The sequence below is a fragment of the Paraglaciecola sp. L1A13 genome (genome assembly GCF_009796745.1).
Taxonomy (GTDB): Bacteria; Pseudomonadota; Gammaproteobacteria; order Enterobacterales; family Alteromonadaceae; genus Paraglaciecola.
This window is the reverse complement of record NZ_CP047024.1, coordinates 4670280-4727950: the sequence shown is the minus strand read 5'-3', so window position 1 is coordinate 4727950 and position 57671 is coordinate 4670280. Positions and strand designations below refer to the sequence as shown.

The window sequence follows — 57671 nt, the reverse complement described above, 5'->3', positions numbered from 1 at the left end:
GGTATTTGCGCTTTGGTCATGGCGTTGATCAACAAATCTACCCCTCGGTTAAAATCTGCCTCTGACATATTCATGCCTGTGTGCACCTGAACCATAGTGTCGCCGCTATATTCACACGGCCCACCGGTTAAATTGCATAAATGTTCAATAAATTTTTCTTTGAAACGATCAACATCTGAATCTTTAAAGTACTCAAAAATAACTGGGTCAAATTCTATTTCATTGATGAAGTTATCCACTACTTGTTCAATTTTCTGCTGGCCACCCATTTGGGCATAAACAGATTGCTGTGAAATGGATGAGCAAGCGTTTAGTCCCACAAGGAATATGATCAATACCACAAATTTACTGCGTTTCATCAGTCTCACCAAAGTTGGCCGTTTAAAGAAAGATATAGTCCGTCTTGACCACTGGCTCCAGCAATGGTGCCCAAGTCCGCCCAAGCCAATGTAATGGCCAAGTTCTTACTGGGAATGTAGGTGACGAATAAGTCTTTCCAGTCATCTTCTCCCAATCCAAGATTATCGGGCTTTTGTCGGTACTCTATGCCTACAGCAAAGTGACGAGAAAACAAAATTCCTGCCGAAGCTTCTAGCATGACTTCATAATCATTGTTGTTTATTCCGCCGTAACCGAGCAAACCCATTTCATTGGCTTGGGTTGCACGAGCGGTTAGGTTCCATACTGCGTTATAGCCAGCAATCGCCCCAAGATGTACTTTTGTTGCCGCAATGTAGAAATCGGTCCCACTGCTAGTTTTATGGGCGCCAAGCGCACTGGCTATGCTTTCGTCCGCTAATACCTTATGTTGGGCGCCAACGCTAATCTGTGGCCAGTTTGAATATACAACGTCACCGTATATGCGATATTTCACAGCGTATATATTTTGCTTGATATCAACCCCAGCGCCTTTTAAATCAAAGCGATGTTGGGCCACACTAATCTCGACACGGTCGTAAAATGACGCACTTAGACCCAATACATTCAAGCGGTAATCATCTACATCCACTTGCGTCGCCACCACATTAACGGAGATTTGATCCTGGCTATCATAACCGACTAATGTTGCCCAAGGTACAATACCACCGCCACCAGATCCTTCCAATTGCACTAAGCCCGCTGTGCCAATGAGTTTACCGTCCTGGGCTGATGCCATAGTGCAGCAAACCGTGAATAAACAACTTAGGTAGAACCACATACTGAGTGATTTGTGCATTAATCTTCTAACCAATTAGTTGATTGATGTTTTTTATGCCATTGAACAAAATCATTTAACGGGAGCGGTTTACTCATATAGAAACCTTGAGCCAATTCACATCCCCAGCCATGTAACAGTTTCAGGGTAGCCTGATTCTCAATCCCCTCTGCTACCACATTCAAACCAAAGTTGTGCGCCAAATCGATAACGGAACGTACAATTTTTTGGTCGCCTTGTTGGGAGTCGAGTTTGAGCACAAAGCTCTTGTCTACTTTTAAGGTCGTCACTGGCAGGTTTTTTAAGTAAGACATGGATGAGTAGCCGGTACCAAAGTCATCGATAGCCATCTCGAAGCCTCTATTTCGAAATGCTTGCAGTTGCTGAATCGCTTTCTCAGGCTCTTGCACTAAGTCGCTTTCTGTCATTTCGAAACTCAAGGCATTGGTCTCCAGTTGGCTTGCGTTCATTAGCGTGATTATATGAGGCAGCAATGTATCGTCCATCACATCTTTGGCAGATAGATTAATGGCAATACTCACATTCAAACCTAAGCCCTTGAGTATTACAGCATCTTTAATAGCTTGATTGATGACCCAGTCAGTAATTTTGCCAATAAAACCAGCTTGTTCCGCCACGCTAATAAAGTCCTCGGGAGAGACAAATCCCAATAAAGCATTATTCCACCGGATCAAGGCTTCCACTTTAGTGACCGTGCCGCTGATTAGGTCTAACTTGGGTTGATAAAACAGGCTCAGTTCTTCTTGCTGGTCGTTTAATGCTGTTTTTAACTCAGCGATAATTGACAGGCGGCGCAAATATCGATGTTCGTACTCAGGTTCGTAACTTAGCATCAGCTGCTCGGTTTTTTGAGTCTCATCAAGCACAATATTCATGCGACGGAAGAGCTCTTCAGCATTTTGTGCATCAATTGGGCAATTAAGCATACCCACAGATACCCGAGTTGTAATTGATGCATCACCCGTTTCAATAGGCTCTTCCAAGGTATTTTTGAACGCTATGACTTGTTCATGGGTAACGAGCGTATCGGGTATCCATAATAATTCACCACCCGCTAGGCGTGCACCTAATCCGCCGTACTCAGCTAGCCGTTTAGCTAATATCTGTAGGCAAATATCGCCGTTGTGATAGCCGAACACATCATTAATGCCGCGAAAACCAAATACATTTATGCCTAACACCTGAAATGGCTTGTTTTGCTCAAATTTGGCGTTGAGTTGCACCTCCATGTTATAGCGATTATTTAGGCCGGTTAGGATGTCATGCTGTGCTTGGTAGCTTATTTTTTCTTCGCGTTGACGAATGTTTGATTGCATCGATTCAAGTGCAATGGCTAGGTTAGTTACTTCTGTTGAGCTGGATGTCGTATTTATGGCTTTATTGTAATCCCCGCTAGATATACGTTGGGCGATGTCAGCAAGCGCAACAAGAGGTTTAGCAACTTTCCGTGAGAACAGCGCCGCAAAACATAGAGCAAGTATGATGGCCAACAAAGCAATCAACGCAATATTGGTTTGTAAGGCTCTAAAGTCAGCAAACAGTCGATGGACATCGTTTGACAAGGTAATTAAGACTTTGAAGTTATCTTCATCTGCTAATAAAAAACGCCTTGAAACATAGGGAACATCATTGAGAAGGCTAAGGGACAGCCACGACAACGGCTGATCTTGTTGAGCTAACGTCGGCGCCACCAGATTTGCTGGCAAGGTACTGATTGTAAAGGTTTCCTCTCCTTTTGTTTGTACTTCTATAGTGGTCTCGAGTTGGGTAATATTTTTAAGTTGCTGGCCCCATTCTTGGTTTATTTCAAAACCGATGACTGCCACGGCGATAGGGGTGGGGGCATCTATGGTCAGCATCATCACTTGGTAAAGACGTTGATCAATAAACAAAAGTGACGAAGCACCACCGTTACTTATGGCGTTTTGCACAACCCGAGGATATGGGAATGTTTGATCCGGCACTAAAATCTTAGGAACACTGCTGATATTCTTGCCATTTAGGGATACAAGCGCCATTAAATCTGCGTTGATACGCCCGCGATGATTAAACAAGGCACTGTTTATCGTCGGTCTATCACCTGTGGCGACCGCTTGTTTAAAACCAAAATCTGCGGTTAACACACTCGCCGAGTTATAAAGCACGTTTTCGCGGTTTGCAAGCACCTGTTCAAATACGTTTTGCGCAACTTTCAGGTCATTATTCAACTGATGTTCGGCGTGTTTACTGGTCGAACTCCAGACGTTGATGAGTATCATTGTGGCGGTTAACATGACGAGGCCAACAACAAGACGGAATATACTCTGGTTTAATTTTTTGGTGGCCAATTATGGGTCTCCTGATGTGAACTTTCGGGAGAATTTGCGTTGCTTAACGTGCGCTTTTCTCTCTTCTAATAGACTCAGTGTTACTTTTTGCAGCCCAATATCTGAAGCATCGCGGGTGAGATGAAGACGTTCGGAATGACTAGACGATAATTGAGCCTGCCAAATATTGAATTCTGTCGCTCGCGTATGCAATGTTGCTTCGCCATTTTCATTGGTTACGGTAGTCAACTCATTATCGGCAATATAGATATAACCGATCATTTGGTCGTGAATATTACAACCGAGCACGACTACTCCGGGTTGGTCAAATGTTACGGGGATGGATTCTTCGCCTTTGAAAAGACGTATTTCAAATGGCTTAGGCTGCGAAAAACTATATATGTGGTGCCGTATATCGTCGCTATTGGGAAAGCGCACCGACTGACCTTTTTGTACGACTAAAACATGAGGTGCAAACTGTTTATTAATTTGGTCCATTACGGCGGTTGTTTCAGCGCTATCTAGCGATGCGCCATCGGTGCTAACAACAGCATTAGCCACTGGCGCTCCAAATTGGTCAACTACTTTAAAATGCACTTCTTGCTGGGCACTGACCGAGAAAATAACGAGTGACGCAATAATTAACAACAACCTATTGAGCCAGTGCTTGTGTTTTGTGTAAAGAATCGGACCGTTCGTCATTAGTATTTAAACTCTTTAGCCCGATTATTCCGGGGGATTCGCTTTGTGTTTCCCATGGGATTTAATATTACACGAGCATGGGGGAATTGCATAAGAGTTAATAAATACGCCAGTATGTTATGCAATTATTATGTAACTTTTACCGATAAAAGGATGGTTTTTGTGAATGTACTTCGAGCAGCAACAGCAATCTGCTTTACTTCGTATTCTTTTATCGACTAGGATGCGCACTTTCATTAATTTCCCCGTAAGCTAAGGCAAAACGGGTACCTTAACTGTAGGCATAGGCCTTCATAAATTGGATTGCACTACATGCTAGAAACACATTGGGTTAATAACGTAATCGACTGGGCCCATCAGTACATGGGTAGCTTGATTTGGACGGCAGTAATGTTGATAGTTTATGTGGTTATCACTAAATTGACGCTACCCAGAATTGAAAAGAAAATTGACGAAAGCAATTTGAAAACGCCAGAAGTTTTGCGGGCTTATCATATTATTCGGCTAGTCTTCGGTATCTTAACGTTTGCGGTTATCCTTATTGCGTGGGGTATCGATTTTAGTGGTTTATTGGTTATTTCAACATCGTTGATTACGCTTACGGGTGTGGCATTTTTTGCCAGTTGGTCTTTGTTGAGTAATATCACAGCGTATTTTTTATTGTTGTTTCAAACGTCTTTCCGACGGGGTAATTTTATTCGGGTGATTGATGCAGATAATTATGTAGAAGGCTTTATCACTGAGATCAATCTGTTCAACACGAAATTGATCACTGAAGACAGAGAAATTATTGTTTACCCGAATAACCTAATTTTGACTCGCCCCAGTATTATTAACCCTCGGGCTAAGTGGAAAACGGTCGGTAAAGTGACTGACAGACCAGAACAAAAAATTCAGCAGCCACGTAAAAAATAATCATATCACCAGCGGATTCATCATTGGTAAGCATGCTAAAATAGCGCCGATATTGACACTTGAGTTGGCATGCCTACCCTTAGTAGGCTTATATAAAGCGTAACGCTCAAGTTTGTATTGATGACGTGACCGTTTTTTCGAATAGCCTTACAAGTATGAAGCCGTAAATGAGTATAGATTTCCCAAATTTTTTAGAACAAATTACTTTTTTCCTTAGCGCTCTGTTTAGTAACAAAGTTGTGCTCACTATCATTGTGGGTTCTCTCACACTCGGGGTGAAGCACACGTTAGTCAAAGTGGTGCGTAATCGCGCGATAAGCAAAGGAAAAGACAAGCGCGATCTCGTTAATAACATTAAGAACTTTTTGAATTTCGTGATGTTATTTCTGTTGCTTAGTTTGTGGGCTGGGGAATTACAAAACTTCGCTTTGTCTATTGCAGCGTTTGCGGTGGCTATTGTATTGGCCACCCGAGAGTTTATTCAGTGCGTAATCGGTTTTTTCTACTTAGCTTCTACTCGACCTTTTCGTATTGGTGATTGGGTACAAGTAGGGGAGATTGTTGGTGAAGTGTCTGAAACCGACTGGATGAAAAGCACCTTGCTAGAAGTGGATATTCACAAATACGAGTACACAGGTAAAACCTTATTTATTCCAAACAATGCAATGATCACGAACACCATCAAAAATCTAAATTTTTTGAAACGTTACGCGACACACCATTTTACGATTACCCGAGACCAAAGTGTTAATCCCTATCTGTTTATCGATCAGTTGCAGCAAAACGCAGAGCTGTATTGCGAAGACTTTAAAGAGGTTGCCTATCGCTACAGCCAAACAATCGAGAGACGGTTGGATGTAAAAATTGCCGGCCCCGAACCGCATATCAGTGTTTCGACTTCAGACGTCGGCGACTCGGTGGTGACGATTGCAATATTCTGCCCCACAGAACGTGCGATTGAAATTGAACAAAAATTGATTAAAGACTTTATGACCATGTGGTTTGCCGCTAAGCATCCTGGCAATATTGGTTCATGCGAAGAAGAACGAGTTTCCTCTCAACGCGCTAATACTGTCGAGGCTTTGCAACAGAATTAATTGTGTCGGTCGTTAACGTGTTGTCATGTATCTTGCTTATTAATTCATTGTTTTGCATCTGATAGCAGTAAATGAATGCTTGTCGTTCCCAAAGCTATCGAAATACCGAGGTTACTTTGTTTATTCTGCGGACTCTTATTTATTTTGCGCTTATGGCGTTAACTGTACCTAGCGCATTTGCGATATCGGTTGATATCGAAGGTGCCGACGATAGTAGTCTTAAAGATAATATTGACGTCTATATTGGTATTATTGGTGCGCCAGTTAATTGTGAGCTGACTCAAAACTACCGCCAAACGGTTAAAGAAGCTGTTAACAAAGCGGCACAAGCGGTGGGTTATTATCAACTCGAAACCTTAAAAATGAGCTTATCTAAAGACAAAGAATGCAGTGAGTTATATCTTACTGTACAAGCAGGCTCGCGGGTTAAAATAGGCAAACGGCGAATTGAATTAGTTGGCACTGAAAAACCAGACGATGTTTTACAAGGGATTGTGGATAAAGCCCAACTCAAAGAGGGAACTTACTTGGAGCAAGGCCAATATGAAGGTCTTAAAAGTAAGCTGTTATCCATGGCCCAAGTACGGGGCTATTTTGACGCTAAATTTACCGTCCAAGAAATTCGTATCGATTTTGACACTTACTCAGCCAGCGTAGATCTGCAGTTTTCTGCGGGTAAGAGATACGGCTTCGGTAAACTTATTATTCCAGAAGATGATAAAGCTCAACTGCTTATTAAAGAAGTCTCTAACTTTAAAGAAGGCGACCCTTATGATGCAGATAAGCTGGCTATATTTAACCAAAACCTGAAGTTAACTGGTTATTTTCAACAAGTAGTTGCCCGACCGCTTGTTAGTAAAGCGGATGGGCTTAATGTACCCATTCAATTGATTACCAGTGCAAAACCCAAAGATACATTCAATATTGGTGGCGGGGCATCGACGGACACTGGCCCGCGTTTGCGTTTTAAGTGGCAACGACCCTGGGTCAATGGCCAAGGTCATAGCTTGGCGGCTGAAATGTTTATTTCTCAACCTGAGCAAAATGCCAGCATCAAGTACAAAGTGCCACTGGAAGACCCACTAAATAATTACCTTAGCTATCAAGCTGGGGTGAAGGCTGAAAACGACAATGATACGCAAAGTGAAGCTTTAACGTTGGCCGTTCAGCGTCACTGGGGATCACAGCAGAGTGATTGGCAACGTATCGGTTTTTTACGCTTAGAACAGGAAAAGTTTACTCAAGGAACCGACGACCAGCAGACAACCACACTACTGTTGCCTGGCGTTACCCTGAGTCGCCGCCGAGCCCGTGGTGGTCTTGATATCAACTGGGGAGATAAGCAGCAATACACGCTTGAAGGAGCCACTCAAGAAGTGGTTTCAGATATCGACTTAGTGCGTATTTCTTTGCAATCTAAATGGTTACGTTCGTACGGTAAGCACAGGGTATTTGTGCGCGCCGAGCTTGGGGCTATTGCCACCAATGACTTTTCTCAGGTTCCCTCAAGCTTACGCTACTTCGCAGGGGGCGATCAAAGTGTGCGAGGTTTTGCGTTGAATACCTTGTCGCCTGAGGAAGATGATGAATTGACGGGCGGCCAGTACCTGAATGTAGCGAGTGCAGAATACTCCTATCCCGTATCTCAAGACTGGCGTATGGCGGTGTTTACCGATATTGGTAATGCCAGTGATAAACCCTTTAAAGATTTAGCCACCGGTATTGGCCTTGGTGCAAGTTGGTCATCTCCAGTAGGGCCTATTCGCTTCTATTTTGCTCGAGGCAACAGTGTGGAAGAAACTACTTGGCGCTTTCACTTTTCAATGGGACCCGTTTTATGAAACTGTTGAAATATTTAGCCATTTTTCTCTGTTGTGTCATTTTATTGCTGGCATTGATTGCCTCTCCTTGGGGTACTAGAGGCGTATTATCTATCGCTGATAGTAGCTTAGATTCCCTTGATATTGACTATGACTCAGGGAGTTTACTTTCAGAGCTTTCGCTGAAACGTATAACGTTTGTCACTCCTGAAGTAAATTTACAAGTGAGTAAACTCGTCGTTGATGTAAATTGGTCGTGCGTGGCGACCATGCAAGCATGTTTGTCAAAACTAAGCGCTCAAAGCATCGGGGTTACGGTGAGCCCAAGCGAGGCTGAAACGACCGCGAGCAGTGAACCTCTAGAGCGCATTACCTTGCCCATACCTGTTTCTGTCGACGCATTGGATATTCAAAATATACGCGTCGATGTGGCCAACACGCTTGGTTTGAAAGTTCAGGCGGTGTCAACAAAGCTGAGTATGTATCGTACCTTGAGCATAGATCATCTCAACCTTGATAGGATCCGAGTGGCTTTACCGGCACCTAATTCGAAGCCGTCAGTCAATGCGCAGCAAGGCATTGATTTACAAAGTATCGCTAACTGGCAATATACTCCGCTTAAATTACCGTCAATTGTTTTTCCGATTGTTATGCGCGGGAAAAACCTGGCTATTAATGATGTACTGGTTACCCAAGGCAAGCAGTCTATTTTAGACATAGCACAATTACGTGCCACCATTGACATTACCCCTAAGGTACTAACCATAAAATCTTTACAGGTAAGTTCAAGTTTAGGCAGCGCTGATTTAACCGCTACGTTAACCAAGCAATGGCAGCATCAACTACAATTGGTGGCGAAAAGCGCCCCGCAAAGTGCTTATCCGCTTGATGCGAAGGTTACACTCAAAGGAAACCTGCAGCGCAGCGAAATAAATATCGAAACCAGTGGATTGGTTACGCTAAAAGCGCTTGCTAACGTTGATTTAAAATCTAAGTTACTTCCCCTTTCTCTAAACGTGAATTGGCAATCTATTGACTGGCCAGTTAAAGAGCCACAAATTCATGTGGACAGTGGGCAACTCAGTCTTAACGGGGATTTAAACGAATACCGATTAACATTGGATACCGCGGTTAAAGGCGCGGCTATTCCTCAGTCGAGTATTGTATTGCAAGCATCTGGTAACACCCGTAGTGCACAAATCGCTAGCTTAGCTGTCAAAACGCTCGGCGGGGGAATTGAAGCAACGGGCGACCTGACAATTGATTCATTAGCACAATGGCAAAGTAAAATAGAGTTTAATGATATTCAACCGCAGGTTTTTTGGCCCCAGCTAGAAGCTAAGGTTAAGGGAATTGTTACGCTTAATGGGCAATATGATGGCCAACATATTGTTGCTCATATGCGTGAGTTGGCTGCATCTGGTGTTTGGCTTGATTATCAGTTACTGGCATCAGGTAGTGCTAATTTTGACTCCATCGATGGGATCGACATTCCAGAGTTGGTAGTGCAAACGGGTGACAACAAGGTCATTGTTAGCGGCACATTGGAAGCGTTTGAAGATTTACAAGCTGAGTTGTCAGTAGATGCAAAAGACTTGTCACAGTTGTATCCAAGTTTTGCTGGTCAAGCGAAATTAAGTGCACAAGTCGATGGCACGTTACTTGAGCCTCAAGTTAACTTCACCGGCTCAGCGGATAACATTTCGTTGCCTGAAATTAGTGTCGCGCAATTATCTACCAAAGGACAAGTAATATGGGATGCGGATAAGCAAGCTGAAATCGAATTACAGTTAACAAATGGTTTGTTCAACCAGCAGTCGATTTCTAATTTGAATGTGATATTGACCGGAGACGCGCAGCAGCATCAATTGAGTTTGTCTCTTAACAGTGAAATGGCTGATATAGTCACAAAACTGCACGGTACGTTGGCAGACACCCACTGGGATGGCAGCCTAGATGTAGCAACCATAGCAATGGATGCTGGGCAGTTTAGTTTGGACGAGGATACTCCGCAGATTAGTGTGAATTGGGCGAACAATGATTATAGTATCTCGCCATTTTGTTTAATTGATAGCGAAGCTCGAGTCTGTATCAAGCAGGCGGTATATGCAACCAGTGGTGCCCAGTTTGATATAGCCGTTAACGATCTGCCGTTGTCTCCGGTGTTAAATGCTAACCTTTCTGCCTTACAGAAGTTGAGCACTGACGCGACATTAAACTTAGTGGCAAAAGGACAGTGGGATACTAAGGGTTTGCCTGTTATCGAGGCTAATCTTAATTTATCACCTTCAACCTGGACGGTTGAGGGAGCTACAACGCCACTTCAGCTCGACATGTTGACCGTGGTAGTGAATACACGTACAGCCCCCAACAGCCAATCTCAACACGTATTAAGCAAACTCACACTGCAGAGTAAACAGTTAGGTAATGTACGCTCAGAAGTAGATGTGCAAATTAATGAAGACGAAAAGCCCATCTCGGGTCAGTTATCGCTTGACGATATAACTCTTGGCGCCTTAGCGCAGTTTGTACCACAATTAAGTGAATTCGCAGGGCGCATTAACGGTCAGGTGAACCTTGCAGGCAATCTCACTGCGCCGTTAATCGACGGGGAAGTCAAGTTGCACGACGGCATATTTGCCGGTGCGATTTTGCCTTCACGTATTAACCAAGTAGAGCAAGTTATTGCGTTTGAAGGACAGGCCGCATCACTGAGGGGACCGTTTCAGCTGGGCAACGGAAAAGGGCAAATTGACGGCCGATTTAGCTGGCAGGGCGAACCCAGCGCCGTGGTCAATGTGAAGGGCAGTGATATGGAAATCGAATATCAAAATATGGTTCGAGCCAAACTATCCCCTGATATCGATATAGAATATAGCTCTGCTGGGTTAGTGGTTAAAGGTGAAGTCACTTTACCTTATGCGCGAATTAAAGTGCGCGAGTTGCCACCAACTGCATTGTCTCCGTCAAGCGACGTTATTTTAGTCAATCATGAGCAAGCTGTAGTAGAAAATAAAATGCCATTTGATCTTTCCCTGCAAATTAATATTGATCCGCAAAAAGACAACGCGGTAAAAATAGATGCCTTTGGTCTTACATCCGATTTAGAAGGCTCATTATTACTCACTCAAGCGGGTGAGGTACTTAATGCCAACGGTGAATTGAATCTGATCAATGGTCGTTACACAGCCTACGGACAAGACCTGGTCATTAGGGAAGGTGAGGTGCAATTTAGCGGCCCCATAGATAGTCCTTACCTAGTCGTAGAGGCTATCCGTGATCCAGATAAAACCGCTGATGACGTGATCGCAGGGCTGCGTATCGAAGGCAGTGCCTCAGAGCCCAAAGTGAGTGTGTTTTCAGATCCAAGTATGAGCCAATCTGAAGCGCTTTCGTATTTGCTTCGCGGAACAGCGATCGACAGCGTCGATGAAACATCTAATGATGCGGCATTAGCGAGTCTGCTAATTGGCTTTGGTCTCGGCAAGAGTGAGAATACAGTCACTAATGTAGGACGCAAATTAGGGGTTGATGATTTGGCTGTAAATACCAGTGGGGCAGGCGATGATACCAAGTTGTCTGTTTCAGGTTATATAGCCCCAGGCGTGCAACTGCGCTACGGCGTTGGCGTATTCGACTCCGTATCTGAGGTTGCCTTGCGTTATCAGCTGATGCCTAAGTTGTATCTTGAGGCGGTAAGTGGATTAAACAGTGCATTGGACCTGTATTATCAATTCACCCTTAATGACGACAAAGAGCATGACGACAAAGAGCCAAAACCTGAATAAATCGCTAATCAGTCACAAAAAATTATAAGTATCATAAAAGTTGTGACTTTTATGGTTAGTGTTACGTCTATTGCTGATAAAAGCAGTTGCGCCTAGTTTAATTTCACTAGCCACCCATCATTTTCTCATCATTATCGAGCCCGTATTGGATAGGAGTCACCATGGCAGAACTATTACCTGAGTTGATTGAAGAAGTTGTGTCAGCTCCTGAGCGTGATGAGCAAGATATAATAGCGTCCCTTGTGGCTGCGCAAGATACCGACGATGTGGCATTATTACTTGAATCGTTACCGTTAGATCAGCGCTTAAAAGTATGGGAAGGAATTCCCAAACGCCGCCGATTAGACGTGTTAGTTGCTATGCGGGGAGATCCTCGTGAAACGCTCATCGCTGCAACCGACATAGATGAGTGGGAAGCGATTTTCTTTGAAGTCGATGCGGAGCAATTGCTTGAGTTATCTGACTCGTTACCCGATGCCTTAGTCGGCAAAGCACTCGACGCAATGGACAAGCAACAGCGCAAGTACTTTACTGACGCTAGCCAGTTCAGTGATGACCAAATAGGCCACTGGCTTAGCCAAGATCCGTTAGTGCTGCCATTAAATGCAAAAGTACGTGATGCCTTGCGACTTATTCGCCGTGATATACCCACTCATGCCGACACTATTTTTTTAGTCAATCGGGCAGGTCAGTTTTCTGAAGCTGTAAAATTGACTAAGGTTATGGGATTACCTGAACATGTTCCGCTGGTGGATTTATCGGAAGAGGTATTTGACACTATTAATGCCACTGACGAATTGACGTTGGCATCATTAACGGTGCAGCGTTCTGGGTTCGCGTCATTGCCAGTAGTGGACGAGCAAAATAAAGTCCTAGGTCGTCTGGATATTTCAACTGCGAGCGAATTACTTAACGAATTTTACGAGCGTCAAGTTATGGCAACGGCGGGCATGGATGAAGATGAGGATTTGTTCTCATCGGTGCCTAAGAGTGCCAAAAATCGAGCTGTATGGTTGGGCATAAACCTACTTACCGCATTTTTAGCGTCAGCTTTCATTGGTATGTTTGAAGCAACTCTGCAACAGGTCGTAGCCTTAGCTGTTCTTATGCCGATTGTGGCTAGTATGGGCGGAATTGCTGGCAGTCAGACCTTAACATTGATGATACGAGGTCTTGCCCTTGGTCAGGTTACCAGCTCAAACGTAAAGGCGCTGTTGAAAAAAGAGTTAAGTGTTGGTGGGTTAAATGGTGTCGTTTGGGCGCTAGTAATCGGTTGCATTGCCTCTTTCTGGTTTTCAGACCTTATGCTGGGCGTAGTTATCTGTTTAGCTATTCTATTGAACATCGTTGCGGCAGCTGCCGCAGGAGTGATAGTGCCTGTGGTATTGAATAAGTTTGATATAGATCCTGCGTTATCAGGTTCGGTGATCCTAACCACGGTGACCGACATTGTTGGATTTGTGGCTTTCTTGGGCTTAGGTTCGTTATTTTTATTGTAGTTGAGCGGCTATGTAAACTTTTCTACCACCAGTGAAAAAGCTACAGGGTGCAAAGTAAATATAACTGATTTCCCAATAAATTTAGGGGCTTATAGCCGATTTTAAAGGTTGGCATACATGTCGCTTGTAGCAGTGGGCTAAAGGGTAAAATTTACCCTTTGCTTTATCTGTTGTGAGGGAAGTGTATATGTTGACTTGGGCCCTAACATTTTTTGTTATAGGCGTTATTGCAGCCGTATTTGGTTTTGGTGGCGTAATAGGTGTTGCTGCCAGTATTGCCAAACTGATTTTTTTGCTGTGTGTTGTGTTGGTTATCGTATTTTGTGTGGTGGCATTTTTACAATACAAAGCGACACGTAAAAAATCTTGATCTCCTTTGCTTGCGTTTTACCTAATGCATTTTTTACCGCATCAAAGGTAACTACTACATTATATTTCTATCTTTGTGAGCGTTTTGCTGCTTATTAAGTGATGTAGATCAATACGGCGTATGTGGCATCTTTATAGCATTGATATGTTATTAGATAATCTAACGAGTTCTCAGGAGACTAAAATGAGTAGAGTAATTCGTAATTTTTTACTATTAACAGCGCTAAGCAGCGCCAGTCTTTACGTTCAAGCAGGCAATTATTGGAAGGCGAGTGCTCAAGATGGTTGGCTTGATGGATACATCGAAGCAACACTGTTGCTAAATGGCAACTTAGATGCAACCAGTATTGATACCGATGTAGAAAACGGCAAAGTGACACTACGCGGTAAGGTCGAAACTGACACTGATAAGGACCTTGCACAGGAGCTCGTTCTAGGTATAGAGGGAGTCAACGGCTTAGAGAATATGCTGACGGTTTTTTCCCCGGGCGACAATGAAGACAGTGTTGTGCAACGTAAACTTACCGATGGAAAAGTCGCAACGGTGGTCAAAACCCGTCTTTTAGTGGCGCCAGATATCGGCAGTACCAAAATTAATGTGAACAGTAATAAAGGCGTCGTTGTATTGGAAGGTCAAGTTAAGAGTGATGCTGAAAAGCAACTCGCAGTGGAGGTAGCAAAGAAGGCCAGCGATGTTGAGCAAGTAATAAACAATCTAAAAGTCAGTGATTAATGCCAAAGAGCGTAATCCACCAGTAAAACCCCTGTTCCTGATATGCGGCGTACTCCTTTCGGACAGGTAGAACATAATAAATAGTAGTAAGGGTATATGTATGAACAATGAAAATAAGAATAAATATTTCAATTGGTTTGATAAAGTAAATAGGCAGGAACCAAGTAACGACGACTTTATTGAGCGTTTAGTTCAGGAAAATGCTTTGTTGAAAAAAATACTCCTGCAAAAAGAGCAAGAAGCAGTTGAATCCGCTGTGTGAATATTGAACAATAGCTCTATAATTGTCGTGTCAGGCGCGCCCAAGTCGAATATGATTGGGCGATAGAGCTAATTCAATAATAGAGCTATTATGCAAAACCCCGCTACACCTAACGTATTGAAGCAAACACTGTTAGTGATCGGTGATGTTGATGAGCGGCTGGGTCGTTTTACTGCTCACTTTTCCGGGTCTTTTCTACTGTTAATTAGTTCCGAAACTGAAGAAGCATTACAACTAACCTTAAACGAACCGGTTGATCTAGTTATGATCTGCGTTTCATCAAAGAATATTGACTGGCTTCTATTATGCTCGCATCTTAAAGACCATCCGCTTACCTTAGATATCCCTATTATCCTGTTCGGTCACGAACCTTCTAAAACAACGTTAGTGTCGGGTTTAGAAGCTGGGGCTTTAGATTTTATTCCCCTGCCTTTGGATTTCGATATTCTCGACGTAAAAATTCGTAATCATATGCAGCTTTCTGCCAAGTTACGCACGCTGGCGCTTATATCGTGCACCGATGGTTTAACTGGTGTGCCCAATCGCATGCAGCTTGATACGACATTTCATCGCTTTTGGTATGCGGCTATTCGTGGCCAACATGAGTTCTCGGTCCTGATGATCGATATCGACTTTTTTAAAGGTTTTAACGATACCTATGGTCATGTAGCGGGTGATGAATGTCTCAAGAGAGTGGCGACTGCTATTCATGACTGTCTTCAGCGCGAAAGTGATGCAATGGGGCGTTACGGCGGAGAAGAGTTCTTGGTGCTATTACCGTTTACTGATAAGTCTGGCGCGGAACTTATTGGTCGTCTTATTCTCTCGACAATCGAACAATTGGGTATAGAAAATAAATCTTCAATGGTAAATGGTAAAGTCACTGTGAGCGTCGGCGTAGCTAGCCTCAAGCACAATGAAATCAATGACGAAAACTTTAATCACCCAGAATTTCTTATTGAACAAGCAGATAAATGTTTATATGCAGCCAAGCATCAGGGGCGAAACCGTTTAGTTAGTTAAGCCAAGTTCGTTAATAAAACTAAAAGGCCTGAGTCCGATTCAATATCGAAATCAGGCCTTGTTAGTAACTTTTATTTAGCCTTTTGTTCTCGGGCTATCGCTCGGTAAGCTATGTCATCACGGTAAAACATGCCCTGCCAACTGATCGTTTTAGCCAATTCATAGGCGCGTTGTTGGGCGTCAGTGACGGTTTCGCCTAACGCCGTGGCGCATAAAACGCGGCCGCCATTAGTGGTAACTTGACCGTTTATTTCTTTGGTACCGGCATGAAAAATTTTGGCGCTTGAGTCCTCATTTTGGCTTAAACCGCTGATCACATCACCTTTGTTATATTCTTGAGGGTAACCGCCAGCGGCGAGAACCACACCTACTGCTGCCCTTGGGTCAAATTTTGCTGTGGCTTGGTCTAACTTACCTTCCACCGCCAATTGTACTAATTCAACTAAATCAGATTGCAAACGCAGCATAATGGGCTGAGTTTCAGGATCGCCAAACCGGCAGTTATATTCAATAACCTTAGGTGTGCCATCGGCCATGATCATCAAACCCGCATATAAAAAGCCGTGGTAATCATTACCTTCACTAGCCATGCCCTGTACTGTAGGATAAATTACGTCGTCCATCACCCGCTGATGAATTTCATCTGTCACTACTGGTGCTGGAGAGTAAGCACCCATACCGCCCGTATTTGGTCCTGTATCGCCGTTGCCTACGCGTTTGTGGTCTTGGCTAGTGGCAAATGGTAATACATGCTTACCGTCGACCATCACGATGAAGCTTGCTTCTTCGCCATCTAAAAACTCTTCGATAACCACGCGGCTACCAGCTTCACCGAAAGCGTTGCCGGCTAACATGTCGCGCACAGCATCTTCAGCTTCAGCTAGAGTCATAGCGACAATTACACCCTTACCTGCGGCTAGACCATCGGCTTTGATTACGATAGGAGCGCCTTTTTCTTGCAAGTAAGCCAAAGCAGGCTCAATTTCGGTAAAGTTCTGATAATCAGCAGTAGGAATATTGTGACGAGCTAAGAAATCCTTGGTGAAAGCCTTTGAGCCTTCCAACTGCGCCGCCGCTTTACTTGGACCAAAAATGGCTAATCCTTCAGCTTGGAATGCATCAACCACGCCGAGAACTAATGGGACTTCAGGGCCAACAATTGTCAGGCCAATAGCGTTTTGTTTAGCGAATGTGACCAGTGCACTAATGTCTTCGACATCAATTGGCACATTTTCTAATTTAGGCTCAAGGGCAGTACCTGCATTACCAGGGGCCACATAGACTTGGCTTACACCGTTAGATTGTGCCGCTTTATAGCCAAGAGCATGCTCGCGGCCGCCGCCGCCAATTATCAATACTTTCATGAGGTTCGCTTTTCTAATAGGTTAACAAATTGGTCTGGTTATCAAAACGCCGCTCATTGTGGCGGCGTTTTTATTTGGCTACTGTGTAGCCTATTTTACAAATTTTAAGGTCATGCGATTACTTTCACCTATGTTCAGGTATTTCGCCTGATCCTTTTCACCTAAGCGTAGGCTAGGAGGGAGGGTCCACACGCCTTTTTCATGTTCGCCGCTGTCGAGTTTATTAGCGTTGATGTCACTTTTAGCTGCGAGGGTAAAACCCGCTTTTTCGGCCAAAGCAATCACGTAAGACTGCTTCATGTAACCAGAACTTTGCTGCAGTGCGCTGCTTTGTGATTCACGTAAACTATGCTCAACCACACCTAACACGCCGCCTACCTTGAGCGCTTTGTAAAAGGCGTTAAATGCATTCTCTACCCCTTCATCGCCGTCTTGCATATACCAGTTATGGATATTACGAAAGGTAAGTACACGGTCTAATGATTCAGCAGGTGCAAAATCAGTAGCTTTCATCTGGTGAAAGGTTGTGACTTTGACATTTTGATAGCTTTTTAACGCAGTTATTTTTTGCTCGAACTGTTCACGAGATTTTTTATAAAACTCGTTGGTATTTTCGTCCACATAAAAATGAGCGGCGTAAAACTGGCCTTTGTCTTTTAGCAGAGGTGCAAGAATGTTGCTGTACCAACCACCGCCGGGTGAGATTTCGGCCACAGCCATGTCTTCTTGTACTTCAAAGAAGCGTAATGTTTGTTGGGGATGACGGTATTCGTCACGTAAACGTTGTTCGGTGGGACGTCCTTCGTCAGCAAGAGCATCGATAAGCGCATCGGCTTGCACGAAAGAAGATGCGAGTAACGTAAGGGAACAAACTAATTGAGTAGCACGCTTAAACATGAGCAAATCCTGTAATGAGTCATAAAACGAGGGATAGTGTAGCGTTTTTTTGTACAACACTGAATGCTATGTACATTAAATCTGCAAGAGATAGGTGGTCATGGCGAATACACCACCATGACCCCTGGCTATTTCTGCTGGTTATTAATGGCGGAAATGACGCATTCCGGTAAATACCATCGCGATGCCGTGCTCGTCAGCCGCCGCAATAACTTCGTTATCACGCATTGAACCACCAGGCTGAATAACTGCGCTGATACCTGCAGCCGCAGCTGCATCAATACCGTCACGGAAAGGGAAGAACGCATCAGAGGCCATAACGGAACCTTCAACTTGTAAACCCTCATCGGCCGCTTTAATTCCAGCAACTTTAGCTGAATAAACGCGACTCATTTGACCTGCGCCCACGCCAATTGTCATGCTGTTTTTGCAATATACAATGGCGTTAGATTTCACATATTTTGCTACTTTCCAGGTAAACATTAAGTCTTTCAGTTGTTGCTCAGTGGGTTTTACTTTAGTTACCACGGTAAGATCTTCCATTTCTACCATGCCAAAATCGCGTTCTTGAACTAGTAATCCGCCGTTTACGCGCTTAAAGTCGTAGCCGTCGGTGAGCTGACCCTGCCAATCACCACACGCCAAAAGGCGTAGGTTTTTTTTGGCTGCAACAATCTGCACTGCTTCATCACTAACGGTAGGTGCGATAATCACTTCAACGAATTGGCGGTCAACTATGGCTTGAGCTGTTGGGCCATCTAATTCGCGGTTAAAGGCTATAATGCCCCCGAACGCAGACGTTGGGTCTGTTTGATAAGCACGATTGTAGGCCTCTAAAATATTTTCACCTAACGCTACGCCACAAGGATTAGCATGCTTAACGATAACGCAGGCTGGCTCTGCAAATTCTTTAACGCACTCTAACGCTGAATCAGTATCGGCGATATTGTTGAAAGACAGTTCTTTGCCTTGTAACTGCGTAGCGGTAGCCACAGATGCTTCTTGAATATTGTTTTCTACGTAGAACGCAGCCTCTTGGTGGCTGTTTTCACCGTAACGTAAATCTTGTTTTTTGCTCATTTGCACATTGAATGTACGTGGGAAGGTGCTGTGCACATGGCCACAATCATCATCACACTCATCACCATGTTCGTCAGACTCAATCATGGCACCGAAATAGTTGGCGATCATGCCATCGTATTCCGCAGTGTGCTCAAAAGCTGCTATGGCTAAATCGAAACGCGTGTTTGCGGTAACAGAGCCGTTGTTCGCTTGCATTTGCTTGGTCACGCGAGCGTAATCTTTAGCCTTAACCACTATGGTGACATCATTATGGTTTTTGGCTGCGGCACGAACCATTGTTGGGCCGCCTATATCGATATTCTCAATCGCATCTTCAAGGCTGCAGTCTTCTTTGGCTACTGTGGCAGCAAAAGGGTAAAGGTTAACCACGACTAAATCGATTGGTTGAATATTATTTTCAGCCATAACCGCTTCATCCTGACCGCGACGGGCAAGAATGCCACCGTGGATTTTGGGATGTAGAGTTTTAACGCGTCCGTCCATTATTTCAGGATGCCCCGTATAAGCGGATGCTTCGATAACGGTCAAACCGTTGTCTGCGAGTAGTTTTGCAGTGCCGCCGGTAGATAAAAGCTCAACGCCTTGCTCGGCTAAGAAAGTGGCAAATTCAACGATACCAGTTTTGTCAGAAACGCTCAGTAAAGCGCGGCGAATAGGTTTTTGAGTCGTCATAGTATGTTTATCTTCTAAATAGGGATTAACAGAGATGCCTGGGTTGCACAGTATAGCGCATACAAAAAGAGCACCCTAGGGTGCTCTTTAAATTTTCAGCTTAGTTCATGCCGTATTGTTTAAGCTTCTTACGCAGCGTGCCACGGTTGATGCCTAACATGATTGACGCGCGGGTTTGATTGCCGCGGGTAAAAGTCATGATTTCTTCTAACATTGGCGCTTCAACTTCGGCCATTACTAGCTCATACAAGTTTTCAATGTCTGTGTTGTCTAGTTGCTTAAGATACTTATTAACTGCCTGTTTTACTGAGTCACGTAAAGGCTTCTGTGCCTGTGTTTGTGAAGGAGTCGTTACCGTTGTGGTAAAAGGAGAAGTTACATTTTGCTCGAACATATACAATCTTGCTCTTTAGTTAGTCATCGTTAGGCAGCAGGTGATACGAGATGAGTCGTAGGTTCGCCTGCCATTTGGTCGAAATAATGTGCCAATGTATCGAGTTGCTCTACTGCATCATCGATGGCATTGAACTTGGCTCGAAACAGCCGTTCCCGGTCGTGTTCCGCTAAATACCAGCCCACATGTTTGCGGGCAATCCTTGCTCCCAAATATTCACCGTAAAACTGATGAACATTAGCTACGTGCGCTAATAATACGTCGCGTACTTCGCTTAATGGAGGCGAGGGTAGTATCTCGCCAGTTTGCAGAAAGTGCTGAATTTGGCGAAATATCCAAGGATTCCCTTGGGCACCTCTACCTATCATCAACGCATCTGCTTCGGTGTACTCCAACACGTGTTTTGCACTGTGCACGCAGGTAATATCACCGTTGGCAACAATGGGTATAGACACAGCCTGTTTAATGGCTTTAATTGTGTCGTACTCAGCGTTGCCTTTGTACATACAGGCCCGGGTGCGGCCGTGAATTGCTAAAGACTTAATGCCGTGTTGTTCGGCGATTTTAGCAATCAGCAACCCGTTGCGATTATCCGTATCCCAGCCTGTGCGTATCTTTAAGGTTACCGGTACTTTTACTGCCTTCACCACAGCTTGAACAATACGTTCAACCAATTGTGGATCTTGCAGTAGCGCAGAGCCCGCTAACTTCTTATTTACTTTCTTTGCTGGGCACCCCATGTTGATATCAACAATCTGAGCGCCATTGTCCACGTTAAACTGTGCCGCTTGAGCCATTAATAATGGATCTGCGCCAGCAATCTGTACCGCACGAACCCCTTCTTCACCAACATGATCCATACGTTGCTTAGATTTATTTGATCGCCATACGTCAGGGTTCGACGAAAGCATTTCAGAAACCACTAAGCCAGCACCCATGCGTTTGCATAATTGCCTAAACGGTCTATCTGTCACACCTGCCATAGGCGCCAGAATCAAATTGTTTTCGAGCTTGTAAGGACCAATCTGCATAATTAAAAACGCGAAATCGCGCAAAAACTGTCCGGTTTGCAAAAAAGGGCGGCAAGTTTACGGTTTTTTTACAGGCTTGGAAAGGCTATATTTTGAACAAATTGTCAGTTTTTTTGACGTTTTGGGCTTGACACTTATAGAACATGGCGAATTACGGGGGTTCCGCCATGTTGCTGGGTAATATCTAAACGCCAGTGTAAATTAAATGTAGCTAAGCTGGCAGGGTTTGTAACAGAGAAACCCTATAAATACTGGGGGTAAGACGTTATTTAAAACTTTATTTTGCCTGTCAGCATGTCCTTAAACATCACCCAATCACCTAAAAAACTGTAAAACGGGTAGGTAAATGTGGCCGGTTTGTTATGCTCAAAAAAGAAATGGCCTAGCCAAGCGAAACCATAGCCTAATACCGGTATAAACCATAAGAGCGCTAATTGGCTATTCATAACAGCGTATATGATGAGCATAATAATTAGGCTCGAGCCTATAAAATGTAGACGTCGGCAAACGGTATCTTGATGTTCACTTAAGTAATACGGATAGAAATCGGCAAAACGTTGGTATTTCTGCGACATTGGGTTTCCCCTTCCATGTTGTTCCAATAGACTATGACGTTAGCACGGCCGCAACCTAGGCAATTGTCTAATCGGCGACAATTCAACGTTTTTCGATGATTGGCGTCTAGAATACGGCTTGAGTTTGTAGCAAATGACCCCACAATTTGATCATTAACATCATAAGAGATCTGAGATGCAAAACAGCGTAGACATCACCATAGAAAACTTTCAGCAAGTCATATTGCAAGACTCAACAACTCAATTGGTTATGCTTGAGTTCTGGGCACAAGGCTATGAGCCAAGCGAACAATTAGCACCCGTATTACAAGCGATAGCTCACAAACAAGGCGCGAATTTATTGCATGCTCGGGTGGATTGCCAGGCGCAACCAGATATCACCGCACAATTTGGTGTACAAAACCTGCCCACCGTTATGCTGATTAAAGATGGTCAACCTATTGATGGTTTTGCCGGCGTTGAAAGCGAAGCCACTATTCAAGCTATGCTAGATAAACACTTACCCAAGCCTCAAGACGAATTATTTGCCCAAGCGAAGGCTATGGCAGAACAAGCAAACTACCAAGAAGCCTATACCTTAGTTAAAGAGGCGTCTGATCTTGATGCTAACCGCGCCGATATCAAACTGTTACTAGCTGATTGTCAGGTTGAAGTCGGTCAGGTTAATCAAGCTAAAGCGTTATTGGCTACAATTGGCTTGGTAGACCAAGACGGATATTACCGCACTATATTGGGTAAAATAGAATTAGCTGAGCAAGCTGCAGAATCACCTGAAATTATCGCGTTGCAAAAAGCACTAGAAAGTGACCCGGAAAATTTAGACTTAAAAGTAAAGTTAGCAGTGCAACTGCGCCAAGCCAATCAGATAGAAGAAGCGTTAAGTTTGATGCATTCAGTCTTACTGAAAGACCTTAACTTTCAAGATGCGAAAAAGCTGATGCTCGACATAATTAATGCCTTGCCTGACGGCGAGCCGCTTAAGTCGCAATATCGCCGCAAGGTATATAGTTTATTATATTAATAGTCCTCTAGGCTTGGCAGCCAAAGGCTGATATCAGAATGAAATGCCAAGGGTGCACACCCTTGGCATTTTGTCTTGTATGCTTAAATGCCGCTAAATGCCTGTTTCACAAAATCAAAAAAAGCTTCGGCTTTGCGTGTTGCTAAGCTGTTTTGTGGGCGTAAAAACCATACAGGTGCTTCTGGCGTCGCGAGCACGTCGGGCAATACCTCAATCAACTCACCGCTAGCTAAGCAACCTTTAATGGCCAACTCAGATTTTATGCCAATGCCGTGACCACTGCGCAGTGCTTGGGTCATATTGTCGCTATTGGAAATAGTGAAGCGTGTGGGAGCGTTAAAGGTAAAAATTCTGCCGTCAACGTGCAACAGTTTAAATTGCTTCTGCCAAGGCAAACATACAAATCGGTGCTCCGTTAGCGCTTGCACATGGTTAATTGGCGCAAATTGGCGCAAATAATTGGGAGAGGCGCATAAGATACGCCGGTTATGCGTGATTTTGCGAGCTAACAACCCAGAATTAGCTAAGGTACCCACGCGTATGGCGACGTCTTGGGCGTCATCGACTACATTGACAAAATGGTCAGTGACGAGAAAATCTAGTATCACATCAGGGTACAGCTTTTCGAATTTTGCTAGGTGGGGGAGAATATAAATAGAGAATACCCAAGGCGGGAGTGTCACACGTAATCGTCCGCTTATCCCGCTGTCTCTGGCACCTATGGCAAACTCGGCATCATACAAGGCGGCCAAAATGTCTCCTACGCGTTGATAGAATTCCTCGCCTTCGGCTGACGGCCTTACGTTCCGGCTATCCCTGAAAACGAGGACTGTGCCCAATATGCGCTCGAGTTTTGCTAACCGGTGGCTGACCGTGGCGGGGGATATATTCAATGCATTGGCAGCAGACACCACTCCTTTGTTTTCTACAATCGCCACAAACGTTTCTAACTCATTGATTGTATACACGATGTTTTCCAAGTCTATCTTGATTCGAAAATATTAAACCATGCATTCAGTTTTACGCGGTAGGTTTTATTTTTTCTAACCCCATATTTTGAGCAAGTAAAATTTTTAACTTAGGAAACGACCATGTCACTACATGCGCAGATTGCAGAATATGACGCCCAAAAAGCGATCAATATGCCTAAAGATATTTTTGATTTAATGGCCAAAACCACAGATACCTTGGTTGCAACCGGTATTGCCAATGATGCATTAACCGTTGGGGATGACGCGCCCGACTTTAGTTTGCCGAATGTTACTGGTGAATTAATCACTTTGGCAGAACTGCTTGCCCATGGTCCTGTGGTGTTAAGCTTTTATCGCGGTGGCTGGTGTCCATACTGTAATTTTGAATTACGGGCGTTTCAAAATGTATTGCCTGAAATTCAGCAGTTAGGTGGGCAATTAGTGGCGATCTCTCCGCAGACACCTGATAACTCCTTAAGTACCCAAGAAAAAAATGAGTTGGGGTATGCGGTTTTAGCTGACGTGGGAAACAAGGTCACAAACGATTATGGCTTGGTATTTAGTTTGGATAAACGTTTACGACCTGTGTATGAGAAATTTGGTTTAGACATTCCAGCTATCAATGGCGATGACACTTTTACCTTACCCATGCCTGCCACCTATATTATTGGCCAAGATGGCAAAATCGTTTACGCTTTTGTGGCTGAGGATTATACCAAACGCGCTGAACCCAGCGAAGTAATCGACATTTTAGCTACGCTATAAATAACATATTCACCCATTTACGATTAAAAAGAGTATAGATACCCATGCATTTAACAAAATTAACCCGATACCTATCCATAACGGTACTTTTCTTCTCACTACTAGGAGCAAATTCTATGGCCTTCGCAGCCCCTAAACCTAAAGTTATTATTTTTGACGTAAACGAAACTCTACTTGATCTTGATACTATGAGCACCTCAGTTGGTAAAGCGTTAAATGGTCATGAAGAGCTCACCACTTTGTGGTTTTCAACCATGCTACATCACTCATTGGTGACAACGGTTACTGGCGATTATCAAGACTTTGGTAAAATCGGGGTGGCAGCGCTGATGATGGTCGCACAAAATAACAATATTCAGATCACTGAAGAAGAAGCACTAACGGCTATTAAAACGCCCTTATTGTCTTTGCCGGCTCATGCTGATGTTAAACCAGGCCTCACTGCACTTAAAGCGCAAGGTTATAAGCTTGTTAGCTTAACCAACTCGTCTAATAAAGGTGTTGAAACCCAGTTTAAAAATGCCGGCTTAACCGATTATTTTGATAAGCGTATGAGTATTGAAGACATCAAAGTCTATAAGCCTGACTTACGCTCTTATGCCTGGGCTCTTGAGCAATTGAACGTTAAACCAGAAGAGGCGCTTATGGTCGCTGCTCACGGTTGGGATATCGCTGGTGCTAAAGCCGCAGGCTTGCAAACCGCATTTGTTGCCCGCCCAGGTAAAGCACTATATCCGTTGGCACCTAAACCAGATTATGTGGTTAAAGACCTTAGCGAATTGGTCGAAATACTTAAATAAAGTTTAAATTGATAGCTATATCGTTCATAACCCGTCCCAGAGTAAGCAACGTGATTCTGGGGCTGGGTTAAACCCCGTTAGATTTAAGCATATCCCCCCTCCTTAACATTTCATTTTTCTGTTCTATCAACCTTCGACCATAACACGCGAACTATCGTGCTTTAGACATAGGCATGCTATCGTTTTCGAATTTTATGCTTATACCAACCCCTCTAGGAAATCGCTAGTGGACGTGCTGTGTAATCGACAAATAATCGAATGGGTCATTAAATAATGCAACACGAATATTACGACATCGTCATAGATGCTCAGCACCCGCTGTTTAACCTTTCGTGCTGGGATGGAATTCGCTTTGAACAATGTCGCTTCGAAGGACTCAATTTACCAAAAAATCAGTGGCGATACTGTGTCTTCGACGAGTGTGAATTTTCACACTGTGATTTATCAATGCTCGGCTTGAACAATAGTCAATTTCATAGTGCGCTATTTAGTGATTGTAAGTTGCTGGGTATCGATTGGGCACATGCTGATTGGTCAGCTAATTTGGGGGATTCGCCTAAATTTACCCGTTGCTTACTTGATGCCGGGTCGTTCTTTGGCCTGAATCTTCAAGGGCTTTGCATGATTGATTGCAAAGTGCACGACGTTGATTTTTCTGAAGGGGTATTTATTAAAGCGATATTTTGCGGCAGTGAGCTGACACATAGTCGTTTTCATAATACCGATTTAAGACAAGCTGATTTTACTGAGGTCCAGAATTATCATATTGATATTAGGCACAATAGGCTAGACAAGGCGCGTTTTTCCCGTATTGAAGCGTTAGGGTTACTCGATTCGTTGGGTATTGAATTGGTGGAATAGTTTGCTGATATTTATGGTCTGCGATGACCAAGGCATACACTTTTCTTTTTGCAATCTATGGCGTAATTTCAAATACCTTCCAAGAGTTTCTAGCCGCACTTTCCTCAACAGCTAGTAAACATCAAGCAGGCAATGTTCTTGCCAACAACTTTCAATATCATAGGAATGATGCGTAGAGCAGAGTAAAGCAATAATAGCTAAAAGCGAATACACCACCTTTAGTCAGTTTTTATTCTCGGATAATCGTCTGGTAGCCTGATATGCCTTGCTTTGCTCTACCTTGCGATATCTACCTCGGGCACCTATGTGTTGTAAAAAAACTCAGAGTGAAAGCGCTTCGCCTGCGCGGTTTTTAAGGCCTATAGAGTCAGATAAAAATCAAAAGCAACAACGTGTTCAACAAGCCGTATGTTGTGCTTATTTATGACTTTAAGTTACTGCCGTGTTAGTTAATTCAGTGCATATTTAATTTGGCTTTCTAAACATATTGTCTAATCGTTAAGCAATTTTAACCATGTTATCTTCTTCGCATCGAAAGCTGATGTTCAATTTAGTCTCTAAAGCACAAAAATCAATCAGCTTATGTATCAGTATTTTTTATCTGATGCGTGTGTAAAAAACTCTAAGTTATTCAGGAAGATGTAGGCCTGTTTTCAGTAGGCGCTACCAATTACATGCAGTGAAGCAAGAGTTGATATCATTTTAACTTCTTGATTTTAATTGTAATTTTATTTCTTTGCACTTGATGTCTGTCACTTTATTGCCTTTGGCTAGATGGGGCATCGATATTGCAAATACTGTTTTTAAGGCAGGGCTATAGACCTTGTTTAATTAATTACCATAAAGAGAGAAACCATGAAAATCTTATTATCTGTGACCACTATTCTTACATTAGCTGCAGGCAGTGCGCTTTTGAGTGCGCAAGCGGATGAAAGTGTATTTAATGCTAATACGGCTACCACAATGCCGATATTACCTGCAGAGCTTCAGCAACTTGAGGCTAAGTTGACTGAAACTCAGTACGACATGTCTGATCGTAATACCAAACTTCGCGTTGAACGTGCAGTGCATTATTTTGGTATGGCTCGTAAGCATGCTGATTCTGGTTGGAGTAAAATGGCTTCAGATCAAGCAGTTCGTGGGTTGTCGCTACTTGAATTAGACAATATGCAGTATATGCAAAGTAGTGATGCGCAAATGTAATTTGCGTTTCTGCTCGCGCAAGGAGAAGTTTGTGAGTACTGCTCACTTGGAGTATTTGGCAGCTGTCTTATCAACTTCGTTTATCAACATTCTTCGATTACAACATCATACGTTTTACATACCGCCATTCAACAAGTCTCTATTTCTAGTATCTCCCCTATGGTTAACCGCTAAGCAAGTGCAACTGCGTAGCTAAAGATTACCGTTTCTTTAATGTAAACTACCCAGCATTAGTCTTTGGTGCTCGTATTATTTGAGTTGGGGGAAGGCAAAAGCGCCTTGGGAAAGCATTGCACTAGGTACGCTGTAATATTGGCAATACGAGCCCAATATTACTTAGCGCAATGCTGATTGTGATAATCGTGCTATCTTTGCCGTCATAAATGAGCAGTGGGGATCATCTTATCGCTCAATGATTTTTGATAAAGGCATATGTGATGATTAATACCAAAATATACAAAGCGGTTTATAACCTGTCAGAGAAGTTAATGGCAGCGGCTGAGAAAGAGGATCAAGCGGCGTTCGATTCACTCTACGCTGAGCTTGAGGCTGTATGTGTTGAGCATGAAGGAACCGCTAAGGATCATCCTGAACAGTGGGAAACCTTGGCTGATTTTACCGATGATTTGCCTAGAGCAGTAGTGGTGTATCAAAAAGCTTTGGATAAAGCGATTGCCATGAATTCGAAAGACCATATGTCGTCTATCGCGTTTTCGATGGCGAAACTGCAAGTGGAGTTAAATGACAAAGGCGCGGCCATTAAAAACCTACAAGCGGCGAAAGTTAGTGCCAATAAAATTGAAGATAAAGAACTCAAAGAAGAGATAGATGATTTGCTTTCGTCTCTACTGATTGCCTAAATCAGCAGCATGTATACTCCCAGTCAAATGAATCAAATTAATCCCAAAAAATTACTCAACAGTAAGTGGACAGCTATAACGCCTGTGCGTAAAGAAAAACATTTTATCGTCACTGAAATAACGTTTGATGAAAATGACGCTGTTCTTTCATGCACCATAGAAGCGGTAATGTCAAAACGCGCGAGTCTAATTGATTGGCATGATTTGAAAGACACAACACATTGGCTACTAGGCTGGAAATAACTGCGTTTGGGTTAACATACGACAGACAAAAAACACCTCGCCACTGACGTGACGGGGTGTTTTTACATCAAAAGATCAGTGAATGCCAACGATGACGTGTGAACAGGCCATCGTCTTCACTATAATCAGCACAGAGACTTATGCGGTGCTTTTTTGTAGGGCACGCATTTGGTCATGATTTTGCTTCATGTCTGTTAACACCCCGTTTAGCGCCATCGTGCACGCTGCGGGTTGGTCTTCTTTCAATGCATCGCGCAATACAGCTAATATTTTGTCTTCTACTTCTTCCAACTGACTCACGTAAGTGTGGTCACTGTTAGAAGTGAGCGAGCTGATAACGTTGGTGTACATATTTCGGATATCGACACTCATAGCGGTATCATCCTCGTATTCACCCTGCTCGGAAACCGCGAATGGTTGTAGGGTAGTGATAGCTGCTTGCTTGTCGCTAATCATCTTCTCGAAGACCGCTTTAACACTTTGAGAGTCGACTTTTTTGATGGCCTCTGAATAAAACTCGATGCCGCCATTTAGCACTTTGATAATCGATGATACTTTTTCAACATGATTTGGATTAGACATAGATTACTCCTTTGTGATTAAACTTATTATCTCGTCAGAGGATTGCTCTGAGCTAATAAAGTAATTGCAATGGCTGTACCAGATAATGCGTATTTAGTTAATAAATATAAAATATTTTAAATTTAATAAAACCATTTAAATCAACGGTTTAAGTTTATTATTGGAGCGTTTTTTAATTGCAGAAAGTTATTTAAGTAAAAATGTTCAGGGATTATTTTTACACCAAGTAAAGATTGCAGTAGCGTTGAATAAACTACCGAGGCAGCTTGTAGTTAGGCGTACTCGTCAATCAAGGTAGGGTTAAGTATCGATATGATTAACGCAGTGAATTGTTATAAATATTTATTCTATTTAACTCAAAGACAACCTTTTATAAAGCGCGCGTTTAAAAAGAAAAAAGCACCTCAGGTTGCCCCAAGGTGCTTTTTACAGATTATCCCTTATGCACTTTTTATTATGATTGGTTGTCATTTACAGAGGATGGCGCACTTGCGGTTTTTGCGTTTGTTTGATCTGCGCTTTTCTCGCCAGTACTGCGTTTTTCACTACTTCTATGCTCGCCACCTTTATTTTCAGCGCTATGATTTTCATCACTGCCCTTTCCTGTATTTTGCTGGCTGGCAAGCATAGAGTCTAACTTCTCACCGCCTTTGGCACCGAAGTCCAAAGTACGAATAGGGAACGGGATTAAGAAGTCGGCTTCTTCTAGGGTCTTTTTAATTAATATTATGGCTTCGTGACGGGCGACCATAAATCCTGTATCGCCTGGGTAATCTATCCAAAACCACACCAGCATATTGATGCTGCTGTCACCAAAGCTCTCTACGTAAACTGCCGTTTCTTCTTTTTTAATAACAAAGTCACATTCGTTGATCTTGTCTGTCAATAGTTTGGCCGCTGCGGCTGGGTCATCGCCATAAGAGATACCCACGGGTATTTCAAGTCGGCGTAAACCTATGGTTGAATAGTTAGTCAGGATATTTCGGAAGAGAATTTTATTAGGAATAACTTCAATTTGACCGAAGAAGGTTTCTACGATCGTATTGCGTAAGTTAATCGCCCTTACATTACCGAATACACCTTCTGCCTGAACTACATCACCTAGTTCAAAGGGTTTTCTAATACCCATCGCGATGCCGGCAATTAAGTTTTCAGTCATATCTTGAAAGGCAAAACCAATGGCTAAACCGACAATGCCGGCACCAGCTAATAACGAGGTAACCGTTCCGGATAAGCCTAAAAATTCTAAGGCGATAAATATACCGGTACACATTACCACCGCTTTAAATATCGATGCGAGCAGGTCAGCGATTTGTCTTGAATCAAGAGCTCGGTGTAAGCCTTTACGCAGCATTTTGCTCATCACGCGCGCTAAGATAGAGAAGACGATAATTATCACGATGGCGACGACGAAATTTGGCAGGTGGGCGATAGTTTGCTCGAGCCAACTCTGTAGTTTATCGTTGATCAATGAAGAAAAATCGCCGAGTGCTTTAAATTCCATTATCTGCTCCTAAGGCTATTAAAAATGAAAAAAGCGAGTACCAATAGGTACTCGCAAGGGGGAACGCACATGACGTGCAGCAGTTAATCTAATGAGCTTGGCGCAAATTTTTAGCAAGTTGCACAGCGTCGAATACTTCCAGTGGAGTCTTTGGATCACCCTTGCCCATGGTAATAAGCAGTGAAGACATGATGTTTTCTTTTACCTGCTTGGTGGTGACTTCGCCGCCAGCATAGTTAGGAGAGCTTGGTGTAGCACAGCCAAGTAAACCGCAAGTTGTGTCGCCCTGTATGGGGTTTATGGTACTTGGGCCAACGCGAGTTAGGTCTTTTGTTTCAATGTCAGTATCGCTTTCAACAACGGTAAACCAATTATAGCCTTGTGCGGTAGTTAACTCGGCAGCGTGAAGTAGCGCGAAATTTTTTACATCATTTTCGGTAGTACTTTTGTTGCCTTTAAACACAACACGATATTGATTATCGCTTAACTGAATATGGCTATAACCCTGAGCCCCATTTTCTTGGGCTGCCTGATACTGGGTTGGCGGGACGCTGGTACAACCGAATAAACAAAGGCAAATCATACAAAGGGTTAAGGTCGGCTTTAGCAAAATGTAATCAGGCAATATATTCATTAGCGATGCTCTTTTGGGTCTTTGCTGCGAGTCAACTACGCAGCTTATTGAGTTTGTCTTGATATATTGTCTTATTCAAAATTGAAGCCAACCTTGCAGTCCTTTGTTTACAAGGCTTTCAGTAGATTACTCTTTTTAGCTTAGGCAAAAATTACTGCGGGTATGGTAAAAAGTGCACACCAAAGTAGGGAATAGTTGAGTGGTTTATCTACCTAAATGCAGGACATAAAAAAAGGCAAGCATGGTACTTACCCTTTCAATCGATTTTGCTTAACGCTGTGAACATTATTGATCAGGGGCAATCAACATGATTAGTGAGCTTGGGTTAATGCGTATATCCAAGGCGTCATCTCGATATGTTTCACCATCGATAACATAGTTAAGTGGCTGGTCGGCAGATATTTTTATCTTTTTAATGCGTTGGTGATGAACATTTTTATTCTCTGCATCAGCGAATAAGCTGGGGGCAATCAATTCAGACAAACTAAACATATGCTCGCTAACAGAGGTTTGTGGGGGCAACCAGGTAAGATCCAGCTCACCGTCTTTTACATCAGGCTCGCCTCCGCCCTGTGCCAGTACGGTAGTAAAGGGCGCAGCATTAGCCACTACAAGGCTACAGACCGACAACGACTGCTGTGCCTCGTCATCTATAGCGATGCGAAGATCAAGAGAGTCATTAACATTGACTGCCTCCCAAAGAGCTTTAATGTATGCCATTTGGCCTCCTTGGTTCTTTTCATCGCGATCAGCACCTTCAATCATTTTCTGCTCAAAACCTACAGCGGTGACTAATAGCATTAAGCGCTCGTTACAGCTGGCAGTATCAATTTTTGTGGGAACGCCATTCTCGATATGCTCACAAGCGACCTCTATGGGCATCACTTTTGACTTAGTACCAAACAAGGCGTGGGCGAGGGCATTTGCGGTGCCCATTGGGATGATTGCAAAATGCACCTTGCTACCTACCAATACAGACGCTACTTCCGTCAATGTGCCATCCCCACCGCATGCTATAACCAGACCCGCACCGGCTTCAACTGCTTGTTTTGCCAAGGTTTTGGCGCTGATATCTGGAGTGGTTTCGACTATTTTAAGCTGCATCGAAGATGACAAGCGTTGCTCAATAAATTCCCGATTCTCGGGCCATTTCCCGGCCCCTGATACCGGATTTGCGATTAACCAAGTTGGTGCCTTGGGACTTAATTTGCCACCATCAAATATCTTGCATAATGCCCGAAGCTGATGCCCATTTAAGCGCGCGGTTTCTCGTACATCTTGAATGCTTGAAATGGCTTGTCGCACACTCATCTGAGGGTTTACCCTGAGTAAATAGGCTGCCATCACAAGCACTGATCTTCCTCGACCTAACGCACAGTGCACAACCACACCGCGTTTTGCTCGGCGGTGATTATCAATCCAGTTTACAGCTCGGATCAAATCCTCCTCACTGGGGCTTTGATGATCAAGCACAGGGACGTTTAGATAGGCGAGTTCTTCGGACGTGGCAGTCCAGTCGAGTCCATCAAATTCGGCGGTAACATCTAAAATAGCGTTCACGTTCAAGTCATGTAACTGTTCTACATCACTAGGAAATAAGCGACAGGCAAGATACAGATCATCGTCAATCTTCTGAATGGCGGGAACCCTGTCATGCTTTCGCGCCCAACTGTTATAAAGTTGAACACCTAATAAGAAAGGAATAAACAGCCAACGTATATAAAAGGGAATCGATCCGTCTTGCTTCTTACGAAAAATAGCAGGCTTTTGCAGTAAATAAGCGCTACCGACGCACAGTAGCGATAATCCGATCCATATTAATGGCACGGAGACGAGTATATTTGCGCTGAAGTACGCCAACAGTAAAGCGGCCAACGCACCACCTAGGTAATACTTGACAATAAACATACGGGGATTCCTTTACTGAATTGCTGACGGCCCATGAATGGTTTGGTTTTTTCGTTGGGTTAACCTAAGCGTTTTAGACAAAACGCTTAGGTTTTTACTTTTAGCCGGTTAAATCGCTTTGGTGCCACGAATGGGGTAGTTATTCTTACGCGTGTAACCTAAGCCTGATACCAACATGTTTAGATCAGGGCGAACAAATGGACTGTTAGCTATTTCAAGTACCTGCACCTTGTTATCACAATTAATAACGAACAAGCCTGGTTCTGGGAACGGGTGATCGGTTTCCGCGTCTGATCTAGGATCTGATACGAATAACCCTAATTCCTTCATGTAATCCATGCTTAGACCAGCGTAGACGGGGTATTCAGCAGCTACATCATCTAGCTTTTTGTTCAACTGCTCAACGGTATCGGCTGACACGGCAACGATATCCACTTTGATATCTTGAAACTGCGTGCGCATTTCCTGCAGTTGGGTTAAATACTTAGTGCACACAGGACAATGCACACCTCGATACACCACAACCATAGTCCAATGCTCTGGACTTATTGGATTAATTAGCGGAACACATTCTCCCTTGTTATTTAATACTTCGATACTGGGGAAAGTAGCCCCTGGGGTTAGTTTTTCAATATTCATGATTATCCTCTTATGTAGATTGCTTATGGTTAAGCATTTATGGCCGATAAAGCCTCTGGGAGGCAGTGAATTAGGCTGTTTGTTGCTCGCGCATTTCTTCGCGGTAGTTACTAGCCAATTTACTCTTTTGAGTTTCGTTTAGCACCTTACCTGCCATTTGAAAGAATTGATGCTCTTCATCATCTAAATGATGCAACACCAAATGTTGCAGGCTTTTCATATGGGTCAACCAAGCTGACGAGCTCATATCGGTCTGTTCAAGTTTTTCGATCAACTCATCGATTTCGTGATGTTCTGCAATGGCATGACGGGATTGGTCCGCCATATCATCTGATTCCATCAGCGGAGCATAGAAAAAACGCTCTTCCGCCAAGGCGTGACTTTCAAGGGCTTCTTTTAATTCATTGAATGCATGGATACGGATATCGCTTTTGCCAGATGTATTGATTAACTTGTTCATCAAGTCACGCTGAACGTTATGATCGTTACGTAACGCTTCAAAAATTTTCATTTTTATTCCTCGTCAGTTGCACATTCGCTATATTTGTATGCGTTAACAATGCGAGCATCGTACCAATCATGGTGAGTGTCTAATTTATTGAAAAATATAATTTTTATTTCATGCAAAACCTATTTCATGATCTACACGCGGTAATATTTACACAACTAAGGTAGTTCTTTCTGTGTGTGAAAATAATTTTTTTGGTCGTTTTTTTCATACTTTTCGTAACATTAATTAACGATGGCTCACCGCTAGTGCTTGTGAGCGTATATGGCTAATAAAGGATGACAATATGAATAAATCAATTCGCGCCTATTTGGGGGCGTTACTGGGTTTCTTGCTTTTAGATGCTGTATGGCTAGGGCTGATAGCGAAAGATAGTTATATCGAGGCAATGGAAGGATTAATGCGTACTGATGTACGCATTTGGCCTTGGATAGTATTTTATGGCTTGTATTGTATGGCCATTGTATATTTAGTTATACGGCCTAATTATCAGGCCGCACAGGGCAAAAATGTGCTGCTTGGCGGAGCCGTGTTAGGTGCTGCGGCGTATGGTGCCTACAACATGACTAATTATGCGCTGCTAGCAGGGTGGCCCCTGGGCATCAGTTTGCAAGATTGGGCATGGGGCACGGTTGTGACCAGTTTAAGCAGTTATTGTGGCTGGCGTTTAGTGCGTACGGCGCTTTGAAACCTTCATGGCGGTCTGAGAGCGACACCGCACTTTGCTACATAAAAGTATCAAAATACATGTCTCTGCAAAATATCTGATAAACATCAGCCATGAACGTCGTTTATCAGATTTAACTATTTATTCAGCTTTCGGATGTGGCTGTAATTGAGCAGAGCCACAAATACAGAGCCGCCAATGGCGTTACCGAGTAGCATTACAGACAACGCGCTTACCATGCTAATAAGAGAAATTTTGTCAGAGGTAAAGTAGCCTACCAGTAATTCAACCGAGCCCGCAATAGAGTGATGTAACCCACCTAAACCAATAATAAAAGTAACGATGTAAATACACAGTATTTGGCTGGTGGTTGAATGGGTAGATAGTATGGTCCAAGCGCCAAGCGCCATTAACCATCCTGCGAGGGTTGCGCTAACGAGCAATGTTCCTGGCGAGTATGACAAAATATGCTCGGCGATAATCAGATAACCCGGACTAGCATGAATAACTTCATCGCTCATGGCCAGCAAACCTGCACTGAAAATACCGCCGATAATATTGCCCGCAATCACAATTGCCCATAGACGAAACATGCGAAAAATGCTTATGCGTCTGTCTAAAATAGGGTAAAAGGCAGTAGCCGTATGTTCAGTAAATAGCTGTGTGCGACTTAAAATACACATTACAAAACCCAAAGGATAAACCAAGGCAACGAGTACTCGATTAAAGCCACTGGAAAGATCGCCAACTATGGTGGTCATCACGCCTACGGCTAACACGGTAAAACAAATGATCATGCCAGCAGCCAGTGCTGACATAAATAATGACATAGCGGGTCTAGCGAGTTGCTCGACCCCTTCGTCAATGGCTTTTTCCAGAATATCGTCAGGATGACGGAAGGTTTCATCCACGCGTTTAACGATGACCGAAACATATTCTTTGCTTTCACGAGTACGCTCTTTGGTTCGCTCGCGGGTATCTTCATTAAACAGCAACTCGCCAGAAGGTGAGACGATTCTTGCTTCGTGATCGTGCTCCCCATGTTCTAAATCATCACTCATCATTTTATCCTTGATATTTATAGGCTAGTGCTTTACCCACCAGAAAATCGCCACCGCTAGTGTTAGCACGATAGCCGTGGGAATTTTATACTTTCTGAAAATAGCTTCGGCTTTATTACCCGCAACTTTTACCAATAAGGCCAGGCCAAAATAGCGGATCGTGCGGGCAATTAAGGTAGCCAACAAGAACATAAAGAGCGAGTACTTCGCCGCTCCGGCGGCCAACATGGCTATTTGGAACGGAATGGGAATAATACCAACAGACAACACGTACCAAAAGCCTTGTTGCTGCATCTGGTTTTTGACGTTTTCTAATTGTTGCGGGTCCGAGAACCAACTAGCAATTTGTTCGGCAAACTGATCAAATAAGTAGTAGCCAACGCCATAACCAATGATCGCACCAAAAATACAGCCTAATGTTGCTAAGAAGGCTAATAGCCAAATTTTTTCGCGCTTGGCCTGCATTAAGGGAATAAGCACTGCCTCTAATGGAATTGGCACAATTATCGATTCCAAAAATGAAGCGATGACCAGCGCCATATACATGTTTTTAGATTCGATAAACTGCTTAGTTTTACGTTTGAAATAAGCGACCATACTTGTCCTATTAGGGGGTTACAGCACCTTTGACCTGGCTCAAATGGTGAAAAATATGCATCTATGTAAACCACTAAAAGCAGGATGTATACCAAATTAAGAAACGCCCTCGCGCAGAAGGTAGCAATATATGGGATATTCTCGCACACTAAGGCATTACCTAGGCTTGAGGCCTATTCAAGATAATAAAATATAAAAATGGTGATGGAATTTCATCGTCATTTGCAAGGACTTATACCATCGGAACCTTGTCTTTGTGGCACAATGAGTCAGGGTCTTTGCAAATTTTACTGGGTGGGGATTGTCCAATAAATGGCTAGGCTAAAGATAAAACGGATTTTTAGCCTTACGGTTAATAAATGATTATTGTTAGCGCATATTACCAATTATCTGCAGATTTTTTGTGCCCCATGCATTGTTATTGGTGAGTGTTGTGTAAATCGAATATGAATTTCATCACAAGCTCTAATTAAATCAGTGTTAGTAGCTTGCATAGATTTTTCACAGCATCGGCGGCGACCACAAAATTACCTCCGTCCTTACTTGCAGCCTCTGTTGCAACATTGCGCGCCAACTTTATAGGATCAGGGTTTGAATATTGCTTTTTACCGACAGTTAACTCACACTCCCGCGCTTGATAAACAAGGGGTGGCAAGATGAATGATAAATCAGTGAGGTCAGGTATTTTGTTCGCAATAGCGGCTTATACCATGTGGGGTGTAGCGCCACTGTACTTCAAGCTGATAGGGCAAGTCCCCGCGATGGAAATATTAATGCATCGTATTGTCTGGTCTGTCGTTGTTTTGGTTGTGCTGGTGGGGATTACCGGTAAGTTTGAGAAGGTCAAACAAGCGGTTTTTAATCCTAAGGTCATGCAGGTTTTATTGATTTCAGGGGTACTACTTGCGGCGAATTGGTTTATTTTTATTTGGGCTATCAATAATAATCATCTATTGGATGCCAGTTTAGGTTATTACATAAACCCCCTGCTAAATATATTTTTGGGCCGTTTATTCTTAGGTGAACGACTACGGCGCTTGCAAAAAGTGGCGGTGGGTTTAGCCCTTTTTGGTGTGGTATATTTTATCGTCAGTTATGGGCAATTGCCTTGGGTTGCGCTAGCACTAGCCGGCACTTTCGGTGTTTATGGTTTGTTACGCAAGCAAGTCGCTGTGGATTCATTACCCGGTTTACTGGTTGAAAGTAGCTTATTGTTACCGCCTGCGATCGTCTATTGGATTTGGTTCGCAGGTGAGTGGAGTAATATGCTGTCTAACGATTCGACTTTGAACGTCACACTTATCTGTGCCGGTATTGTGACCACTGCGCCTTTACTGTGTTTTACCGCGGCAGCGAAACGCATTATGTTTTCGACCTTGGGGTTCTTTCAATACATCGGCCCGAGCATTATGTTTGTGTTAGCCGCGGTGGTTTATGATGAGCCTCTTGATGGCAGTAAAATAGTGATGTTTGGCTTTGTATGGCTAGCGCTAGGGTTGTTTAGTTACGACTCCCTGCGTCAGTATCGAAAAATTAGAAAGGCTCTTAAGCACGCACAAGGTTAGTTCACAGGGATGTGATCGTGCTCTACACGATTACGGCCATTTTTCTTGGCCTGATATAGGTATTCATCTGCTTTACGTAGCATGCCATTTACACCACCGTGCTTAATGGCTGTCACGCCAATACTGACACTGATGTGGAAAGTCTGCCCCTCGAATTTGAAGGTGATATTCGCTAGATCTTGGCGGAAATCTTCAAGGATCTGCGCGGCGGCCGGTAAATCAACATTGGGCATAGAGACACAAAACTCTTCCCCGCCGAACCGTGCGGGTATGTGTGACTCAAAGGTAGCCGCAACCAATTTGGCAATTTCGCGTAATGTGTAATCACCGCAATCGTGGCCATAGGTGTCGTTAATCAATTTGAAATGATCAATATCGATAAGCGCTACGCTGTGGTGTAAAGGGACCAACTGATCGGCAGCGGCAACGCGCTCGAAGAAGTGACGTCGATTGGGTAAGCCGGTTAGAAAGTCCGAATTTGCGGCCAATCGAATAAGCTCAATATTTTCTATTAATTCAATGTTTTGCATAATTCGGCATAGAAACTCTTCTTGGCCGTAAGGTTGCGCCAAGTAATCGTTTGCACCACTTTTAATAAAACGGGCTGAAACCCCAGTATCACTGTGATCAGATAAACCAATAACTGCAATATCATCCTTTTTGGCGCGTTTACGCAATTCACTAAGCATTTCAATGCCGCTCATATCGGGTAATTCGTTGGCTATTATGACTAATTTAACATGGCTAAAGTGTGTTAACGCCTCTAGACCCTGCTGGCCTGTTGTGGCTTGATGGGTGATGAAATTATGACGACGCAGCAATGAAGTGCTGCGATTGCGGCTGATTCTGGCATTGTCGACCACCAACACGCCGATACTTTTGTTTTTCTGTAAGCGGTTGAGCAATACACTGAGATATTCGTAAACTTGTTCATTCTCTTTAAGAATGTAGTCAATTACGTTTTTGTTGAGAATACCTGCGCGAGTTTCAGCATCTAAAAATTCGGTGGTTGCAATCGTGGGCAAAAATGAGCTCAGGGCAAAATCAATGGCTTGACCAATGGGAGCATCAGGTAAGCGGTAGTCTACAATGGCACACAAAAAGTCTTCTGGCGCCGAGTTTGAAAATAAATGTTGCGCAGCAGTCAGGCTGGTGGCCCTGACTGGCGTTAGTTTGGCCTTTAGTAGCAAACTGGCGATAATATCTAAACTGTGTTCGTTACCGTCAATTACCAGTACTTTAGGACGCATAAAACGAGTTTACCTTTTGCTAGATACAAAGACGGTACGCAACTTTGTGTTAACCACATAGTACCTAGTTACTCATTCAAAGTTTACATTTTTATATTTTGTCTAATTTAGCGAACGAAAGCACTAACCATTTACTACCAACATCATCAAAGTTTACCTGAACCCGAGCGTGTTCGCCGCTACCTTCATAGTTTAGCACCGTGCCTTCGCCAAACTTACGATGGGCGACGCGTTCACCCAGCTTAAAGCCTGTAGAATCAAATGCTGTATGACTAGCTGACGATTGAAAACGGCTTTGCATTGGACGCGATACCGTTGCTTTAGTTCGCAGGCGTACTTCTTCTATATATTCGCTCGGTATTTCTTTGATAAAACGTGACTGAGTGTGGTATTTATCTTGGCCGTAAACTCGACGATTCTCTGCATAGGTAATATAAAGCTTTTGCATAGCACGGGTCATGCCTACATAACATAAGCGCCGTTCCTCTTCGATTTTACCCGGCTCATCGTTACTCATTTGGCTGGGGAACATACCTTCTTCTACGCCCACCAACAACACCATAGGAAACTCTAAGCCCTTAGCGCTATGTATAGTCATCATCTGCACTGCATCTTGGTGTTTGTCAGCTTGAGCGTCCCCAGCCTCAAGTGAAGCATGGGCTAAAAAGGCCGACAGGGGCGACATGTTTTCTGCTTCTTCTGGCGGTGCAAATTGCTTACAAGCGGTAACTAATTCTTCTAAGTTTTCGATACGGGCTTGGGCTTTCTCGCCTTTTTCAGCCTTGTACATAGCGTACAAACCAGAATGCTTAATCACATGATCGGCTTGCAGCTCTAATGGTTGTTCTTGAGTATTTTTTTGTAACTCTAAAACTAAATCAATAAACGACTGTAAGGCATTGGACGCACGGCCTGATAAACGTTTTTCGCGTAATAGCTGCAGGCTGGCTTGCCACATTGAAAGCTCATGTTCTTTCGCTTGTTCGCGGACTTGTGCCAAGGTTTTATCGCCGATGCCTCGGGTTGGCGTATTCACCACGCGCTCAAAAGCTGCGTCATCAATCTGCTGGTTAATGATCCGCAAATAACCTAAGGCGTCTCGAATTTCTTGACGTTCGAAGAAGCGCAGCCCGCCGTAGATTCGATAGGCGACTGATTCTTGTAGTAAGGCTTCTTCTAATACGCGGGACTGTGCGTTATTGCGATATAAGATGGCACAATCGCTCAGAGCATTGCCTTGGGTATGCCAATCTTTGATCCGTGAAACCACAAAACGCGCTTCATCTAATTCGTTAAAACCGGCATATAAAGAGATGAGCTCGCCGTCTACACCATCGGTCCATAGTTCTTTGCCAAGGCGGCCTTGGTTGTTATCTATGACCGCATTAGCAGCTTTAAGAATATTGCCCGTAGAACGGTAGTTCTGCTCTAGGCGTATGGTTTTAGCATTCGGATAGTCACGTAAAAAATGCTGAATATTTTGTACGTTGGCCCCACGCCAGCCATAAATTGACTGGTCGTCGTCACCAACAATTATCATATTGTTGGTAGGGGCAGCTAATAGACGTAGCCAAGCATATTGAATATTGTTGGTATCTTGAAACTCATCAACTAATACGGCGCGAAATCGATTCTGATAATGTTTAAGTAGCTCTGGATTTTCCGACCATAGGCGATGAGCGCGAAGCAGCAACTCAGCAAAATCTACTAATCCAGCCCGATCACACGTTTGCTGATAAGTTTGATAGATGTCACGCAGTTTTTGCTGATTGTAATCGCCATGAGTATCAATATGCTCTGGGCGTAAGCCTTCGTCTTTATTGCCATTTATGTACCACTGAACGTGCTTGGGCGCCCATTGCTTTTCGTCCAAGTTCATACTTTTTATCACCCTACGCACTAAACGATATTGATCATCTGAGTCGAGGATCTGAAAATTTTCGGGTAACTTGGCTTCAGCGTAGTGGGTGCGTAGCAGACGATGGGCAATACCATGGAAGGTACCTATCCACATGCTGGTTAGTGCACCGCCTTGCAACTCTTCGATCCGCCCACGCATCTCTCGAGCGGCTTTATTGGTAAAGGTTACCGCCAGAATACCCCAAGGTGCGATACCTTCGACTTCCATTAACCAGGCAATACGGTGAACCAATACGCGAGTTTTACCGCTGCCCGCACCGGCCAAAATAAGCATATCGGCGGCGGGAGATGCAACGGCGTCGCGTTGTTTATCGTTGAGTTGTTCTAAGAGTCGAGATACATCCATGGGGAGAAAAATGCTGTAGAATTATGCTTGCATTATAACAGTTATACTGTGTTTTTATACAATTAATGAATTTGTTCTTAGTCAATATTGGGCTTTAACATCACAACTGATTACACTGCAAAGTAATACGAACTAGAGGGTATACCGTGGACAATAACTTTTGGCTAACGCTTCGTGATGAAGCTAAGGTGATGGCTGAAAAAGAGCCCGTACTCGCGACCTACGTTGACGAATGCATTTTAAAACAAGATAACTTTGCTGGGGCATTGAGCTTTATTTTGTCTAATAAACTGTCAGACAAAGTCATGTCGGCCGAAGCACTGCGTAGCATGTTGAGCCAAGCCTATCGCGATCAACCATTGCTTGTTGACGCAACGGTTTTTGACATTCAAGCCACGTTTGAGCGTGATCCTGCAGTGAAATCTTTCCTTACAGTCTTGTTATATTTTAAAGGCTTTCACGCTATTCAAGTACATAGGTTTGCTCATATGCTCTGGTTGATGGGACGCCATGAATTGGCCCTGTTCGTGCAAAGTCGAAGCTCTGAAGTATTGTCAGTAGACATTCATCCAGCTGCCTATATTGGCCAAGGCGTGATGTTCGATCACGCTACAGGCATTGTAGTTGGTGAAACGGCGGTGATTGAAGACAATGTATCCATTATGCAATCAGTGACACTTGGCGGCACAGGAAATGAGAGTGGCGATCGTCATCCAAAAGTACGCCGAGGTGTAATGATAGGTGCAGGCGCTAAAATATTGGGCAATATTGAAATTGGGCCAGGAGCTAAAGTGGGGGCGGGTAGCGTGGTATTAAGTGATGTACCTGCCCATGTAACTGTCGCGGGTGTACCTGCTAAGATTGTTGGTAAACCGAGCTGCCAAAATCCGTGTCTGACCATGCGCCAAAACGTATTAGAAGACTAATTACAAATCAGCTAAAGCTTAGCTGATTTGTTCTATCGGACCCGAGCAACGGCGGTATTTACTGTCAGTTGAATTTACCGGCTATAGGGTGCAAAGCTCACTTAAGTGTTGCAACTGAATATCCGGTAAAACGGTCACATCTTCATTCTGAAGGTTCATATTGCGATTATCCGCATACCAGGCACTCATAAAGCCAGCTTTTTTCGCACCAAGCACGTCTTTTTCTAAGTTATCCCCTACGTGCAAAATAGAATCACTCGGTAAATTAAGCAACTGTTGGGCAGCATCGAACATGGCGTTATTGGGCTTCATAGGAAACGCTAAGCTGGCATGAAAACTTTTTTGAAAATAGTCCGCGATACCAATTTGCTCAAGGTTGACGTTGCCATTAGTAATAGCTACCAAAGGCCAACGTTCACCAAGCTCGCTTAGAATGCGAGTCACGTCTTCGCTGACCTGAAAGTTGCTACGCTCAAAGTAAAAAAAATCAAATGCTTCGTCTACTGCATTTTTTAGCGCAGAGCCGCTGTGACCGAATGCTTGCAGGCCACTGGTTAGAACTTCTCTACGTAACAAACCCATATCGCTGTGTAAATTTGGTTTTTGCTGCAAGGTTGCATGTTTGTGGCGACGCCAATAGTCGGCGTGACTGTGGGCAGGATCATCGGCGAAGCTACCTAAGAATTCGATCAAGGCATGCTCGGCTCGAATGATATAAGGATAGTTATCGTACAGGGTGTCATCGAGATCAAATGTCATGGCCTTTATTTGGCCTGTTTTACGGTAGTAAATCATTTACGCAGTTTCATCCTCTTAACGTGTCAAGCTCATTTGCGCCTTTTGGCTCTGGGGTGCGCCGTATCGTATACGCTCGCTAAATGTTGAAAGTTCAAGTGTGTATAAACCTGAGTCGTAGATAAATTTGCATGTCCTAGTAGTTCTTGCACCCCACGTAAGTCGCCGCTCGATTCGAGAATATGCGTGGCAAATGAGTGACGTAACTTATGGGGATTAATATGCTGGTCTAAATGCTGTTGCTTGGCCCACAACTGCATACGCTTAGCAATTTGTCTGTGGCTGATCCTACGTCTGTGTTTACTGAGAAACAGCGCATGTTCATCACCGTCTACCAATTCGCCGCGCACTTTTAGCCATTCATTCAGGCAGCCTAGGGCTGTTTTCCCGATGGGTAATATGCGTTCTTTACTGCCTTTACCCATGACCCGCAGCTGTGCATCGTCTTGGATACTCTCGAGATTTAAATCGGCTAGTTCAGCTAAACGTAAACCGCAACTGTAGGTTAATTCCAACATGGCCTTGTCACGGACTCCGAGTAACGAATCATCATCAAAGTCGAGCAGTTGATGCATCTCATCTACGTTGAGTTGTTTGGGCAGCGGGCTACCTTGTTTAGGCGCCTGAACGGCTTTTGCCGGGTTGCTAGCTAGAATATTTTTCTCGACTAAATAACTGCAGTAACCCCGCAACGCAGAAAGCCTAAGTGCGATGCTGCGGGGACTTAAGCCTTGTCGGCGAGCTTGATTAAGTATTTGCCGAACATGATCAACGGTGAGTTGCGCCCAAGTATTTATATCTAAAACATCACAGATACTTGCTAGTTGACGTTGATAATTTTGAATTGATTTTGGTGCAAGATTACGTTCGTACTTTAGATAATAGAAGTACTTGTCTAACGAGGGTTGCAGACTGGGCTGCGACATCACTAATACGCGATTAATTTGGGCAACAGAATACTTAAAAACTGCTGCAATTGCGTGATGAGTAGCGTGTCCATATCGGGATTAAAGTGGCCGGGATCATTGCTTCCTATTGCCAAAATACCTAACTCGCCGTTATCACCTAAGCGCAATAAGGCAACTGACTCTGCCTGTTGATCGTTGAATAACAGCTTTTTTTCATGCTCACTTAGGCGACCGAAGAAAAAAGCATTATCTTTGAAACGTTTTTCAGCAAAAAGCTTACGTTGAATTTCTGGTATCGCAAAAGCCCCCTTATAGGGCTTGAGCGCAACCGATGACAAGTTCAACTGCTCCTGCATGATCTCTTCAAGGACAAACTGTACCGAGCTAATATCAGTGCATTTAAGCACGCGTAAGTTCAAATCCGCATAAATTCGGTAAATAGCCTCGTTTTGCTTGGCTATACTGATCAGTTGGCTTAGTTTGGTGTTAAGCAAGCGCACTTTTTGACGTAACTGTTCGCTTTGTCGTTCGACAAGTGACACGCTGCCTTTTTGCGCGTGAGGTATTTGCAGTTCTTCAAGTATTATAGGGTGTTTAACGAAAAAATCAGGGTGCTGGGTGAGATACTCCGCCACCTGTTGTTCAGTTACGCCATCCGGTTCAGCAAAAGTGGAGGCGACGTCGAGTTGACTTTTTTGCTGACCAGATGCTTCATTCATAACGTTATATTTCCATCAAAGACATGTTCCGCTGTCCCTGTCATTTTTAAGATTGAGCCTGGCCCCTGCCAACGAATCTTCAAGGTGCCACCGGGTAAATCGACTGTGACTTCTTTATTTAGTTTTTTCTGCAATTGGCCAATAGCCACTGCGGCACATGCACCGCTACCGCAGGCAAGAGTTTCACCCACACCGCGCTCATATACGCGTAGCTTAATATGACCGCTGTTCAAAATCTGCATAAAGCCTATGTTTGCCCCTTCAGGGAATCGTTCGTGAGCAACTAACATTTTGCCGATGCCTTCTACATCAGCTGTTTCAACATCATCGACCAATAATACGCAATGGGGATTTCCCATTGAAACTGCACCGCAGAAAAAGGTGTGCTCATTATTACGAATAATGTAAATGTTTTCTTGTTTGTTGGCTTTAAGTGGGATTTTTGCCGGCTCAAAAATGGGCTCGCCCATGTTCACCGTAATTTGCCCGTCACGTTCATGGTACAACACCATGCGGCCAGCCTTGGTGCTGACGACTATTTTATTGCGATTCGTTAGACCTTTCATCTTAACGAAACGTGCAAAACAGCGGGCACCGTTGCCACATTGAGAAACTTCAGACCCGTCGGAATTGAAAATCCGGTAATGGAAGTCTTGCTCGGGATCGTACGGGGGCTCAACAACCAATAGTTGGTCGAAGCCGATGCCGAAGTTGCGATCTGCCAATTGGGCAATCTTTTCTTTGCTGAAAAAAACGTTTTGAGTCACGTTGTCGATCACGACAAAATCGTTACCCAAGCCGTGCATCTTTGAAAACTGAACTTGCATGTTTGCCACTTACGTAAAAATCACTTAACCAGGCGACAATCGCCCTGTATCAAGTACCTATAATGACGTTTATATCATTTCAAAGCACAGCTGACTACGCATTTGCACCCAGCCCCGCGGGCTTAAGGTGCAAAGAGGTCGACTTGGTCGCTAAAGCACGCTTTCGCCGCGCCATAAATCTTCAAGTTTTTCTCGCTCGCGCACTACTATCACTTTATCACTGTCGACCATAATCTCAGCTGCTTTGCAGCGGCTATTATAATTTGACGCCATAACAAATCCATAAGCACCGGCGCTGCGCACAGCCAGATAATCACCCGCTTCTATGGCAAGTTCACGGTCTTTGCCGATAAAATCACCCGTTTCGCAAATTGGACCAACCACATCATAAACGGCGCTATCGCGAGTTAATGATATGTCTAGCGGAATGATATTTTGCCAAGCGGAGTAAAGCGCTGGGCGAATCAAATCATTCATAGCAGCATCAACAATGGCAAAGTTCTTTTCAGCACCTTGTTTTAAAAACTCAACTTTTGTTAGCAGTACCCCCGCATTCGCCATAATGGCTCGACCCGGCTCAAAAATAAGCTGCAGATCTTCACGCCCGCTCATACGCTGAGTAATCGCTTGGGTGTATTCATCTGGGTGTGGCGGCGTTTCATCTTTGTACGTTACACCTAAACCGCCTCCTACATCTAAATGAGATAGCGTTATGTCGTTTGCTGACAATTCATCGATTAGCAATAAAAGCTTATCGAGGGCATCTACAAAGGGGGCGATTTCAGTTAGCTGAGAGCCGATGTGACAATCGATGCCTTTGATGACCAAATTAGGTAATGAGGCCGCATGACGGTATACGTCCACAGCTTGTTCTCGCTCGATGCCAAACTTATTGGCTTTTAAACCAGTAGAGATATACGGATGAGTTTTTGCATCCACGTCTGGGTTCACGCGAATAGAGATTGGCGCAATTTTGTTCTCAGCAACAGCGACTTGACTGATGCGCTCTAATTCCGCTGGTGATTCGACATTAAAGCACTTGATATTGTGTTCTAGACCGAGTGCGATTTCTTCAGGGGTTTTACCCACACCTGAAAATACCACTTTTGTTGGGTCACCACCTGCGGCTAGTACACGCAGTAATTCGCCGCCTGAAACGATATCAAACCCTGAGCCAAGCTTTGCCAATACGCTTAATACGCCTAAATTCGAGTTAGCTTTTACCGCGTAACAGACCAAATGTGGATGTGTTCCAGCTGCTTTGTCGAATGCCAACCAATGGCGCTCTATTGTCGCCCGAGAATAAACATAACATGGAGTACCATGGGTTTGGGCTATGTTTTGCAGTGATACATCTTCTGCATATAGTTTTTCATTTTTGTAGCCAAAAAAATCCATATTACTGCTTACCTTCTTGCGTATCTTGAGATGGAGGAGGCGCTGCTTGCGGTAACGTATTCTGTTGCGGTTTTTCAGGCAAAAATAGCGGCTTCTTTTGCCCACAACCTTGCAGCGTCAACAGAGTAAGAGTGCTAATTAGCGTTAATAGAAATATGCTTTTACGTCCCATCACAGGCCTCAACTGATAGTGTAGCCGCGTATGATGGCACTCCCAGCGTAAAATGCAACGTGTTAGCCGTGCTTTACGCATTATATTCTATATCTATATCAGCTTTAGCGGCCCTTTGATTCAGCCATGTTTAGATAGTTCGAGGGGATATTAATTACGTATCTATCAACGGCTGATAACTGGCAGTTTATCGAGTTGGGTGATAACAGATTGGGGAAAGCGAACTTTACTCCACAATTGATCGCATAAAGAATTAACCGCTTGCCAATCTCGTTTGAGCAGCCAATCAATTAAAATATCTGGATTTTGTGGATACTCGATGCGCTCAATTGCTGGTTTGAGTAACCATTCTTCAACAATATCAGAGTCTAATGTGGACATACTCTGGCCGAGGCCAAGTTGCGTTAAGGTTTTAGCATTAGAAAGCTGCTCAAATTGTCCACTTAACGGTTTAATTAAAAGCTTTTTACCAAAATGTAGACATTCACTCGCTAGTTCAAATCCCGCATTGGCGATAACACCCGAACAGGACTGTAAAACATGCAAAAAATCCATTTTTGACGGGCGTCGCCAACTAATATTTCCAATTTGATGATCGACTTCTATTTTTGGATGGAAACAAACAAAGTCATGTTCTGAAAATGTGTCAAGTAGCGCACTAACATCGGCTATTTCTTCAAAGGGTAAGTACACCAAATATGTCCGCGATGGTAGACTTTTTGCGTCATCAGCTTCAATAAAAGGTGGCATAATAGCGTGGCCAAAGTGATACCAGTGCACGCCGAGCTGCAAGTCGGTAGGTGCGAAGTATCGGGTAATCAAGCGGTCGAACAAAGTACTCGCGTGTTTTGGTATTGGGTGCATAAATGCAGCCTGATGACTGATAGAAATAGATGGGATGTTGTTTAATTTTGCAGCCCAAGCACTAATGGGTTCGAAATCATTGATGACCAAATCGTAATCCTGGGCGCGGACTGTTTTAATATCGCGATATAATTCACGTATTTTGGCGGCTTTTAGGGTTTCGTATTGACTGATTTTACCTGCCCTGGTCTCAAAGCTTAATCCACGATAACTGGCAAAATCACCGAATACTTGCATGTCGAAATATTTATCTTTTTCACGACCAGAGAATAAATAATCTACCTGAATATCTTTGCGCTGGTTAAACGCTTTAGCCATGACTCGAGCCCGTGTTGTGTGACCGTTTCCAGTACCTTGTACACCGTAAAGAATTTTCAAAGGTTCGACTCTTATAATAAGGATAAACTGAAGTAGGACATGCTTAGTCCCAAGGCGGCGCCAGCAATAATATCGCTTGGATAATGCACACCCAGTAATACGCGAGACAAGCCAATAATACTCGCCCAGCAATACACTAAAATCATCATTGATGGATAAAAGCTAGCGATTAAAGACGCCATTAAAAAGGCTGCCGCAGTATGGCCTGAGGGCAAGCTAAATTTGTCTGAGGGCGTAATATGAGCATTGAAATTTTGCAATAAGTCACAGGGGCGCTGTCGACGTAAAAACTTCTTTAAAATTAGGTATACAGGCAATTCAAGACTATAAGCGAGCAAAGCGCTGTAAATAAACAGAGCGCCATGCTCAGCTTCAAATATCCACAATAATAAACCTAGTATTAGGTATAGATGGCCATCTCCTGTGCGAGACATCCAAATGACTAAACGGCAGTCGCGCTTAGCGGTAAGTCCGAAGAGCCAATGAAATAGCTGGGTGTCTGTCTGAGTAAGTGTTTTCAAGGTCACACTCCATCAACGCGCAATCAATTCGATGGGTTGATACTATTTTTGCTGTGTGAAGTTTAGGTGACAGATTAAAGAACACTTTATGAATTAAATTACCCATAACGGTTGTAGGCAAAAAGCGGGATAAAAGGATGATTAGTAGTAGCATTGCAAATGCCTAGCAGTATACTGGGTGTAAATCGACTGAAGGGGATTAACAATGGAATATAATACGTCTGCATTATGTGATTTGTTTGCCGATAGTGTTGATGTGGTCGAACCTATGTTTGTAAGTTTTGGTGGTCGCGCGTCATTTGGTGGTGAAATAACGACAATCAAATGTTTTGAAGATAAAGGTTTGATCCTTAATGCGCTTGAACAACCAGGGCTTGGAAAAGTACTGCTGATTGACGGTGGTGGTTCGATGCGTCGAGCATTGATCGATTCAACGGCTGCGCAAATTGCTTTTGATAATGGCTGGGAAGGTATTATCTGTTACGGCAGTGTGCGAGAGGTTGATGATCTTGAAGAAATTAATGTGGGTGTGCATGCCATTGCGTCTATCCCTGTTAGTGCCGATGATAAAGGTGTTGGGGAAGTGGATGTTGCGGTAAATTTTGGTGGCGTGACCTTTTTGCCTGAAGATCATGTGTATGCAGACCGCACCGGAATTATTTTGTCACCTGAACCCCTAGACGTCGAATAATCAAACTACTCCTTCAGTAAACTCGTTATTTCAGACATAAAAAAACGCCATCAAATGATGGCGTTTTTAGTATCGATTTCTGTAACGATTAACGTTACTTACCAACTAGAACTGAAACGTTCGCGATACCTGCTTCTTTTGCTTGGTTAATAACTTCAACCACAATACCGTGCTTCGCTTTCGGATGAGCCTGAACAGCTGCGGAATCGGTGTTGTTTTCAGCCAAGAAGCTTTGAATGTTAGCCACGATGCGGCGGATATCCACTTCACGACTATTCATCATGATAGTGCCATCTTGCTCAACGCGGATTGCTAAAGATTTAACATTCGTTTTCGGCGGCGGTGAGTTTGTGTCTTTTGGACGCATAACATCTAGACCTTTTTCTTTTACGAAAGAGGTGGTAACAATGAAGAAAATCAACATGATGAACACGATGTCCAACATGGGGGTCATATCTATTGCTGCTTCGTCATCAGCAGCGCCGTGCTTCTTTCTTTTCATCTGTTCTTGTCGCCAAATTGTTGATAATGAATTCGCCTAGTATAAAGGCACTTTTAATTGAGAGCATCCACTAATTACATATATTTATGCAATTGTATTAACGAAAACGTATTGTTGTTCACATGTATGGTATTAAAAATAACCAATCCAGATTTGCCAGCTGGCGAATCAAAGATGTGAACAATGCTAATTTACGAGCAAAACAAATCGCTTATTCTCTTTATTGACTTATTCCCACGACCTAAAACAACCACGAGTGTCACCCAGATCAAGCTGAGGATATCGCAGATCGTTTTCTGATTCGCAGGCTATTTGTATCGTAGAACGATCATTTTTGCAAACTCAGTACATTTTTTGCGCAGTAAATTTGTTTTCGATTATCTAGCTTTAGGGCTTTTATGCTCAATTGCTTGGCCTAAATGAGCAAAGTAATCAAGAAAGTCGTGTTGTACCCTAAAGCGATGTTGGTCTGTTGGATAAATACCGAGTTTGGCTTCTGGACTTTTTTTTGTGCCTTGAACCAAAAAAGCGTTGCGTATGGAGTGATCTTGTACCATCGCTTCAAATGCCCGAGCTGCGAGTTCTTGGGGGCGTGCAAAGTAAAACAACTTCATTTCTTTATCAACTGCGGCGCTGGTTAGCACGTATTGATTGGCTTCTTTCTTATTGCTGCTTAGAAATATATTTTCGAAACAGCGGCTTAATTTTTTATTCAAAGGATGGGTGTGCATCTCGTGGTCATCAAGCCATAGCTCGGACGCGAAATTTTGCGCCTGACTAGCAACAAATAGTTTGTCACATACATAATGATCAAATGCATGAAACCATTCATGGGCTAACGCGCCGCCTCCTGCGTTTTTAGCTAAGGCTAAACGCTTGGTTTGGGATTCATAATGGGCGCAACTGTGCTTGCGTCCTCCTGTACCAAAGGCTAATGATAACGTGCCGTTTAAGGAAATGACAGACTCTGGAACTTGCAGGATATCCATCAGATCGCAAAAAGCATCAAAAAAAAGATTAGCGGCTATTTGTTGTTCTTCAGCGGTAACCCATTTACCGATATTGATAGTGCGAAAACCAAAAATTTTAACGATATCGTGAAAGCTCACGTTTGCGCCCGCACGATGTTCAGTGCCGTTACGGTAATAGGGTCGATGCAGACGGGATTGCCCCGCTACCAGTGTCACTGACCGTCACTGTCCAATTCTAATAGCAGTTGTTCGGTCCAACTCTCGATACGTTGCTCTGTTTTATCATATTGATTTTCATCATCCAGAGATAAACCGACAAAGTGGGAGCCATCTTTTGTTAGTCCTTTGGATTCTTCGAATTCGTAACCTTCGTTGGGCCAATAGCCGACTATTTTACACTCGAGAATTGCTAACTCGTCATGAAGCATACCTAAGGCATCTTGGAACCACTGTGCATAACCGAGTTGATCACCTAAACCAAACAGTGCAACGGTTTTGTCTTTAAGGTTGAGCTGACTGATATCTTGCCAACATGATTCCCAATCTTCTTGTAATTCACCAAAGTCCCAGGTTGAAATACCAAATATGAGCACATCAAATTGCTCAGCTTGGCTAAGTGGTACATCTTTAATATTAAAAATATCGACCACATGCTCATCGAACAAGCGATTGAACGCAGTTTGGATTTTCTCTGCGGCCATTTCGGTGTAGCAGGTAGTTGAACCGTAGAATAAGCCAATTTTAAAGGACGTATCTGACATGGATACCTTTTAGAAGCGATAAAACAGAGTGCTATTGTCCTTGTTTGCTGGGCATTGGTCTAGGTCTGATAGACTTTGGGAGTGCAATTTTATCGCAATCAAGAATGCTAGCATCAACACTTAGCTGTAGCGTAATAGGTAATGCTGCTAATTAAACCTTTGCGCAGTTGATAAATTGACATCGCACACTGGGACGATGTGATGCCATTTTTTTGGGAAAATGCTTCCTCAACAATCGCAATGGTATCGCCTAAAGCAATACTGTCTTTTATTTGCGAACGGGCGTTCGGTTTTGCTTTGAAATGGGCTTGCATGGCCTCGTTAAGCTGATTTTTGTTGGCGGTTTCTGCAACTAACTGATTGTTTGCTACGTTAAGCCATTTAACGTCTTCAGTCATATTGAGCAACATGGCATTGATGTCATGGGCATTGTAAGCCTGCATAAAGCTGGCAATGCGATCTAAGTTGGCCGTGGCCTGTTGAGCATGGCTTTGAGAGCTAAATATACTTAGCGCAACAAGTATGAAGAAGGCGTTGCGCGCGCAGGCGGTAAAACGAGTGGCAGATATTTTCATTGTGTTTACCCATGAGATTAAATCGTTAATGTATGGTCAATGTTCCACTCTTTTACAGTAGGCGACAACTAATTACCTACAACTATTTTAGTTAACAAATCGTAAATTATTTAATTAATATGTAGTATAAATAATATTATAATAACCTATGTAACGGCATCGTGTCATCGCTGCTGGCCTTCTAGCCCACTTTTACGTGAATAAAGATTCGCAACCGGTGCTACTCATTTATCTGTTTATAGGATCCGTTTGATATGACATCCGCTAATTCTACTACTTTGCCTGATTGGCAAGACCCCCAAGTTTTTGCCATTAATAAAGAGCCTGCTCGCGCTTCGTTTTATAGTTTCTCAAAGGACCCTGGAGGATATGTAGATACACCGTTCATGTCTAAAGATTATTTGCTGCTTAATGGTAAATGGGATTTCAATTGGGTCAACTCACCGGCTTCCCGGCCCGTTGATTTTTTTAAGCCTGATTTTAATAGCGGCCAGTGGGACAAAATAGATGTTCCGGGTAATTGGCAATTACTAGGTTATGGAGCGGCAAATTATATCAATACGCGGATAGATTTTGCTGAACATCCCATTGCAGGGCAAGTGCCTGAAGATAATAACCCGGTCGGTTCTTATCGACGTACGTTTTTATTACCCGAAGGATGGGGAAAACAGCGAATATTCGCCTATCTTGGCGCCGTCAAATCCGCTTTTTACTTGTGGATAAACGGTCATAAGGTTGGGTATTCCCAAGATTCAAAAACGCCGGCAGAATTTGATATTACCGACTACGTAAAAGCGGGCGAAAATGTGATTGCCTTGCAGGTGTATCGTTGGTCTGATGGCACTTACTTAGAGCTGCAAGACATGTGGCGTTTAAGTGGGATTGAGCGCGATGTGTATTTATATAGTGCGCCAAACGTGCGCGTACGTGACTTTCATGTTCTTAGCAACTTAGATGAGACTTATACCGATGGACAGCTTGAATTGCAGGTCAATGTTCAATCTTACTTAGTCGGTCATAGCGACGAACAAACAGCTTATCAATTGCAGGCCCAATTACTAGGGCCTGATCAACACCCAATCATGAGCGAAAATGTATCCATCGAAGCTCTTGATAGGGAACAAGTCGATGTGAGTTTTACCAAAAAGATTAACAATGTGGCCAAGTGGAGTGCTGAAGAGCCGAATCTATATCAGTTAAAGCTGACACTACTTGATGAAAATAATCAGGCTGTGCAGCATATTTATGTGCGTGTTGGATTTCGCACCAGTGAACTCAAAAACGGCAATGTGTTGATCAATGGACAAGCTGTTTTGTTTAAAGGCGTCAACCGTCATGACCACGATCCCATTACAGGCCATGTGATAAGTCGCGAGTCAATGCGCCGTGATATGCAACTGCTTAAGCAGTTCAACATTAATGCTGTGCGCACATCGCATTACCCCAATGACCCGTATTGGTATGCATTGGCTGATGAGTACGGTATGTATCTAGTCGATGAAGCGAATATTGAGTCTCATGGAGTGGGGGCGGCGAATCAGCCCGTTCCTTACGATCCAAGTGGTCATATGGGCAATATGCCGGAGTGGAAAGAGGCTTATCAGGACCGTGTATCGAATATGTACGAACGAGATAAAAACCATCCGAGTGTGGTGATTTGGTCGATTGGTAATGAAACCGGTGATGGCCCCAACATGGAAGCGTTGTATGACTGGCTTAAAACCAAAACCAGCATGCCTGTTATGTCTGAGCAAGCACAACTGCGTCGGCATACGGATATGTATAGCCAAATGTATGCCTCTATTCCGGTACTCGAACATTACGCGCAATTAGGTGAAACACGGCCATTGATTCTTTGCGAATATGAACACGCCATGGGTAACTCTATGGGTAACCTTGCCGACTACTGGCGGGTCATTGAGCAATATCCGCTATTACAAGGCGGATTTATTTGGGATTGGGTTGATCAAACTTTTGCTGTCACCTCCGAAGATGGTACACCTTATTGGGGGTATGGCGGGGACTTAGAAGAACCGGGTATGTATCACGACGGTAATTTTAGTGCCAATGGCATGATGGCTGCTGACAGAACGCCGAATCCACACGCTTATGAGGTGCACGCTGTTTATCAACACATGAGCGTGGAATCCCTAGATAGGGTGAGCCAAACTATACGTGTAAAAAATAAGCGGTATTTTACTGACTTGTCTGATGTAACCTTGCTCTGGCGTATTGAAGGAAATGGCAATGTCATACAAAAAGGCAGTATTGAAAATTTGCATGTAGGCCCTCAAACGACTGAACTTGTTGAATTTACCATAGACGCTTACCTGACCGATGACGCTGAGTATTTTGTTATTTTTGAGTTTTCCAATAAACAGGGGAATGACATGGTACCGGCAGGTTTTGTTGTGGCGCGCAGCCAAGTCTCTGTGCCAACTGATGCAACGCAGACCAATGATAAGCCAAAGGGGACTCGTCATAAGACGAGCGCCTTGCAGATTAGTGAAAGTGATTCGGCGCTGATTATTGCAACGGATTTGTTCTCAATCAGCTTTGATATGACGTCTGGGCTGATTAGCGATTATCAATTGCAAGGTCAACGGATGCTATTGTCGGATATTCGCCCCGAATTTTGGCGGGCCCCAACGGATAACGATTTTGGAGAAGGCTTTCCTGAGAAGGCCAAAGACTGGCAATATGCTGGTCAACATACTGAGTTAACAGCGTTTAACTGGCATCAAACTGACGACAGTATTGAAATCAGCACAGAGCATTATCTTACTGATGTGCAAAGCCGTTATTTGAGTAAATATACGGTCAGCGAAGACGGCAGCATTACCTTTGATATTTGGTTTTACGCTGCGCCCCATAAAATTCATAGTGCGCTGCCACGTATCGGTAGTTTGCTGCAATTGCCTAAAGAATTTGAGCAAGTCGAATGGTTCGGTCGTGGCCCTCATGAAAATTATTGGGATCGTAAACAATCGGCACTGGTGAGTCGATACAGCATGGGAGTAGATGACCTTTATTTTCCTTATGTGCGTCCTCAGGAAAATGGCTACCGCAGTGATGTGCGAAGTGTCACCTTTAAAAATGAAAAGGGCTTAGGATTGACCTTTAATGGTTTACCGCAACTTGGCTTTGGTGCACAGCGCTATGATGTTCATGATTATGACCAATTCGAAAAACGTGGATTGCACCCTCATGAACTGAGCAAGCAAAACAAGCTATTTATTAATATTGATTATAAACAACGGGGGATCGCGGGAACAGACTCCTGGGGCACAGCACCTTTATTTCAATACACCTTGCCTTGGCGAGATTACCACTATGGCTTTGTTATGAAGCCGCACGTAGCCTAAAGGCGAACGCGCAAATTGTTAAGACCGCTATAGTGCTTAAGCGCATATTCAGAGACTGACTGAGGATCCGTCTCTGAGTATTTTTCTTAGTTGACTTGACCACGCTTGCACAACTGCATATAAATCACCGCTAGACAGTTGAATGGGAAATATCATGAAAAGTAAATTCGTAGTGCTGTGGGCATGTGTTGCAGCATTATGTGGGTGTCATAGTGTGCAGCCCCTTCGCGATAGTGCTGTAGCTCTCGATAATCAACTCGAGGCACCCGCTGGAAATGTGGCAACCGTAAAAGGACGGTGGCTTACGGAAGAAAACGGTGCGGTTATGCTTGATCCGCAAACTTCAGGGTTAACGGTTTGGAACGGCAAACTGATTTCTTTGAGTGACAGAAGCGCCGACCCATCTCAGCGATTGCAATTGCATGTGATTTCATCAGAAACCGCCTTGGTATCCCCAGATATAATGGCATTTGAATTAAGTGATGCTTTGAAAGCCAGTTGCTTTGCCAGCTACATTCAAGAAAACCCAGATTTAGAAGCGCTAGTGGCAGTGCCCAATGAACCCGGTATATTTCTTACGATCACCGAAGATGCGAGCGACCATAGGGGCCTTAGCCCAGAGTGCGCCGCAAAGTATGGGCATTCTGGTTCCGTCGATTATCCCTTCCTATTAGTTCGACTTGCTGTGCAAAAAGACCGCTCTGTACTGATGACTCATGTGCGACCTTTGATGTTTGCTGATGGGCTTAACCTCGCTAATTTTCCTAATGATGGTATTGAGGGCTTAGCCCTAAGTGAAGATGGTCAGTTGTACTTAGGCTTAGAAAAAGATGCTGCTGGTGGGGCCCGTGTCTTTACCACTAATATATCGGCAGAGTTTTGGCAGCAAGAGGATTTTATCCCCATGCGTGACACACAGGTCAAGCTGCCATCATTTAAGCACGGCAATCATCCCATTAATGCACTGGAAGTTTATCAACGTGATGGGCATCGCTATTTGTTTGCTGCTGCGCGCAATGATGAACAACTTTGGGTTATAGATTTAGCTGGCCAGCAAGATGCGTTAGTGGTCGATTTGAACTTTTTTGCTCAAATTTATACCCCAAACAAAACCTGCTCTCGTTGGGAGCCAATGGACAATGCGTCTATTGAGGGCCTGACTGTTATGGACGATACAATATGGATGGTTAACGACCCATGGAAAGCCGTATATTTAAAAAATATTCAGTGTGAGCAAAACCGCGCCAAATTCGAAAAGATGGCGCCTTTGCTCTTCAGTTTGCCTATACAGGAAACTTGGTTCCGTTAGGCTAGCCGTTTGCAGCACTAAACAGATTTTAAGCGACTGGCGAAGGTCTTTTTGAATTTAGCCAGTTTAGGTGCGACCACCATATTACAATATTGATTTTGCGGATTATTGCTAAAGTAATCCTGATGATAATCTTCCGCTTGATGGTAATTGTTTAGCGCGATCACTTCAGTTACAACAGGATCTGGCCAAATCTGCTCGTCGGTGATCTCTTGCAGAATCTTTTCAGCTGCCACTTTTTGATCATCGTCATGATAGAAAATAGCACTACGATATTGTGTGCCGACATCATTACCTTGTCGATTCAATTGGGTAGGATTGTGCAAGGCAAAGAAGAT

At 43.6% G+C, this 57671-nt stretch carries 57 protein-coding genes (2 of these 57 cut by a window edge); 23 read left to right on the top strand and 34 right to left on the bottom strand.

Annotation, left to right across the window (positions count from 1 at the left end; all coding sequences use genetic code 11):
- The 4 genes in view from GQR89_RS20155 to GQR89_RS20140 are tightly spaced (at most 59 nt apart) and all read right to left on the bottom strand, a layout consistent with a single transcriptional unit that may run on beyond the window.
- Positions 1-359: the 5' portion of a group 1 truncated hemoglobin gene (locus tag GQR89_RS20155; protein ID WP_233269029.1), read on the bottom strand. Its footprint begins 67 nt before the window's first position; the window shows 359 of its 426 coding nt (coding positions 1-359); its start codon is at positions 357-359; the stop codon falls past the left edge of the window.
- Between the two features lie 5 nt (positions 360-364).
- On the bottom strand, positions 365-1156 hold the full coding sequence (locus GQR89_RS20150; RefSeq protein ID WP_233269028.1) for a DUF3034 family protein: 792 nt from the start codon (positions 1154-1156) through the stop codon (positions 365-367).
- A gap of 59 nt (positions 1157-1215) precedes the next feature.
- Complete coding sequence (locus GQR89_RS20145; protein WP_158771876.1) at positions 1216-3543, bottom strand: EAL domain-containing protein; 2328 nt, start codon at positions 3541-3543, stop codon at positions 1216-1218.
- Entirely contained in the window at positions 3544-4224 is a 681-nt protein-coding gene (locus tag GQR89_RS20140) for a methylamine utilization protein (RefSeq protein WP_158771875.1), read from the bottom strand.
- Between the two features lie 312 nt (positions 4225-4536).
- Here GQR89_RS20140 and GQR89_RS20135 point away from each other — a divergent pair, with 312 nt between their 5' ends.
- The 9 genes from GQR89_RS20135 to GQR89_RS20100 all read left to right on the top strand — a co-directional run bounded on the left by GQR89_RS20135 (position 4537) and on the right by GQR89_RS20100 (position 15730).
- Positions 4537-5139: a mechanosensitive ion channel domain-containing protein gene (locus GQR89_RS20135; RefSeq protein ID WP_158771874.1), complete on the top strand. Its 603-nt coding sequence runs from the start codon at positions 4537-4539 to the stop codon at positions 5137-5139.
- Positions 5140-5306: 167 nt separating this feature from the next.
- Entirely contained in the window at positions 5307-6236 is a 930-nt protein-coding gene (locus tag GQR89_RS20130) for a mechanosensitive ion channel family protein (RefSeq protein ID WP_233269027.1), read from the top strand.
- A gap of 71 nt (positions 6237-6307) precedes the next feature.
- Complete coding sequence (locus tag GQR89_RS20125) at positions 6308-8077, top strand: autotransporter assembly complex family protein (RefSeq protein ID WP_304611183.1); 1770 nt, start codon at positions 6308-6310, stop codon at positions 8075-8077.
- Entirely contained in the window at positions 8074-11844 is a 3771-nt protein-coding gene (locus GQR89_RS20120; RefSeq protein WP_199271348.1) for a translocation/assembly module TamB domain-containing protein, read from the top strand. The genes GQR89_RS20125 and GQR89_RS20120 overlap by 4 nt, the downstream gene beginning before the upstream one ends.
- A 161-nt stretch (positions 11845-12005) precedes the next feature.
- Complete coding sequence (locus GQR89_RS20115) at positions 12006-13343, top strand: magnesium transporter (protein WP_158771873.1); 1338 nt, start codon at positions 12006-12008, stop codon at positions 13341-13343.
- A gap of 187 nt (positions 13344-13530) precedes the next feature.
- Positions 13531-13713 carry a DUF1328 domain-containing protein gene (locus tag GQR89_RS20110; protein WP_158771872.1) on the top strand — a complete coding sequence of 61 codons (183 nt, stop codon included), beginning with the start codon at positions 13531-13533 and terminating at the stop codon, positions 13711-13713.
- Between the two features lie 183 nt (positions 13714-13896).
- On the top strand, positions 13897-14445 hold the full coding sequence (locus GQR89_RS20105) for a BON domain-containing protein (RefSeq protein ID WP_158771871.1): 549 nt from the start codon (positions 13897-13899) through the stop codon (positions 14443-14445).
- A gap of 100 nt (positions 14446-14545) precedes the next feature.
- Entirely contained in the window at positions 14546-14707 is a 162-nt protein-coding gene (locus GQR89_RS21400; protein ID WP_199271347.1) for a hypothetical protein, read from the top strand.
- A gap of 90 nt (positions 14708-14797) precedes the next feature.
- On the top strand, positions 14798-15730 hold the full coding sequence (locus tag GQR89_RS20100) for a diguanylate cyclase (RefSeq protein WP_158771870.1): 933 nt from the start codon (positions 14798-14800) through the stop codon (positions 15728-15730).
- Between the two features lie 71 nt (positions 15731-15801).
- On the opposite strand, the gene purD is transcribed toward GQR89_RS20100, so the two are convergent.
- The 6 genes from purD to GQR89_RS20070 form a co-directional block, all read right to left on the bottom strand.
- On the bottom strand, positions 15802-17094 hold the full coding sequence (purD, locus tag GQR89_RS20095) for a phosphoribosylamine--glycine ligase (protein ID WP_158771869.1): 1293 nt from the start codon (positions 17092-17094) through the stop codon (positions 15802-15804).
- A gap of 90 nt (positions 17095-17184) precedes the next feature.
- On the bottom strand, positions 17185-17991 hold the full coding sequence (locus GQR89_RS20090) for a class I SAM-dependent methyltransferase (RefSeq protein WP_158771868.1): 807 nt from the start codon (positions 17989-17991) through the stop codon (positions 17185-17187).
- Positions 17992-18135: 144 nt separating this feature from the next.
- Complete coding sequence (gene purH / locus GQR89_RS20085; RefSeq protein WP_158771867.1) at positions 18136-19746, bottom strand: bifunctional phosphoribosylaminoimidazolecarboxamide formyltransferase/IMP cyclohydrolase; 1611 nt, start codon at positions 19744-19746, stop codon at positions 18136-18138.
- Between the two features lie 100 nt (positions 19747-19846).
- Positions 19847-20140 carry a DNA-binding transcriptional regulator Fis gene (fis, locus tag GQR89_RS20080; RefSeq protein ID WP_006991173.1) on the bottom strand — a complete coding sequence of 98 codons (294 nt, stop codon included), beginning with the start codon at positions 20138-20140 and terminating at the stop codon, positions 19847-19849.
- Positions 20141-20169: 29 nt separating this feature from the next.
- Entirely contained in the window at positions 20170-21171 is a 1002-nt protein-coding gene (dusB, locus tag GQR89_RS20075) for a tRNA dihydrouridine synthase DusB (RefSeq protein WP_158772337.1), read from the bottom strand.
- A 269-nt stretch (positions 21172-21440) separates the two neighbouring features.
- Positions 21441-21746 carry a DUF962 domain-containing protein gene (locus tag GQR89_RS20070; protein WP_158771866.1) on the bottom strand — a complete coding sequence of 102 codons (306 nt, stop codon included), beginning with the start codon at positions 21744-21746 and terminating at the stop codon, positions 21441-21443.
- A gap of 175 nt (positions 21747-21921) precedes the next feature.
- Between GQR89_RS20070 and GQR89_RS20065 the strand changes: the two genes are divergently transcribed.
- Positions 21922-22767, top strand: coding sequence for a tetratricopeptide repeat protein (locus tag GQR89_RS20065; protein ID WP_158771865.1), 846 nt, complete (start codon positions 21922-21924; stop codon positions 22765-22767).
- An 83-nt stretch (positions 22768-22850) separates the two neighbouring features.
- Here the strand turns inward: GQR89_RS20065 and GQR89_RS20060 are convergent, their stop codons facing one another.
- Entirely contained in the window at positions 22851-23735 is an 885-nt protein-coding gene (locus GQR89_RS20060) for a LysR family transcriptional regulator (RefSeq protein WP_158771864.1), read from the bottom strand.
- Positions 23736-23858: 123 nt separating this feature from the next.
- On the opposite strand from GQR89_RS20060, the gene GQR89_RS20055 reads away from it, so the two are divergent.
- The 7 genes from GQR89_RS20055 (at position 23859) to GQR89_RS20025 (ending at position 28470) form a co-directional block, all read left to right on the top strand.
- On the top strand, positions 23859-24503 hold the full coding sequence (locus GQR89_RS20055; RefSeq protein WP_158771863.1) for a peroxiredoxin-like family protein: 645 nt from the start codon (positions 23859-23861) through the stop codon (positions 24501-24503).
- Positions 24504-24619: 116 nt separating this feature from the next.
- A complete protein-coding gene (locus tag GQR89_RS20050) occupies positions 24620-25303 on the top strand; it encodes a haloacid dehalogenase type II (RefSeq protein WP_158771862.1) in 684 nt (227 codons plus the stop codon).
- A 273-nt stretch (positions 25304-25576) separates the two neighbouring features.
- Entirely contained in the window at positions 25577-26164 is a 588-nt protein-coding gene (locus tag GQR89_RS20045; RefSeq protein ID WP_158771861.1) for a pentapeptide repeat-containing protein, read from the top strand.
- 855 nt (positions 26165-27019) lie between these two features.
- Positions 27020-27367, top strand: a complete 348-nt coding sequence (locus GQR89_RS20040) for a hypothetical protein (protein ID WP_158771860.1) — start codon at positions 27020-27022, stop codon at positions 27365-27367.
- A 31-nt stretch (positions 27368-27398) separates the two neighbouring features.
- Positions 27399-27563, top strand: coding sequence for a hypothetical protein (locus GQR89_RS20035; protein WP_158771859.1), 165 nt, complete (start codon positions 27399-27401; stop codon positions 27561-27563).
- A gap of 241 nt (positions 27564-27804) precedes the next feature.
- Positions 27805-28227 carry a tetratricopeptide repeat protein gene (locus GQR89_RS20030; protein ID WP_158771858.1) on the top strand — a complete coding sequence of 141 codons (423 nt, stop codon included), beginning with the start codon at positions 27805-27807 and terminating at the stop codon, positions 28225-28227.
- 27 nt (positions 28228-28254) lie between these two features.
- Positions 28255-28470, top strand: coding sequence for a TIGR02450 family Trp-rich protein (locus tag GQR89_RS20025; RefSeq protein ID WP_158772336.1), 216 nt, complete (start codon positions 28255-28257; stop codon positions 28468-28470).
- A 138-nt stretch (positions 28471-28608) separates the two neighbouring features.
- Here the strand turns inward: GQR89_RS20025 and GQR89_RS20020 are convergent, their stop codons facing one another.
- The 6 genes from GQR89_RS20020 to GQR89_RS19995 all read right to left on the bottom strand — a co-directional run bounded on the left by GQR89_RS20020 (position 28609) and on the right by GQR89_RS19995 (position 34248).
- Positions 28609-29052, bottom strand: coding sequence for a PA2169 family four-helix-bundle protein (locus GQR89_RS20020; RefSeq protein ID WP_158771857.1), 444 nt, complete (start codon positions 29050-29052; stop codon positions 28609-28611).
- Positions 29053-29506: 454 nt separating this feature from the next.
- The gene (locus GQR89_RS20015) at positions 29507-30556 is read right to left on the bottom strand and encodes a mechanosensitive ion channel family protein (RefSeq protein WP_158771856.1); all 1050 of its coding nucleotides are present in this window, start codon (positions 30554-30556) and stop codon (positions 29507-29509) included.
- 88 nt (positions 30557-30644) lie between these two features.
- Positions 30645-31190: a hypothetical protein gene (locus tag GQR89_RS20010; RefSeq protein WP_158771855.1), complete on the bottom strand. Its 546-nt coding sequence runs from the start codon at positions 31188-31190 to the stop codon at positions 30645-30647.
- Between the two features lie 285 nt (positions 31191-31475).
- Entirely contained in the window at positions 31476-33098 is a 1623-nt protein-coding gene (locus GQR89_RS20005) for a diacylglycerol kinase family protein (RefSeq protein ID WP_158771854.1), read from the bottom strand.
- A gap of 108 nt (positions 33099-33206) precedes the next feature.
- Positions 33207-33737 (bottom strand): redoxin domain-containing protein, encoded by a 531-nt coding sequence (locus tag GQR89_RS20000; protein ID WP_158771853.1) that lies wholly within the window; start codon positions 33735-33737, stop codon positions 33207-33209.
- Positions 33738-33807: 70 nt separating this feature from the next.
- Positions 33808-34248 (bottom strand): hemerythrin domain-containing protein, encoded by a 441-nt coding sequence (locus GQR89_RS19995; protein WP_158771852.1) that lies wholly within the window; start codon positions 34246-34248, stop codon positions 33808-33810.
- A 283-nt stretch (positions 34249-34531) separates the two neighbouring features.
- Between GQR89_RS19995 and GQR89_RS19990 the strand changes: the two genes are divergently transcribed.
- Positions 34532-34933, top strand: a complete 402-nt coding sequence (locus GQR89_RS19990) for a DUF2177 family protein (RefSeq protein ID WP_158771851.1) — start codon at positions 34532-34534, stop codon at positions 34931-34933.
- Between the two features lie 116 nt (positions 34934-35049).
- Here the strand turns inward: GQR89_RS19990 and GQR89_RS19985 are convergent, their stop codons facing one another.
- Positions 35050-35973: a formate/nitrite transporter family protein gene (locus GQR89_RS19985; RefSeq protein ID WP_158771850.1), complete on the bottom strand. Its 924-nt coding sequence runs from the start codon at positions 35971-35973 to the stop codon at positions 35050-35052.
- A gap of 24 nt (positions 35974-35997) precedes the next feature.
- Positions 35998-36570 carry a YqaA family protein gene (locus GQR89_RS19980; protein ID WP_158771849.1) on the bottom strand — a complete coding sequence of 191 codons (573 nt, stop codon included), beginning with the start codon at positions 36568-36570 and terminating at the stop codon, positions 35998-36000.
- A 656-nt stretch (positions 36571-37226) separates the two neighbouring features.
- Here GQR89_RS19980 and rarD point away from each other — a divergent pair.
- On the top strand, positions 37227-38135 hold the full coding sequence (gene rarD / locus GQR89_RS19975) for an EamA family transporter RarD (protein ID WP_158771848.1): 909 nt from the start codon (positions 37227-37229) through the stop codon (positions 38133-38135).
- Here the strand turns inward: rarD and GQR89_RS19970 are convergent.
- Both GQR89_RS19970 and uvrD read right to left on the bottom strand, forming a co-directional pair.
- Positions 38132-39385, bottom strand: coding sequence for a diguanylate cyclase (locus GQR89_RS19970; RefSeq protein WP_158771847.1), 1254 nt, complete (start codon positions 39383-39385; stop codon positions 38132-38134). The two genes, rarD and GQR89_RS19970, sit on opposite strands and share 4 nt — an antisense overlap.
- Before the next feature lie 91 nt (positions 39386-39476).
- Positions 39477-41651 (bottom strand): DNA helicase II, encoded by a 2175-nt coding sequence (gene uvrD, locus GQR89_RS19965; RefSeq protein WP_158771846.1) that lies wholly within the window; start codon positions 41649-41651, stop codon positions 39477-39479.
- 146 nt (positions 41652-41797) lie between these two features.
- Here uvrD and cysE point away from each other — a divergent pair, with 146 nt between their 5' ends.
- Entirely contained in the window at positions 41798-42577 is a 780-nt protein-coding gene (cysE, locus tag GQR89_RS19960) for a serine O-acetyltransferase (protein WP_158771845.1), read from the top strand.
- Between the two features lie 81 nt (positions 42578-42658).
- On the opposite strand, the gene GQR89_RS19955 is transcribed toward cysE, so the two are convergent.
- The 8 genes from GQR89_RS19955 to GQR89_RS19920 all read right to left on the bottom strand — a co-directional run bounded on the left by GQR89_RS19955 (position 42659) and on the right by GQR89_RS19920 (position 49159).
- Entirely contained in the window at positions 42659-43372 is a 714-nt protein-coding gene (locus GQR89_RS19955) for an HAD-IA family hydrolase (protein WP_158771844.1), read from the bottom strand.
- Positions 43373-43404: 32 nt separating this feature from the next.
- The gene (xerC, locus tag GQR89_RS19950) at positions 43405-44301 is read right to left on the bottom strand and encodes a tyrosine recombinase XerC (protein WP_158771843.1); all 897 of its coding nucleotides are present in this window, start codon (positions 44299-44301) and stop codon (positions 43405-43407) included.
- Complete coding sequence (locus GQR89_RS19945; protein WP_158771842.1) at positions 44301-44999, bottom strand: DUF484 family protein; 699 nt, start codon at positions 44997-44999, stop codon at positions 44301-44303. Before GQR89_RS19945 ends, xerC begins: the two co-directional genes overlap by 1 nt.
- A complete protein-coding gene (gene dapF, locus GQR89_RS19940; RefSeq protein ID WP_158771841.1) occupies positions 44996-45826 on the bottom strand; it encodes a diaminopimelate epimerase in 831 nt (276 codons plus the stop codon). Before dapF ends, GQR89_RS19945 begins: the two co-directional genes overlap by 4 nt.
- Positions 45827-45976: 150 nt before the next feature.
- Positions 45977-47224 (bottom strand): diaminopimelate decarboxylase, encoded by a 1248-nt coding sequence (gene lysA, locus GQR89_RS19935; RefSeq protein WP_158771840.1) that lies wholly within the window; start codon positions 47222-47224, stop codon positions 45977-45979.
- A gap of 1 nt (position 47225) precedes the next feature.
- Positions 47226-47396 (bottom strand): hypothetical protein, encoded by a 171-nt coding sequence (locus tag GQR89_RS19930; RefSeq protein ID WP_158771839.1) that lies wholly within the window; start codon positions 47394-47396, stop codon positions 47226-47228.
- 165 nt (positions 47397-47561) lie between these two features.
- Positions 47562-48638, bottom strand: a complete 1077-nt coding sequence (locus GQR89_RS19925; RefSeq protein WP_158771838.1) for an MJ1255/VC2487 family glycosyltransferase — start codon at positions 48636-48638, stop codon at positions 47562-47564.
- Positions 48639-48649: 11 nt separating this feature from the next.
- Positions 48650-49159, bottom strand: coding sequence for a phosphatase PAP2 family protein (locus GQR89_RS19920; protein ID WP_158771837.1), 510 nt, complete (start codon positions 49157-49159; stop codon positions 48650-48652).
- A 205-nt stretch (positions 49160-49364) separates the two neighbouring features.
- Between GQR89_RS19920 and rraA the strand changes: the two genes are divergently transcribed.
- On the top strand, positions 49365-49850 hold the full coding sequence (gene rraA / locus GQR89_RS19915) for a ribonuclease E activity regulator RraA (RefSeq protein WP_158771836.1): 486 nt from the start codon (positions 49365-49367) through the stop codon (positions 49848-49850).
- 94 nt (positions 49851-49944) lie between these two features.
- Here the strand turns inward: rraA and GQR89_RS19910 are convergent, their stop codons facing one another.
- The 4 genes from GQR89_RS19910 to GQR89_RS19895 all read right to left on the bottom strand — a co-directional run bounded on the left by GQR89_RS19910 (position 49945) and on the right by GQR89_RS19895 (position 52659).
- The gene (locus GQR89_RS19910) at positions 49945-50352 is read right to left on the bottom strand and encodes a biopolymer transporter ExbD (protein ID WP_158771835.1); all 408 of its coding nucleotides are present in this window, start codon (positions 50350-50352) and stop codon (positions 49945-49947) included.
- Positions 50353-50729: 377 nt separating this feature from the next.
- Positions 50730-51539, bottom strand: coding sequence for a CLCA_X family protein (locus GQR89_RS19905; RefSeq protein ID WP_158771834.1), 810 nt, complete (start codon positions 51537-51539; stop codon positions 50730-50732).
- Positions 51536-52084 carry a flavodoxin FldB gene (fldB, locus tag GQR89_RS19900; RefSeq protein ID WP_158771833.1) on the bottom strand — a complete coding sequence of 183 codons (549 nt, stop codon included), beginning with the start codon at positions 52082-52084 and terminating at the stop codon, positions 51536-51538. Before fldB ends, GQR89_RS19905 begins: the two co-directional genes overlap by 4 nt.
- A gap of 113 nt (positions 52085-52197) precedes the next feature.
- Positions 52198-52659 carry a nuclear transport factor 2 family protein gene (locus tag GQR89_RS19895; RefSeq protein WP_158771832.1) on the bottom strand — a complete coding sequence of 154 codons (462 nt, stop codon included), beginning with the start codon at positions 52657-52659 and terminating at the stop codon, positions 52198-52200.
- Between the two features lie 254 nt (positions 52660-52913).
- Here GQR89_RS19895 and GQR89_RS19890 point away from each other — a divergent pair, with 254 nt between their 5' ends.
- Both GQR89_RS19890 and GQR89_RS19885 read left to right on the top strand, forming a co-directional pair.
- Positions 52914-56024: a glycoside hydrolase family 2 TIM barrel-domain containing protein gene (locus GQR89_RS19890; protein WP_158771831.1), complete on the top strand. Its 3111-nt coding sequence runs from the start codon at positions 52914-52916 to the stop codon at positions 56022-56024.
- A gap of 154 nt (positions 56025-56178) precedes the next feature.
- Complete coding sequence (locus GQR89_RS19885) at positions 56179-57333, top strand: hypothetical protein (RefSeq protein ID WP_158771830.1); 1155 nt, start codon at positions 56179-56181, stop codon at positions 57331-57333.
- Between the two features lie 17 nt (positions 57334-57350).
- On the opposite strand, the gene msrA is transcribed toward GQR89_RS19885, so the two are convergent.
- Positions 57351-57671 carry the 3' portion of a peptide-methionine (S)-S-oxide reductase MsrA gene (gene msrA / locus GQR89_RS19880; protein WP_158771829.1) on the bottom strand. It continues 222 nt past the right edge of the window, so only the last 321 of its 543 coding nucleotides appear in the window; the start codon falls outside the window, past its right edge — the gene reads right to left on this strand; the stop codon is at positions 57351-57353.

What these genes read in the sequence shown, in the direction of transcription:
- rraA (WP_158771836.1), top strand. Translation starts at nt 49,365, where the DNA reads ATGGAATATAATACGTCTGCATTATGTGATTTGTTTGCCGATAGTGTT.
- GQR89_RS20015 (WP_158771856.1), bottom strand. Translation starts at nt 30,556, where the DNA reads ATGGAATTTAAAGCACTCGGCGATTTTTCTTCATTGATCAACGATAAA.
- dapF (WP_158771841.1), bottom strand. Translation starts at nt 45,826, where the DNA reads ATGCAAGTTCAGTTTTCAAAGATGCACGGCTTGGGTAACGATTTTGTC.
- GQR89_RS20140 (WP_158771875.1), bottom strand. Translation starts at nt 4,224, where the DNA reads ATGACGAACGGTCCGATTCTTTACACAAAACACAAGCACTGGCTCAAT.
- GQR89_RS19955 (WP_158771844.1), bottom strand. Translation starts at nt 43,372, where the DNA reads ATGATTTACTACCGTAAAACAGGCCAAATAAAGGCCATGACATTTGAT.
- GQR89_RS20130 (WP_233269027.1), top strand. Translation starts at nt 5,307, where the DNA reads ATGAGTATAGATTTCCCAAATTTTTTAGAACAAATTACTTTTTTCCTT.
- rarD (WP_158771848.1), top strand. Translation starts at nt 37,227, where the DNA reads ATGAATGATAAATCAGTGAGGTCAGGTATTTTGTTCGCAATAGCGGCT.
- purH (WP_158771867.1), bottom strand. Translation starts at nt 19,746, where the DNA reads ATGACGACTCAAAAACCTATTCGCCGCGCTTTACTGAGCGTTTCTGAC.
- GQR89_RS20115 (WP_158771873.1), top strand. Translation starts at nt 12,006, where the DNA reads ATGGCAGAACTATTACCTGAGTTGATTGAAGAAGTTGTGTCAGCTCCT.
- GQR89_RS20110 (WP_158771872.1), top strand. Translation starts at nt 13,531, where the DNA reads ATGTTGACTTGGGCCCTAACATTTTTTGTTATAGGCGTTATTGCAGCC.
- dusB (WP_158772337.1), bottom strand. Translation starts at nt 21,171, where the DNA reads ATGCAGATTGGTCCTTACAAGCTCGAAAACAATTTGATTCTGGCGCCT.
- GQR89_RS20055 (WP_158771863.1), top strand. Translation starts at nt 23,859, where the DNA reads ATGTCACTACATGCGCAGATTGCAGAATATGACGCCCAAAAAGCGATC.
- GQR89_RS19895 (WP_158771832.1), bottom strand. Translation starts at nt 52,659, where the DNA reads ATGAAAATATCTGCCACTCGTTTTACCGCCTGCGCGCGCAACGCCTTC.
- GQR89_RS21400 (WP_199271347.1), top strand. Translation starts at nt 14,546, where the DNA reads ATGAACAATGAAAATAAGAATAAATATTTCAATTGGTTTGATAAAGTA.
- GQR89_RS19890 (WP_158771831.1), top strand. Translation starts at nt 52,914, where the DNA reads ATGACATCCGCTAATTCTACTACTTTGCCTGATTGGCAAGACCCCCAA.
- purD (WP_158771869.1), bottom strand. Translation starts at nt 17,094, where the DNA reads ATGAAAGTATTGATAATTGGCGGCGGCGGCCGCGAGCATGCTCTTGGC.
- fldB (WP_158771833.1), bottom strand. Translation starts at nt 52,084, where the DNA reads ATGTCAGATACGTCCTTTAAAATTGGCTTATTCTACGGTTCAACTACC.
- GQR89_RS20100 (WP_158771870.1), top strand. Translation starts at nt 14,798, where the DNA reads ATGCAAAACCCCGCTACACCTAACGTATTGAAGCAAACACTGTTAGTG.
- GQR89_RS20000 (WP_158771853.1), bottom strand. Translation starts at nt 33,737, where the DNA reads ATGAATATTGAAAAACTAACCCCAGGGGCTACTTTCCCCAGTATCGAA.
- GQR89_RS19990 (WP_158771851.1), top strand. Translation starts at nt 34,532, where the DNA reads ATGAATAAATCAATTCGCGCCTATTTGGGGGCGTTACTGGGTTTCTTG.
- GQR89_RS20150 (WP_233269028.1), bottom strand. Translation starts at nt 1,156, where the DNA reads ATGGCATCAGCCCAGGACGGTAAACTCATTGGCACAGCGGGCTTAGTG.
- GQR89_RS20135 (WP_158771874.1), top strand. Translation starts at nt 4,537, where the DNA reads ATGCTAGAAACACATTGGGTTAATAACGTAATCGACTGGGCCCATCAG.
- GQR89_RS20010 (WP_158771855.1), bottom strand. Translation starts at nt 31,190, where the DNA reads ATGAATATATTGCCTGATTACATTTTGCTAAAGCCGACCTTAACCCTT.
- GQR89_RS19930 (WP_158771839.1), bottom strand. Translation starts at nt 47,396, where the DNA reads ATGGGACGTAAAAGCATATTTCTATTAACGCTAATTAGCACTCTTACT.
- GQR89_RS19910 (WP_158771835.1), bottom strand. Translation starts at nt 50,352, where the DNA reads ATGAAAAGAAAGAAGCACGGCGCTGCTGATGACGAAGCAGCAATAGAT.
- GQR89_RS20120 (WP_199271348.1), top strand. Translation starts at nt 8,074, where the DNA reads ATGAAACTGTTGAAATATTTAGCCATTTTTCTCTGTTGTGTCATTTTA.
- GQR89_RS20050 (WP_158771862.1), top strand. Translation starts at nt 24,620, where the DNA reads ATGGCCTTCGCAGCCCCTAAACCTAAAGTTATTATTTTTGACGTAAAC.
- GQR89_RS20040 (WP_158771860.1), top strand. Translation starts at nt 27,020, where the DNA reads ATGAAAATCTTATTATCTGTGACCACTATTCTTACATTAGCTGCAGGC.
- GQR89_RS20020 (WP_158771857.1), bottom strand. Translation starts at nt 29,052, where the DNA reads ATGTCTAATCCAAATCATGTTGAAAAAGTATCATCGATTATCAAAGTG.
- uvrD (WP_158771846.1), bottom strand. Translation starts at nt 41,651, where the DNA reads ATGGATGTATCTCGACTCTTAGAACAACTCAACGATAAACAACGCGAC.
- GQR89_RS20045 (WP_158771861.1), top strand. Translation starts at nt 25,577, where the DNA reads ATGCAACACGAATATTACGACATCGTCATAGATGCTCAGCACCCGCTG.
- GQR89_RS20070 (WP_158771866.1), bottom strand. Translation starts at nt 21,746, where the DNA reads ATGTCGCAGAAATACCAACGTTTTGCCGATTTCTATCCGTATTACTTA.
- GQR89_RS20025 (WP_158772336.1), top strand. Translation starts at nt 28,255, where the DNA reads ATGAATCAAATTAATCCCAAAAAATTACTCAACAGTAAGTGGACAGCT.
- GQR89_RS20030 (WP_158771858.1), top strand. Translation starts at nt 27,805, where the DNA reads ATGATTAATACCAAAATATACAAAGCGGTTTATAACCTGTCAGAGAAG.
- GQR89_RS20090 (WP_158771868.1), bottom strand. Translation starts at nt 17,991, where the DNA reads ATGTTTAAGCGTGCTACTCAATTAGTTTGTTCCCTTACGTTACTCGCA.
- GQR89_RS19985 (WP_158771850.1), bottom strand. Translation starts at nt 35,973, where the DNA reads ATGAGTGATGATTTAGAACATGGGGAGCACGATCACGAAGCAAGAATC.
- GQR89_RS19980 (WP_158771849.1), bottom strand. Translation starts at nt 36,570, where the DNA reads ATGGTCGCTTATTTCAAACGTAAAACTAAGCAGTTTATCGAATCTAAA.
- fis (WP_006991173.1), bottom strand. Translation starts at nt 20,140, where the DNA reads ATGTTCGAGCAAAATGTAACTTCTCCTTTTACCACAACGGTAACGACT.
- GQR89_RS19945 (WP_158771842.1), bottom strand. Translation starts at nt 44,999, where the DNA reads ATGAATGAAGCATCTGGTCAGCAAAAAAGTCAACTCGACGTCGCCTCC.
- GQR89_RS19885 (WP_158771830.1), top strand. Translation starts at nt 56,179, where the DNA reads ATGAAAAGTAAATTCGTAGTGCTGTGGGCATGTGTTGCAGCATTATGT.
- GQR89_RS20105 (WP_158771871.1), top strand. Translation starts at nt 13,897, where the DNA reads ATGAGTAGAGTAATTCGTAATTTTTTACTATTAACAGCGCTAAGCAGC.
- GQR89_RS20005 (WP_158771854.1), bottom strand. Translation starts at nt 33,098, where the DNA reads ATGTTTATTGTCAAGTATTACCTAGGTGGTGCGTTGGCCGCTTTACTG.
- GQR89_RS19995 (WP_158771852.1), bottom strand. Translation starts at nt 34,248, where the DNA reads ATGAAAATTTTTGAAGCGTTACGTAACGATCATAACGTTCAGCGTGAC.
- lysA (WP_158771840.1), bottom strand. Translation starts at nt 47,224, where the DNA reads ATGGATTTTTTTGGCTACAAAAATGAAAAACTATATGCAGAAGATGTA.
- GQR89_RS20125 (WP_304611183.1), top strand. Translation starts at nt 6,308, where the DNA reads ATGAATGCTTGTCGTTCCCAAAGCTATCGAAATACCGAGGTTACTTTG.
- GQR89_RS20065 (WP_158771865.1), top strand. Translation starts at nt 21,922, where the DNA reads ATGCAAAACAGCGTAGACATCACCATAGAAAACTTTCAGCAAGTCATA.
- GQR89_RS19970 (WP_158771847.1), bottom strand. Translation starts at nt 39,385, where the DNA reads ATGCGTCCTAAAGTACTGGTAATTGACGGTAACGAACACAGTTTAGAT.